We start from the raw sequence: 56,795 nt of genomic DNA, 5'->3' as shown, positions 1-56,795 counted from the left end.
AACGCGAGATCAGCGGATCGAGGATCCCGGTGACGCCCGCGTTGTCGCTGCGGCGATTCGTTGCCGCGACGAACGTGACGCAGTCGGGTAACTGGTGCTCACCGATGCGCCGCGCGAGCAGCAGCTGCATCTTGGCCGCCTGCACCGCCGGCGAAGCCTGCCCGAGATCGTCGAAGAACCAGACCAGTGGACGCGCCGCCGACAGCGCCCGCTCGAGGTCGCCAAACGGCAAGAATCGGGCATGCGTGCCGTCGGCCGACGGAAACGGCAAACCCTTCGAGTCGGTCGGATCTTCGACAACCGGGTGACTGATGAGCAGGTCGTGCTCCGCCTCCTCGGTGGCAGCTTCGACGATGTCGGATTTGCCAATACCAGGCCGGCCGGTAATCAGCACCGGAAGGCGCTTCGGGATGTAGGTGGCGAGCAGCTGGGTGAGGCGTGCGGGAGAGAGTTTCATGGGGGCCTTGAATGAAAGAGCCCCACGGGAATCGCGCCCGGCAGGGACGTGACCCTGCGGGGCGATTGAAGATGCCGCGATGCGGCGATTCGACGCGTCCTGAGACGCGAGTTGATGCCTACGAACGAGCGCCGATGAGCGCTGCGGCCTGCTTCGCCGTCAGCGATGATCGCGGAACGCTCGTGGCGCGGGTCACGATCATGACGCCGTAGACGTCGGCGAGAACCCGGGCCTTGGCACAGAGAACGATCAGCTCGTCGAGCCCGGTCGGCGCCGGCGAGCGGTTGCGCCACACGTTGATTGCCACCTCGATCTCGACGATCGACACGGCATCAGGTGGCAATGGATTGGAAGTTCCAGATTGGTTCACGGGTGACCTCGGAAGTGTCGCCCCGTGAATGACGCCCGGCAGGACGAGATTCCCTGGGGCTGGAAATGGCCGCATTGTGGCGGATTCGATGCGTCGGTGACGCGGTGAGTAAAGCCAGTGTAGGAGCCGCCGTCATGCGGGCCGACCGGAAAGATCGAGAAATTCGCGCGGCTTTCAAACGATCACGTCCCGAATGACGAGAGGGGCCTTCTTGGATTTCGGCACGCGCCCGATCACCCTCATCACACGTAGGACTCGGCGATATGCATGTGACCGCGTTGAGCGGTACAGCGGTCCTCCCGATATTCGAACCGGCCGCCGTCTCGAGGGTCGGTTGAGCGGTCGCCCGAGCGGCGCCATCCGCCGGTGCCCTCTCTTGATTGCATGCGAGGATTAGTGAAACACCTATACGCCCGAGGGGCGAGTCGGAACCAATGGAAGCATTCCCGGTTTTGGTTCACCTGATGGTTGCCTCAAAACGTGCACACGGTCACGCAGGACCGTGTGCGTTTCAATTCGCAGCCTTAGTTTGGCTCGTCATCGCATGACAATGAGCCCTGGATTCCGCGACAGCTACTTGTCGAGCAAGCGTGCATGCAAACTCTCAAGTATCGACCAGCAAGGAATCGGCATCTTCACGACCTGGGTTGCTTTGCCGCCTCGTTTCACCCACGAACTAGTGACAACCCGCGACGCCTTGCGATCGATCGTGTAGTCGGCCGTGTAGATATCGCTCAGCATGCTCACAATCAGCGTCCCGTCCACACACGGGCATAAGTTGGCGACCTCGGGCCGCTTGAACTGCTTGTCGAAATCGAGATAGATCCATGAAGGATGCGCAATCTTGCCTCTCCTGCATTTGAGCATCGAGGCGTGCGTTGCGCACGCAATACCGCTCTTTCCGAACAGCCAGACATAGTGTGCATCGACGTCGATTCCGTTGTAGCTCTTCCAGCCTTCTGGGCCTTCCACGGTGAACGGCTCAGCCTGTTCCGCCACATACAACCGATTGCTGTTGCGGACCCCGCCATATGTGAGCACCGAGTTCTGTTTGCGCTGGCTGTGACCGGTCAGGGCGTCGCCGTCCGGGTCATCCGATAGAGCACTCGCAGGAACATACACGGAGCGAATTTCCGCCAGGTCGGCCCGATTAAGCTGGATGTTCAGCCGGGTGCTCTTCCCGTCTTTCCCGATCGGGTAGTAATTCACATAGCGAGCATCGTTCATCTCCCTGTTCTCGATCGCAAGCGAAACGAGCGTCTTGGGGTGCGTGCTGCCTTCAACACCGAATGCGCCATCGTTGAACGCAAGTCCGCTGACGTCGAGGTACGTCTCCGGGTTCCTCCCATCCCGGAGATCGTCGCCGATCACGGGGCCGGTGTCGGACAGGTTGCCACTAACAGAATCGAGAAGAAAGTGCGAAACGCGGGACGGATATTTCTCGACCGCCAGAAGTTCATATTTGGGAGTGAACGAGTCAACTTGGGTCTTGGGGGTATGGATGGAGAGGCTAACAAGCCAACCTGTGTTTCTTTTATAGTCCCACGCGAGGGGGGCGGCTTTGCCGTTGCCCCGGGCGACGTACAGCACGAGATCTTCCATCCAATGTCCAACGTGCACATAGAGTCCACGCTCACGCGCAACAGGCCGTACGGCCGTCACAATCCTAAGCATTTCCTTTCTATCCGCATCCCACGACTCGGGAAATGCGTTCACTATCGCCCCAAGATCGAGCACAGCGTCATGGCACCGGGCTCTGACGCGATCGGAAAGGGGACTTGTCTTGTTCGACTCCTTGGTTGCCGCCAACACCGCTTCCAGTTTTCTTCGGCTGGGCACGCAAAAGAGCATTGTATTTGCCGTCAGCAACTGGATATAGGTCTGGCACCAGAGGCCGAGCACTTCGGGCCATCCATCCTTGCTCTGGTTCGACTCCTTCTCAAGATATCCCGCCACTTTCCAGTTCGAGAAAATCGGAGTGTCGAGCTTCTCCTGATCCCTCCCAAGCCCCCAACCGAGCCCCTTCAACGCCATCAAGAATGCGTCCGCTTCGTCTTCGTTCGTGAGGGGCATGTCGAGAATTTCATTGATGCTTTTTTTTACTGTCTTCCGGAGATGGTACTTGCACGTGCTACCCGACCGCGATGTCTCCGTGTATTCCATTGCCAGGGTCAAACTCGTATCGCTGTCAATTTTCTCGATCTTGTAGGGTCTGGGCGGCGTATCGCAATCGAACGTGAGCCACTGGCCGATCTCGGTGGTCGTGCGGAAGTTCGTATCGGTGCCAACGACATCCTTTGAATTTCGCGTCAGGGACACTTTACCGGGGAGCGCGACAGCCGCCTCCCACTTATGCTCGCCATTGCATTTCGAACTCAACGACGATGCGTAGCTGCTAACGCCATGGCCGAACCCCTTGATGGACTCGATCTCCTCGTCGGTCTTGAGCTGATCCAGCATTTTCTGAATCTTGCTTTCGAGCGAGGGTTGTTGCGGCGCGAAGAAACTGAGAATCTGTGCCACAACCGAGAGCAGTGCACCGATAAATACGCCTACAGGCCCACTGGTTGCTGTCGCGGCAGTCAATATCGGGAGGACGCTCGCGCAGATGCTCATCAGCGCCGCGGAGCCCGAGACATAGTCACCCTTTTTGAACGCCTTGTCGGCTGCGTAAATGCCATTCACAAGAGCCGGAAGATTCTTCGCGATGGAATCGCTGATGTCCTTGTAGCCGGCGGACTTTTTCCCCTTTTCCACCGCCAGTGCATATTGCGCTTCGATCTGTTGTATATCGTTTTCCAAATTTACCCGGTCGACAGGATCCATGCCATCCAGCTTCAATTGCAACAGCAGGTCAATTTGCGCGCGGATTTGTTCCTCTACTGGCGTAGGCATGATTGGGTCCCCGTCTTGAATGTTGGATGTAACAGCGATGTTTGCTGCTCTTGGCCTCTGCCCCGGCAGCGGCATATATACCGCGTATGGATAATAGTCGGAAATTCTTTCAGAACCGTAATCAACCATCCGGACGCTCAATGGGTTCAAATGCCCGCCTATCAGCGCCAGTGAATATCCGAAAGTGGCCGTACGCTGGCAGTCCCACCCGTGTTTAGCCTGGAACGCGACGACGAAAAAAAACCGGCGCACGTGGCGCCGGTTGTTCGATAACGAATGGTGTAGCACCCCTCACGTCCCAAGCAGTTCGCCCTGGACGCTCAACATCGGAAGTACTTTCGCAAGGCCCTCGGCGTCCCGCTCACGCATCCGTCGCGTTCGCTCCTCGCCGACACCGTTGTGCTTCTCAACCACGTAGACGAAGTACTGCGGTTTCGCCGGCCCCGGCCATACTCGCCATTCGGCCATGATGCGGGCGCGCATCTCCGGGGAACACGCGAAATATGAGGCACGCCCCGAGCGCCAGACACGCGCGTCGTGGTCGCGCATCCGCTGCTCGCTCTTCCGGGCCCGTTCTATGCGCAACGCCCTCTCTGCATCGACGTCCGTTTCAGGTGCCGGCGCGAGCTGGTCCGCGAACAAGGGACAGTCACGCTCGAGCTTCTTCGCAATGCGCTTGTGCCGATTCAAGAAGGCCAGTTCCTTGCGACGCGTCCAGATGTAGTCCTCGTAACGGATAGTTCGATCGAAACGCATAATCCCCCCTCGATCAAGCTGCCAGCTGAGTGAGCCGCGACCGCGCATAGTCCAGCGTGCCGTTCTTCGCGTGGAGTGTCCGCCCTTCAGTCGAACCCGGCTTCGCCAACGCGTATCGCGTCGCCGCACCATGGCGAAAGCTACGGATCTCCGAGTAGCCGTCGGCGATCGCCTGGTCAACGTGCTCGACGCCCGTGATCAGCACGTTGTCGTGCGTGCGGTACCGGGCGAGGCCTGCCTGTTCCTTCGCGTCATTGGCGGTCTCTTCGGCGCGACGGTGCGCGCGGGCGGCGTCCTGCTTTGCCTCCCACTCGGCTTGTGCCGCCTCGTCATAGCCGCAGAACGCGAAGATCGCACGCCGCCGGCGCGTCGAGTTCAGGCCGCGCAATGAAACACCGAATTGCTCGCGCAATACACGCTTGCTCTGGTCGTTCCAGCCGGCCGCGTGGTCCAGGACTGACAGCAAAGCGCCAACGTTACGCGCCTCAACATCGGCGGCAAACCGGTTGGCCCCTTCGAACGTCATGCGGCCTCGCTCCAGCTTCGCCATCTCGACCTGCAGTTTGTACTGCCGCAGCGAGATCCGCCCCTTCTGTCGGTCGGCTCCGAGCCTGTCCAGCGACTTTTTCAGGACGGCGTCCCCGATCAGATCACGCAGGCGCTCGGCTACGGGCGACATCGCGAAGCCGACGTCCACCGGACGCTGGTACTGTTCGGGAAGATCCGGTTTTTCGACGAGGCCTGCGGCGAACAGCCGGTCGTCAACCTCCACGTAGGAGATACCGGCCGGCGCGGACTGCAGCGCGGCGACGATACCGGCACCGAGCTCGGCGTCGATCTGCCTTTTCTCGTGACGGTAGATCGCCACCGCGGACTGCATGACGTCGTACGGGAGCGTGTTGCGCAGAACTGGCACGTCCAGGAGAACGGGGAACCACCGCAGGTCGTACTGGAAGCGCTTAGCGTCGCCACGATAGTCCGCCAGCACCGAATCAGGAATCGGGTGATCCAGAAACAGCGCATAGGCGACATGAACCTCGTGCCGGCCGTTTACCCCGCCTGAGAGCGAGAGACGCGGCCCTTGCGACGTGAAGCCGAACAGCGCGTTTGCAACGTGGTCACAGACATCCGGCAGGTGGAAGCGCCGACCGGCGCCGCGCGCGGCCTCGACTTCAGCCTCGATCTGCTCGCCGGACAGCATCCATGCCGGCTTCGTCGCCAGCTCGAACACGAACTGGAAGACCTCCCAGCGCTTGCGCGTGACTTGCCAAGGTTGCAGTTGCCGCCCGTCCCGGCTAAACCAGCGGTTGCGGATTTCTTCGAAAAGCGAGGTGAAGATCGCTTCGGCCGTGCCAGGCTGTCGTACGGTCAAGATTCCGTTGTAGCGGAGGATCGGCATTTCGACGCCACCGCGCGTGAGCGAAATCTCGGTCGTTTCGTAGGCGGATAACGTTGCGTCGTGAAAAAACACGTGGAATACGTGTGCGAGGGTGTCGACGTGGATCGAGGCGTCAGGAGTTTTGATCGTGTACATCAGTGGTTGTCCTTGCGAAAAGGGGCAACCACCCCATCCGGGCAGTTGCCCCGGATTGGGAAAAATTGAAGGTGACTCGTCAGTCGATGTTGAGCAGGTTCGATACCACCGCGGCAACGGCCCAGCCATGGGAACGCGTCAGCGTCTTGATGCGAATGAGCGGTTGAGTTCGCCAGTGGCCGACGCCCAACGCTGCACCGAGCCAAACTGTGTCGAGACGGACGATCCACCCTTCCGACTGACCCCGCTCGATCGACACGCAGCAACGCCGCTTATTCTCGCCAGCGGCCGGCCATTTGGACCATGGCTTTCGACCAAACACGGCCTCGTTTGCATACATAGACCGATTGGCAACGAACACCCATTCCGGCTCGAGCTCCGTAGCACGAAGTGAGTCCTCGATGTATCGAGCAACCTCCTCGACCGTCTTACCTTCGAGTTCAAACGCGTCCTGCGACCGCGATACCGGCCGCTCCAGTACTTCAGACATGGAAACCCTGAAAATAAAAAGGGCCGCACCGAAAGGTGCAGCCCTTGATTGGCAGGCGGCCGCCCAGATGGGCGACCGTCAGTTCGATTTAATGCGTGTGGTGCCGCAGAGAACGACGTTGGTCGCGCTCCGCCTTACGACCGCGTTCGCATGCGACGATGCCGTAGCCGCAGAACACCAGCGTCAGAAGCAGTGCAACAGGACCGAAGTACATATTCATTCTCCGTTCATGGAATCCATGCCTACGACATAAGTTACCACACCGATTACGACCAGTGCTGCAACGTTCATCGCCGCCCAGATCGAGAACTCCGAGATGGCGTGCACGTAGCCGACCACACCGACGATCGACGAGACCGTCAGCGTATGGCAGAACCGTCCGAACTGCTGCCGCTGGTCCTTGGACCAGGACGCTCGAACAAGTCGCGCCCCCAGCCGGGACCGCGGCGTGGCGGCCGGCGGCTCTACCGAGACGACAGCAAAGCTGTCGACCGTCGATTGAATGAGCTTTGCCTCATTCCCATCCCAGGTAGCGGTGATCACCGGCGGCGACTCACTCTCATGCACGACCGCCAGGAAAGCACGGACACGGGCCGAGACATAGACCATGCCGAGTTCCGCGTCGTAGGACCCGCGATCGATGATCGAGATCCCGGAGAGTTACTCGATGCAGACGTCGACGAATTGCATCACGCCCCCTATCGCCGGTCGCCATCGAGACCATCCACGAGCTGCAGGCCACCAAGCAACGCCTGATAGCCCTCGTCCGTGTCGAGCTGCGCGAGCGGCACGACGTTGTCACCGCCGCCCGACAGGTCGCGGTGACCGCGCCGGGTGCGAAACGACACCGCGACATGCTGGCGCGATGTCGAATCCGCAACCTCGAGCATCATCCGACTGGTGCGCAGGGTGACGCGGCAGCCGCGGCCGGCCTTCGCCGGCTCGGCTACCACCTCGTGCTCACCTGCTCGCAACCGCAGATCGCGCGCAACACGATGCAGCATCCGCGTCGCATGGTGGGTCAGCGCAGCGTCGGACGCAACGCCACCCGCGCGACGGTCCGCGTACAGAACTTTCGGTACCTTGAACATCTTGCCCTCGAAATGAAAAAAGCGAGGCCCCAAACGGGAACCTCGCTATGCAGGAAGAAGCCGGCGGCTGCCGGCGAATGAACGGCTCAGCGCGTGATGCGCATACCGGAAGAACTGCTGACGAGCATCACGCGATCGCCAGGGGCGAAGCGCTGCTCGTCGGACTGAACGACCACCAACGTGCGGCCGGACACCGTGCGCACGACGACCTCAAGGCCGGCGTGACGCGCGAGCGATTCCGACAGGCGCTGCGACACGTAGGCCGCACCGGCGCCAGCGAGCGCGCCGGCGATGTATCGGCCGTTGCCGCCGCCGATCGTGCGCGAACCGAGAAATGCGCTGACACCCGCGCTCAACAGCGATGCCAGACCGGAACGGTCCGACTCGTTGCTGATCGTGACGCCGCGCACACTGACGACCGTGGCCGCCTCGATTTCTCCCGTGCGCTGAACGTCGTAGCGCTGGTAGACGTCGGGGGAACCGAAGTCGTACGAAGCGCACGCGGTCAACGAAGCGAGGAGCAGAACAGAGATGAGAAGCTTGAACATGGCGATTGCCTCAAAAAAAGAGGGCAATCGCCCGTCAGGGAAATTGCCCTGACAGGGGAGCCGACGCATGGTCGGTGAGAGAAATACGCACGGACAGAGCCGATGCGAAGGGGTCGATGCGCAGACGCGCGAGAAACAGGTTCAGTGTAGGCCGGCGCGCCACCATCAACCGCCGGAATCGTCGAGAAAACCACCACGCTTTCTTCTGGACGAAAAAAAAGCGCCCGCCCGATGACTCGGGAGGCGCTGGTTGAAGTTGTGTTGGCAATCTACCACGGGATATGCGGGTCCATCGGGTCCACGCCCTTGCTAGGCCGCGACTTCTTCGGCTTTGGCGGGTCATACCCGAAGCGCGCCCAAGCCATCGGATCGATGGGCACCGGGTTCGTTCTTCCTGTTGCCAGGTTCACGAACACTGCAGAGTACGACAGCGATCCCGTCCGATAGAGCGTCCACAGCAGATTGAATGCCTGGACCGAAATCGCCTGGTTGATGACCAGCGACTGCTTGCGCAGAGCGTCGGCCATCGAGCATGAAGGCGTGTCGTCGTCCTTGTCGTTTCGCGCGTTCAGCAGGTCCGGAAACAGATCACCCACGTGAGGCAATCTGTCGTGCCGGGCCCGGCCGAACTCGCCAAGAATGACCTGGCCGCGATCCGTCTCATTGCCGCAGTCGAGGTAATACCTCACCTTACCCCGCTTCGCCGCTTGGACGATCGCATGACGCGCCCGGCGCGTATCCACGCAACCCACCACGAGGTCAGCGTCGAGCCGCACCCGCGAATCAACCCGTCGCGGCTCCGCCTTCCACCGCGTGCCCATCAGGTTGTTGAGCCGATTCACCATGAGAAGCGCTTTGTGCTGGCCGACGTCGTTCGGATAGAACCCCTGCCGACCGACGTTCGTCTCGCTTACCGTATCGTCGTCGAACACTGTGCATTCGATCCCGCCCGGATGGCCCAGTTCGATCATCGCGTGATGTAGCCGCGCGAGGCTCGGAAGAAAGGCGCTTCCCGTTCCGCCGGCGCCTACAGCCACTACTTTCCACGGCGCCCGCACCATGTCCTCGGGAATGCGATGCTGAATGGGCTGACTCATCACGCAACCTCCCGGGCCATTGCTGCCGCCCAAGGTTCCGGTACGTCCGGCAAGTTCTCGAAGATCCCTTTCACGCAGAGCCGAAGCACGCGCGATGGTTGCCGATCGCAGTTGCCCAGCACAAACGCAAACTTCACGTCGTAACGGTCGTCGTCGTTGTCGGTGATCGAAAAGTAAGCCGGCCACTGTCCATGCGAATGACAGTCGACGACCAGCGATTCCCCATCGGCGAGACTCGGCCGCTCATACTCGAGGTGTGACGGCCCGTGAGACAACGGACGCAACGGAATCAATCGGAACCCGCACGATTTCTGGTTCCAGACGATCCAGGCGCCGATCTCGTTCGGAAACGCCACCCGCGTCATCGCATGAAATTCAGCGATTAGCGCCGGTGGCACGGGCCCGCAGCGCAGCTCCGTCACCTCCGAGACTTCCCCATATGGAACCGGGGTGAACTCGTGGTACATCGCGATGCGCCGCACCGTTCGAATCCAAGGCCGGACGACCTCAAGGAACACCCCGTTCCCACCGATCAGCAAACGCTCTCCCAACCGCGCCATCGGCTCGACCACTTCGCGCGACGGCACCATGACGGCCGGGAACGACTGGTGCAACACAGTATCGATCGGATTCATACACCACCTCCGTTTCCACCACGCACAAGCGTCCCAGCCGTACGCGACGTCGGCACCAGAACCTTCAGCGGAAACGCCTCGCCGAACTTGCCATCCAGCATGTCGCGCCAGAATGCGAACACGCCGCGCTTATATTTCACCCGCGCGGAGCCTTGGTTTGGATGGGTGAAGGCCGACTCAAAAAAGGCCGATTCCCACCCGCCAATCGCCTTCACCTCGACGCGGGTGGGTACCTTGGCAGTGCCGATGCAGATCTCGCCGCCGTCCCACGTGTTGAAGTACGGTGGCTCGAACAGCGGCGTGTCGGCCGATGGCCGATCGGCAGTCTTCACGGAGAACACACGAAAGCCCGTAACCGATGCTTGAAACACCAGCCCCGGATGCGGAACAACCGCCGAGCGAACACCCAACTCACTGCAGTCGAAGAACACTCGGCGCATCGCCGGCGGACTCCACCACGTAACACCCGTGCTGGACGTGCCGAGAACGTTCGACGGCAGAAACTCCGACCTCGGGGCGGCGTTCAGGTCGAGCTGGAACAGCGCATTGAGCAACGCGTTGTGATTCACTGGTCGACCTGCGCCAATCAGCGGCCGACCGCCGCGATCGTGAGTGATTTCATGGACGGTGGCGAACTGATTGCCCGATTGACCCGCGTAAAAAAGGATGGCGGAAGCGAGCTTAACGGCTCGCTTTACCTCTGCTGCAGCAAGTTCAGACATATGGATTCCTTGACTCATTCAGATAGAGCGCAACGCCTGCAAAAGGCGATCGACGTGCTTCAGCATTCGGAAACCGAGTGCAAGATCGCGGTACTGCTCCGCGATGGCGTCGCTGCGCGTGGAAAAAGGGATGAAGGTGCTGTAGTAGGTTTCTTCGCTACCCTGGTGGGCGTAGTTGTAGTGATCGTCGAGAAGCTCACCGATGAGAGCGTTCTCGTCGATGACGACCGCGGCCAACGCATAGATCGGCTGCCCATCGACACCCTCTCCGAGAAGATGTCGTTTGCCGGCGGTGCGCAGAAGACGTGACAATGTGGCGAGCTCAGTACAGACGTTCGCCATTTCGCCGTCAGTCGATGTACGCAACGCTAACAACTCGCGCTCAAACAAATAACTCGATTTCGAGCGCCGACCAGTCACCTTCGCCGGTTTCCGGACGGAGTCGGGATAGATCTGCGGACGCACGACACTGGGAAGACGCCGAGCGATCGACTCTTCGTCGTCCTCGTACATTTCTCGGAGCCACTCGATCGCCTCCTCGTCAGTTGCTGATTCCTCGTACTCCCAGTGAAAGCGAGCAAACTGGCACAGGAACCATCCGGGCGTCCGGATAAGCCCCGTACGGTACGAGACGCGATCGAGAACCGATAGCGCCGAGGGGAGCAACAAGGGGTGAACCCGCTCGGCCGCCGGAGCGAACTTCTCGAGCGAATACACCTCCTCGTCCACCATTTCCAACGCGAGATACAGCGGGGACTCCAGGTTCGACTCGTCCCCATTGCAGCGGCACTCGACCATCTCCACTACCGTCGCTCGATCCAGGAGCACTGGCGTGTAGGAAATGTTCCGCGTCTCCATCCCGATACGTCCCAACCACGCCATGAAGGCTTGCTTGAAAGCATCCAACGCGCCGGAAGGACTTTCGACGTCGGCCGCGCGAAGCGGGCCGTCGACGAAGTGCGTTTTCACCATTTCTGCTAGATCCATCTCGGTGCGCCACCGGTACATCCCAGCGACGGGGACGCGATCCGAAAGCGTCGGCAGGGTCAGAAAATCATGGGCAGATCCACGTCGGGCAATTGAACCGCGCGTCGATTCCCACTGCGGGCCGTCGACGTCAACGAGACGTGAATCAAGTCCCGGAGGACCGAACAGCATTTGGAAACCTCGTCGTCGTGAAAAAAAACCGCCCATCCGGGCGGTTCTTGTTGGTTGAAGCCGTTGTCCGGATCGGACAAGGCTTTGAGCAGATCGTCCTTACGCATGGGCGCCCTTGGCACCGGCTGCGCGAACGAATTTGTAGTGCGCCACCTCGCCCTTGATTTCGGGGCCGTCGACCGCGGCGGTCGTCAGCTCCGGATACTGGGCGGTGTACAGATCACGCACCTGGTCCGCCGAGAAAGCCGGTCCGGGGTCCATGAGAGCCATACCGTTGTAGGTGAACTCGCGTACCAGTGCAGCAATGCTGATCGCCATGGTTCACCTCACAGGAGCAACGACGACAGATCCGTGCCGGCCGGCTTCTCGTCGGCCGGGGGCGTCACCCTGGGCGCGGCGGCGGCCAGTCCGGCCGCTTCCTCATCCGCGTCAGCGTCTTCGTCCACGGCCGCATTCGTGGCCGCAGGCTTCGACGCTTTCGACAATGCCTTCTGCGCCTTCGTCGCCTGCGACTGCTGCTGGGCCTCGAGGATCGCATTGGTCGCCGCCACCTGATCGCCGAGTGACTGATGCGCAGCGGTAAAGCTGCTGATCGCCGCCGCGAAGCCCTCATCGAGCTCTGCGGCCGTCGCTTTCAGGATCAACGGCTGCCGCAGCATCGCGTCCTTGCCACCTGCCGGCGTCAAAAACACGACGATGTTTTCGCCATCCATCGTCAGCGACAAGACGAGCTTTTCCGCAGAACGAAGCAGCGGTTCGAGTGCTTGAAACATTTAAATCTCCAGAAAAAATATGCGCCGCACGAGGCGGCGCAGAATGTTGATGCGGCTCGATCATGAGCCGCCCGCTACTTAGAACTTGAGGACCTTCAGAAGCTTGCCCTCATAGGTGAAACCCTCAACGGCGAGCAACGCCGTGATGACATCAGCCTTCGACTTCGAGAAGACTTTCTTGAAGTTGTCGCCCATCGCCGTGCGCAGCCCGAGCTCATCCGCGATCACCATCATCTCGGCCTTGGTGACAAGTTCCAGAAACTCTTTGTCGAGCTTCCAGTATTGCGTCAGGTCGAGGTTGTGGTGCTTGCAGAGTTGCTTGAGATACGTGACGTCGAGACCTTCGATCGCTGCGACAAACATGCCGGTGACCAGCATCGCTGCCTGCTCATTCGACGTGGTACAAGCGAGAAGAAGAGCCTTCGGGAGATCGGCCGCAGGAGCCTTTTCGTCCGTCACCTTTTCGGAGACGGATCGGAAAACTTCGTCCTTGATCTGACGCGCATAGCCCGCGAGGACGATTGCGATCAGGTACTGTCGAGCGAGCGCCGCATTTTTGCCGACGTCGCGCCGCAGTGCCTTCCGCCACAGCGCCTCACGGTATTGCTTCACCCGGTCGGATTCGGCGACCACGGTTACCGCTGCCGGCGCGGAGGCATCGGAGCTCGATGCACTCTTGCCCGCTGCTTTAGTCGGAACGGACGAACCCTTGGCGTCAGAGGTCGCAGCTTTCGCCGCCGCTTTCTCAGCCGTGATCCGGTCCGCAACCTTGCGCATATTGCACACAGTGTCGAAGCACTGGCCGCGGAACGTCTTGCCGAGAGAATCCGGCAGCCCGCTGACCGCGACGCCGTAGTTCTGGCAGCCGTGGCACGCCTTCGCCTGCTCGGCGCCAACGCCGTTCACCCCGTCGACTGCGAGTTGAACCCGTGTGTGATTGTCGCCAGCACGCACGATGCGCACGGTCGGGAACTCGTCGCGCAAACCCGCGGCCGTGACCTCGAGCTGCGTGTCCGTCTTCCCGTTGTAGCACTGGCGATTCGTGCAGTTACCGGTCGCGATCGACTCGCCGAACATCTCGGATTGCATCGCCGAGTTGTGCGGGCACGCCGCGCAATCGGTCTTGTCGAAGATCGCGGCGGCCAGAGAGCATGCCGCGCTCTCGACGAGCTTTCGGACGTCGGTCACGGACTTCTTCTCGGAGATGATCACCGGAAGCACGCGATCCTGATTTTCTTTGGACAGCGCGGCAAGCAGCTCCGCGTGACCCAGAAGGATCTGGCGCGTGTTCAGGGCGATGAGGACTTCGTTACTGCAGTTCAGCAGCGCGAGACGGCTGTTGAGCGTGGGAAGGCTCCAGCCGATCCGCCTGGCAGCCTCTTCGCGATCCCCTTGACAGCGGCCGAGAAGGCGCGCCGCCTCGACTGCCTCGTCACCGGGAGACATGTCGTCACGCTGGATGTTTTCGGTGAAGGCGATTTCTTCCGCCTCAACCGGATCCACGTCTTTGACGTTCACCGGCATGTCGTAGTCATCGCCGCGCGTCTCGAGCGCGGCTTTGTACCGACGGCCGCCGGCGATGAGTTCGAAGAATCCGTCGTCGAGGGGACGGACGATAACCGGCGTATCAACACCGCGCGCCGAGATCGACGCCTTCATTTCGGCCATCTTGGCGTCATCGAAGTACGTGCGAGGGTTCCGGCCCAGCTTGATGCGTCCGAGCTTGATAGTAGGTTGCTGCAGAGGGGTTTGTTGCATGTCAGGTTCTCCGAAGAGGGAACCTGCCCCCGATCGGGAGTGGTTCCCGATGGGGTTGGAAAGGAATGCCGGCGGCGCCAGCTGAGTCGATGCGTCAGAGACGCGGTAGATGAGGAAAAGATACCGCTTGTATTTTCGGGAGCTCAGCGGAAAGCCCGAAAGAACGAGCCAGCTTTCACCGGTTGCGCAGCGCGATACCCGCGGTGATCGAAAAAAAAGGCCCGATCAAACGATCGGGCCTGAGTAAAAGAACGAGGGGGATTCCTCTGAACGCTATGCTGCACCTTCTCCAGTGAAGGAGCGACTGAGCAACGTCGTGACAGCGCCGCTGACCTTCCATCCAACAAACTCGGTCTCGTACGGTTGGTGAACCAGGCGGTCGAGGCATATCACTTCCGCGTCGCCCTTCGTCACCTTTCCGAGAACACCCGCAACGGTTGCAGTGCTCGACCCATCCCGCTTGATCGTCACCACCCCGTCACCAATCGAAACAGACACGCTTCGTTCTGCTTTCATCATGCTGCCTCCTTCAACAATTTACGCATGTCGTACGTCTTCTCGCCGTGAAGCCGTGCAACGTCTTCGACGAACGCGTCCAACAAGGTGTCCATGTGCAGGAACGCCTCGTCTTCGAGCTCGGGTGTTGCCCAGTCCAGACTCGCCTGCATCGCGTCACGCTTGTGCGCGACCATCTGGTCCTGATAGACGTCAATGCTTCCGGGCAAGTGGAAGTACTCGACCCGCAACCGTCCCTTGCGATTCCATCGCAAGGCCCGCCGCATCGCCTGGTACTCCGCACGCCAGGTCCATGACCGGTCGTAGAACAAGACATAGTCCGCGTTCGGAAGGTTGTAGCCTGCCCGACCCGACTCCTTGGTCGAGAGCAGCCCCGTCGCGAGTCCGGTGAGGAACCGTTGGTCCTTTGCTTTCACTCGCTTGGCGATCGAGATGCCGCCATGGAACAGCACCGTGTCGATCTTGCTCGCGTCGAGCTCACGTGCAATCAAATTCAGCACGCCGGGGTTCTCGGCAAAAACGATCGCCTGCTTGCCCTCGGCCGCAATCTCCCGCATCCGGTCGATCACGGCGCGCTGTTTGCTGGTCAGCCCACTTCGGCGCTCTATACCCTCCATCCCGTACTGCGGATAGTTTGCGGCGAAGTGCACCGCCCGCATTCTCGCGAGGATCGTCACCAGATTGCACGACACGCCGTCCTTCTGGCGATCTCGGTACCAAGATGCGAAGTCGTCGGCCGCGCGCAGGTACATCGCGAGATGGTCCGGCTCCCAGTCCACGGTGTGAACGTGAACTTCGGGCACCTCGATCTGGATGTATTTCGCGACGTCCGGCTCGCACACCAAGCGACGCTTGAGGTGTGGCGCGAGCATCGCGCGGTAGAGCGACAAATTTCCGATTTTCGGAACTTCGCGCTTCGCCCCATCCTGCAGGTTCTCCGCGAATTGCCACGTGACCCACTCCGTTACGACGAAGTCGTCTCGGAATCGATCTATGCCACGATCGGCGTACTCGACCGACTTGAGCCAGTTCTGTTCGAGATAGCCGCGACGATACCCGTATGGTTGAGCAGCGGTCCCATCACCACCTGCAAATGCGATCAGGCCGAACGCGTCTCGCGGGTAATTCGGAATTGGGCTTCCCGTCAGCACGTACCTCCGGCGTGCCGACAATCGCCACAGCGCCCGGCTTTGGTCGCTTGTCGGGTTCGCAAGACGCTCCCCTTCGTCGGCGACCAGCAGGCCAATTCGACGCCGCAGGCGGTGCGCATACGTCGCCCGTCTCGACTGCGACGGATCGACCACCATGCGCAAGCGCTCGTACGAGATCAGGTTGAAGCGGCGCAGATCGTCCAGATCGGCGGGCGACTCGATAACCTTGATTTCTTCCGTACCGATCGGCGTCAGTGCAGCTTCGGCCAACAGCTCCGAAACCAGGCGTGCTTCTACAACAATCAGCCCATGCTTGACACCCGCCGCCAGAATAAGCGCTAGCGCGAGTCGCGACTTGCCGCAGCCCTGCTCCCAAGCGATCACACATCCAGACGGCTTCATCAGCGTCTCGATCAAATCGTCGACCTGGAATTCCCAGTCCAACCACGTGGGAATCCCGAGTGCACTGACGCGAGTGCGAAGCGCCGCGGCGTGATCAGGAAAGCGCGCCGCCAACCCTTCGTGGACGACCTCCCACCCCTGAGCGACGTTTTCAACCACAAATCGTGCGTTCAGCTCGTCGAGCGCGAGGCGGTACTTGGTGCCCTTCAATACGTACCCGTACGCGCCGTCGTCTTCCCGCTCGAACGCCACTTCGTCTCCGGCCTTGATGAGCGGACTCGCCCACATCCGGTCATCGACTTTATGCGTCGCACGCGCCCTGCCAACCACCGACGTCGCCGATCCAGCTCCCGCCGTATACACGACGTGCCGCAACGGCGTCTGCTGACGCAGTGATCGCCGGGACCGCACGGCCAGGTGCTCTCGCAGGCCGGGCGCGACGCTGGGGTCCCCGCCTGCGCCTCGGATACGTTCGAGCAGCCTCTCGAAGGCGGCTTGCGGATCGTCCTGCACCAGATACACCTCCAGGTCGAGCAGCCCCTGCCCCGCATATCGGAACCCACGTGGCAACCGATGCCCATCCGTCGAGAAAATGCGATGCTCGTAGATGGCATTCAGCACCATCGCCTCGATGAATCCGCACTTGAAGCCCAGTCGGATCCAACGACCGTCATGCGCGACGGCAACCCGGGTGTCTCCAGTTACTGACCGTGTAACTGCTGGCGTTGAATCATCGAGGGTCTGCAGCTGCAGGCGTGGCCGGTCGAACGACCGCTCCTCCCAATGTAGGCTCAGGATCGGCGCGGGACGGCCGAGGTCCGCGGCCGTGCGAACGAAGTCACCCGGACGCGTTCGGTATCGATCGAACACAAGGACCGCGGTGCGAACGTTTGCTCCTTCCAACTGGAAAGCGTCGTCCGGTAGCTCGAAGTAGCCGGCCAATCTTTTCGCCGCACCGTAATAGTGGTGCGGCTTACCGAGGGTCGCGCCCGCGATTGCCTCGGCCATCGTCGCCGGTAACAAGGCAACAACCACATTGGCGGCATTTAGCGCCTGGGCCAGGGCATAGTCATGGGACGACGCACTGGTGTTCGGGCCATATCGTCCGATCGTCGTACACTCGAACGGATACAGGTGCGGCGACTCGAGGTGCAGAGAGAACGGCGGATTGATCATCGCAACGTCAAATCCGGATGGTCGAATTTCTTCCATCCCGGCTCGACGAATCGACACCTTGAAGCCCGCCTCCTCGAATGCCGACTGACATGCCGCCACCGCAGGATCGTGCACGTCGACACCGTAGATCGAATGCCGCTCGGGATCGCAGAACTGAAGCAACCGGCCGGAACCGATTGAGTTGTCGAGAACGTGTACCTTGCGCTTCGGATTGAAGCGCTCGACGAATCCCCACATGTACTTGGCAACTGCGTCCGGCGTGAAAAACTGCCCGAGGTGACGCCGTCGTGCCGCGGCCAACTCCCCGTGGTGAGCCACGCCAGCATCTAGCGAACCGAGGCTTCGCATTGCTCGCAACGGAGCGTACCAGTCGCTTACTTCGAAATCAAACGCGATTTGCATGAAAATCTCTCGATAGAAATAGAAACGGCCCGCCAAGGCGGGCCGAAGAAAGAAGGTAGGAGGTGCCGTACTATCCGCGCGATGCGAGATGCTCGGCCCCAAACTCACTGATGAAGATCGACAGTGCGTCGCCGACGGCGTGCGCGAACTTGAATTGCCACTTGTCGTTGTAGCGCACGATTTCCAGACCGGTGAAGCTCTCCTTGTCTCGCGAGCGATACTCGTCACTCACGAGGCGACAATGCCTTAGCTCGCCTGCAAGTGCCGCACACCCAGACTTCACGGCAAACGTCGTGAGACCTGTCACCAGTGCTGCAACGCGGCTTTGCGAGTAGCAGCTAACGCGACGCCAACCGCTGCTGCTGAAAGAGGCTTCGCTTCCGACCGACGCCTCGATCACGATGCCGCTGTTCGTGCGCTTCATCTCTGTTGTCGGCTTCAGCCAAAGCCCGTCGATGATTGCCTTCGCTGCCTGCTGGTAGGCGATCGATGCGCCGGCATCTCCTGCGAACTTCTGCTTGAGATGCAACCAGAATGCGTCCAGATCCGGCGTTGTGCCCGATCGAATGGCGTCGCCGATATCGATACCTGCCGCTTCCAACTCGGCGGGCCGGTCGATCTCGATCCGCGTGCCGGCGGGCGCCACTTCACGCCGCGCGACTCTCACGACCACTTCGGAGAGGTCGACACAGAACTTCGTCAACTCTCGCTCGACCTTGTATTCGTGTCGCGAGCGTGTGGCACGCTCGTAATCTTCGAAGCCAGGAAACAGGGAGATTTCTGCCCCCGCAACTGCGCGATAGGCATCGGCCGCAGTCGCCTGTGCCAACTTGAACTGCTCGATCAAAGCGTTGTACATGATGTGCTCCACCAGTAGAAGACGGAGCACCGCCCAGACCGGGGATGCCCCGATCGGGTTGTGTAGGAAGATTTGGTGCCACGCGAGGTGACTGGTTGTCGATGCGTCGAAGACGCGGAGTGCCCGATGATCGTAGCTGCATCATTTCGGGCCACAAGGTGGAAATGACAACTGTTTGCGTACTGCTTTCATCTCTGTCGACGCGAGCGAGTTTTCCCCAAAAACGTTGGACAACCTTGTGGAGAACCGCCGCAGACCCTGTAGAGCCGGGGCCGTCAGCCAGATGCTCAATTTCTAGGCAACAGGGGGGGGTGGACGCAACCGGTTGAGGGGGCTTTGGAAGAAAGCTCCAGAAAAATAGTGCGCTTTCTCAGCCATCTCCAGTCCCCACCGGCTGCATGGTTGTGGTGGGCGCATCCGCCGCCCCCGTCAAACCAACCGGGCACCCGCACAATGACCAGCCAATCCATGCGCGCTCCTCTGGACCGCGCCCGCCATCTCGCCAGCCACACCCTGTTCGTGGGGAAATGGGCCTTCTACATTTTTTTCGTGTTTCCGAGCGTGATTCTTTGCGGCGCTCTCGCGCTGTACAGCAACTTCTCGTTTCAGACGATTCCACGAGAAATCTTGGAGTTCGCGGCGCAAACAGCGAACAACCCGCCCGCGCAGCCCGGTTCGCTTTCGATCCAAGTATGCAAGGACAAAATTCCCGACCATGCGCTTCCGGCGTCTCCGATCTGCCAGTCGAAAGGGTTCGAGCAGCGGCCGATCGCGGCACTGGCTCGGGATCTTGGCGAACGCCTCTGGTGGGCCTATGCGATCGTCGTGAGTGTTCCGGCAGCACTCGCGATAGGGCTCGGGCTCTTCGGCCGCGATCGCGCCGCGCTTCGCCGGCGACTCGCTAGCTGAAACCGGACGCTTCAGCTTTCGATCGTGTTCTCTTCGACCTTAGCGGCGCTGGCCGCAATCGCCACCGGACTGGTCACCCAGCTCGGCGGCAGCAGGGCCTGGTCATGCCTCGCGATCCTGGCAATAGCCGGGCTGCTTATAGCGGCCGCGAGTACCGTCCGACTCGTCATGGCAACCGTTCGGCGCTACGAGCGCGGCCGCGCCGCGCGAATCATGCAGATGCGTCACCCGCACTGCCACGTGAAACGGCTCACCAACGGGCAGTGGCTGCTGATCGACAAGGACACCGGAACGGTGTACATCCCGCCGCGGCTTTCGCATCCCCCCATCAACGAATGGATATAGACCACGCACGACAACCATGAACAGCATTCCGTCAACGGGTGGCATTACACTCGGCCGCCTCGCAATGCAACTCGAACGAGACTCATCGGCATATGCAGTTCGGATCGCCGGCATGATCATCACTGGCTTCGGCGTCCTGTCGCTGATCACGCTTTCCGGGCTTGGTCGGAATACCACAATTGCGGCTGCACTCATTCCGACCGGGATCGTCACGTTTTCCATTGCGTCCCGTGCCGCATCCCGGATAGCAATCTACCGCGACACCCTCACCGATCGAATGCTCGGCGCGATTGCTGATAGCGATCTAATTCCAGAGTGGGCCAAGGAAGAAGTCGCGGTCGAGTATCTCGTCCGAGGTTCCGTATCCATCGAGACCCTGACCAAGATCGATCTGCGCATCGTCGAGCAGCGACGCGCCGAACGACCCGTGGTGAATTCGACACCGGGAGCGGATCGACTGGTGGCACGGTACGGCAAAGCCATCGACAGCACCGGATCATCTGAACGGAGTGCCCCATGACGACTGACAAATCACCGGCCAAGGTCTCGTTCTCGGGAATCGCCATCGCGCTCGACGACGTCCAGGAAAACCCCGCCGCCTTCTTCCGTCAGCTCGAGCGCGCGAAGATCAACCCGGGCTACGCGCAGTGCTTATGCCGCGGCGCCGCAGCGCCACTGCGCCTCCAGATTCGTCGATACGGCAGCCTGCTACACCTCGCCGGCTGGCCCGAAGAAGGCCCGATGCACGACCGCCAGTCCTGTTCGTTCCACAAGGATCCGAGTGACGGGACCAGCGAATCCGGAAAGGCGCTGCCGGGCATCGTGGCCACCGCAGCGGGGTTGCGAGCGAAGCTCGACATCGCCCTCACGCAGCGCACTGTCGGTGCAGTATCAAAGGGCCCACGGCAAGCCTGCGCGCCCACTACGTCGCGCCGCTCGGCGCCACTCCTCGGCTTCCTGCAGGCACTCTGGCAAGTCGCCGGGCTCAATCGCTGGTCTGGCGTAGATCGGGCGCGGAACTGGGGCGTCTGCAATGCGCGTGTCCTCGCCGAGGTCAGCGACGCCGTGATCAACGGCGAACCCGCCGAGAAGGTCCTGCACGTCATGCGCAGGTTCCAGGAAGCGGACCGCGCCGCGATCAACGCCGAATTCGACGCGTTCCTCACACTCGTTGGACAGCGCGACGGCACGAACCATCGTGGTCTGGTCGTCGGCGAGATCGCGGAAATTGGCGTGACCCCTTACGGCCGCTCGATCACATTGCGACAGAGCGCAAAACGGTACTACTGCAATAGCGAGTTGATCGCGCTCGCCGAGAAGCGATACAGCCACGCGACGCGCGCGTTCGGTGACCGCAATGCCCGGGTTGTCGCGATTCTCGTGATCGAGCGCACACCGAAGGGCCATCACGTTGTAGTCGATCTCGCAGCAATGCTTTGCTCGTCCACGTACATCACATGCGATTCCATCCACGAAGTCGCTATGGCAAATCGGCTCGTTGCCGAAGGCCGCGCCTTCGACAAGCCGATCCGGCTAAATGAAGGCACCGACATGCTGCCGGACTTCGTCCTAACAGACACCGCGGAACCAACCCACATCGAGGTCTATGGCATGAATGGCGTTGCCGAGTACGAGGATCGCAAGCGGGAAAAGCAACGTCTCCGCATGGCGCGCGGAATCCAGGCCGTGGAGTGGGATATCGACAGGTGTCAGCTGGTCGATGTCCATTTCCCTCCTATTGCGCGACGAAGCGCCAGACCTTGACATTGCAACGACGCCGGCAAGATGAAGGCATCTTCTCAACCTGGACGCCGCCTATGCACGGCAAGTCGCTTTTCCTCCATCGCGCGGTCTCCCGCACCGATCAGTGGGGTCCTCAGTTTCCCGCCCTCTCCATGGCATGCCGCCACCCCGACTCTTTCTCCGGCGGCCGGCAGCTCGCCGTCGCGGTGACCGACGCTCGCGGACTGCGGTGTGCAGTCTTCACGAGCTTCGGCGCCATCCTCGAGTTCCGCGCGTCATGGGACGAACTGGAACGCGCCGGCACCTGGTGGCATTACGCGCGGGCATGGCATTTCTGGTTCGTCGACGATCTTCACTCCGCGCGACGAGTATTTCCTACCGATTCCGGCCAGATCGTCGTCGCATCCTCCGAATCAAGCGACACATCCAACACGTCCACCGACTCGCTCCTGTCCCTTATTCGCGTTGCGGAACTACGGGCTTCACGCGATTAATTCAGACGAGTAAGGAATTACCGGAAGGAATATTCGCGCTTTTCTCGGTTTTGCCGGCATGCAAAAACAGCAATAATGCCGGCGACGAGAAACTTACAACCTTCCGACAAATGATCGAACAGCTCTATCCATGTGAGCACTGTGGCGGCCGGCCGACCGTCGGCCGATCGCAACGACTCGTCGAGTGCGACGAGAATCGCCGATTCGATTTCAGCCAGTTCGGCCGTTTCGGCGGCCCCCCGAACATCGGTGACGTACTTCCCCGCCCGCCCGAGGCTCCGCTGACCGAACCATTGGTCTGCATCTATTGCACGGGTTGCGGCATGTCGACGCAGTGGGAAACGGTCGGCGACGACGAAGCGGCCGCGAAAGACCGCTGCGCCGAAACATGGAACCGGCGCTTGAATCGACCGAAGGCAACGGATGAGGACCTGCGAAGGCTGATCGAGAGAGAGCTCGGCGCCTGCGATACGCAGCTGGTTCTCGACATGCTGTCCCGCGTAGAAGGAGACTGGAACGAGATTGGTCCGATCTTCAAGATGTTGGCGCAGCGCATTATCGACGCGACCGTCGTCACCTTCGATACGTGGCCGATCGCACCGGTACTCGAAGACGCAGCACGATATCGAAAACTCGTCCAGTTGGCGAAGTGGATCGAGGTCGACGGACAGGACTATGTCCAGTTCCCGAAAATCCACTCGCCGAACGAGCATCGAGATTTCCTTTTCGAAGATCGGATCGCGATCGCGGTGGACGCGATGCCCGACCGAGATCGGTGGTAGCTGGTGAACGCCACAACACGTCGGGCGACCAGGCGCCGGACGGATATCATTACGAACTCGACCAACCAACTACAAAACCAGAACCACGCGAGGAACCATAAAGTGGTTCTCGAAGGATAAGGGCCACGGCTTTATCCACGGGGAAGCAGCCACCGACTATTTCTTTCACGTCAGCGACGTCATCGGGGCCGAGGCGCCACGCGACGGTGACATAGTCGAGTTCGACGCGACTTCAAACAATCGAGGTACGCGCGCGGCCAAAGTGCGGATCGTCGAAAGACAATCGCGAGCGCCCGCCTCGCAACATCGCGATGATCGCGTCGAATGCATTGCATGCAAGAAGAAGATGGTCCCGCGGATCATCACGCACCGGGGACGGCCGGAGCGCTCGGTTTGCCCGTATTGCGCAGCCACGTTCAAACGGTTCGGCATGTGCTTCATTGCGTCCGCGGTCTATGGCGACTACGACGCACCGGAGGTCCTTGCTCTCCGTGGATTCCGAGACAGTGTCCTCCGGACCACGAAGCCGGGCCGATGGGCGATCCGAACGTACTACCAGGTATCGCCTCCGCTCGCACGATTCCTCCATGTGCACCCGAAGCTCGCGCAGCACATCAAGCCAATACTCGACGCAGTCGTTCGCAGTGTTCGACGGCGCTCGCATTGAAGAAAAAAAAAGCCGGCTTGCGCCGGCTTAACGAGGGTTCTAGCGATTTCCGAGGGCCTGTGCCAGAACCTGAGAGACACACTCAGTCTATCGAGTCGTGGCTCGACGCGATCCCCGTATCACCTCCGATTTTCAGGTGCATTCTGGCAAACCGATCATTGCGCTGGGATTCGCGCGTATCGCCGACGCAGTCGCTCTATCCGCGCTTCCCTATCGCGCCCCAAGAATCCTATACAACGCTTGGCGCGAAATGCCCAACGCACCAGCAGCATGTGTCTTGTTCCCACAGGCCGCCTCGAGCGCAGCCTTCGCCTCATCGACGGTCGGCAACGCATTCTTCAGCTCGGCCTGCCGGGTGAAGGTCGACAAGTAGGCATTCGCCTTCGACACCCGGCTATGCCCGGCAGCCTCGACCACCCGCCGCTTTGCCTCGTCATGCGCGGCAGGATCGGGCCGCGACGACGAACCCTTGATCGGCGCCGGCACCTCGGCCACCTGCTCATAGAGCGTCTGCAGATACTCGTGACGCAGTCCGTGACTCGTCACGCCGATGCCGCTTTTCGTCACGCCATGCTTGCCGAGCACGTAGTAGTACCAGTCGCGCCACTGCTTCAATGTCCGGCCGACGGGAATTGTGGACCCGGTGACACCGTTGCTCAGGCGGGCCGCTTCTTCTAGGGTCGCGATCTTCCGCTCAATCGGCACCTCCCGCGGCCGCCCACCCTTGGTTCCGCGAGTCACCGCAAGCATATGCGGATCGCGAACCGCTTCTACCGGGCGCAGCATGAAGCTCTCCTCGACACGCAGCCCGAACGCTGCCTGCAGTTTGAGTTGCACGGCGGTGTACGGACACGTCTGCGCGATCTCTGCGATCTTCGCGACCGCGTCCACCCCGTTCGCCACCCACGACTTATCCTCGGTCGCCACATAGCTGCGCTCGAGGCCCGCCTCACGGCGATCGACATAATCGCCGAGCGTGCCGACGAGGTTCGCCTTTCCCAGCCACTGCGCAAGCGCTCGCAAGTAGGTGAGCTTGTTCTCGATCGTGCCGCCGGACTGTTCAGCCTTGACCCATTGGTCGACCAGGTACTCGATGTGCTTGGTCTTCAAGGACCACGGCGTCTGAAGGGCGAAGCCACCCTCGCGCAGTTCGACGAATGCCTTGCAGATCGCCGTCGCGCGATATTCCTGCGTCTTGATCGATAACGCACGCTTGCTGATCCGCGTCGTGCTGTGGATCTCTGCGACGTGCTGATCGAAGAGCACCAGCAGCGCATCGCGAAATTCCGGCGACAGTCGATAGCGGCCCACAACAGCCCGAACGTTGAGGATCGCAGCCATACACTTACTCCTTGCGGCCGGCGCCGCTCACATCTGGCGGAACACTCCCGCCACTTCTTTTAACCTATCGATCGTGCGCGGCCAACGCATTCCTCCGCAATGACCGCCCACCGATCGCGCTCCGCGAGACCGTCGGCCTCGATCTACGGGGCCAACGCCGATTCCCATTCGCGAGCCCATCCTACGATGCGCGCCTTCGCGGTCAAGAACCGATCGGCGCTGATTTGCCCATGTCCCGCCGATTCCACTGACGCGGCAAATCTTCGGTCAGCCAACGGTGTCCGCTACGCGCAATCGCTCCCCACGTCAGTCGGCGCGGGTCGATCTGGATTGCTCGCGGCGAACCCATAGACGTTCACCTTTGCCGTCCGTTGCCCGCCCCTACCTGGCGCAACAACGGCCACTTCTCTCGCCCTCGCTCGCGCGAGTGGCTGCGCCGGTATCCGCCGGCGCGGTCTTGCTGCTTCCTGTCCTTTAGCGATTCCATCCGATCAGCCCGCTGCATGGGAAGAGCATGCAATCCGACTGTCCATCCCGCTGGCATGACCGACGCAGTCCGCGCTTCGCGCAAAACCGTCGCCGTTCATGTCGCGCCCGCTTGTCGGACGCGCTGCGCGGATTCGAACCGCCCAGTCCAGCTTCGTGGCTACCCTGCCAGCCTGACGCTTGCGCGTCTCGGCGTCGACGAACCTCGCGGTCGCCGGCGCCGGGCTACGTGCCGGGCAATTCCTGTTGCGCATTTGGGTTACGGCTGCGCCTACCGTTCGTTCTTCCAATCAGGGAATCGCGACGCCGGTCTCTCCGGTTCGCAAGACTTCCCCCGCCCCCAAGCACGTTCATGTCCGCCGCGGTGTATCGGGCTTCCTGAACGCACCCAGCTCGTTCGCTGAAAGGGCGTGAGCAGACGCAATCGAGGCCGCGTGGACTGTCCGCTGTCCGGTGTCCACATGTCCTCATTGCGTCCCATTGCGGCAAACCGCCGCCGATCGTATGGATATCGCACTGTCCAGGGGTCCTCAAGGTGGACCACTGTGTACTTGATTTACTTCAGAAAAAGGCCGCGTCAATGTGCGGCCCGGACACTTCACTGCGTTGGAGGCCCAAGACGGGCCGGAAGGGGGAGTGTGAGCGCCTGGCGCTCGGGTTCGATGCGTCGATGACGCGGTAGGTGATGCCCAGAATAGGCGGTTTTGTCACGCTCGGCCGCGCGAAAGCTGGCGGGAAGTGCGCCGCTTTCCAAAACTTGACTATGCGTACCGCTCGATAGACTGGATCACGCAATCTCGGACTTTATCCGGGAGATTCAAGGGCTCGCCATTGCAATCTCCCACTATATGTCCGACTTCGGTAACGGCCCGTTTTCAATGTCCGACTTTATCTAGGACTTTGGTGCAGTGGCTGTGCCGAAGTTCGACTCCGGGTTCGACGTTGCGCTCGCCTTCCATGAACCAGTGACCAAAGGAGTCGCCTTTGAAAACTGCAGTCTTTGCTATCGACGTCGGCTACGGCAATACGAAATACGCACACCGTGCCGCGAACAACGCCGTTGCCTCCGGAATGTTTCCGTCGCTGTCGCCGCTTGCGGCGAGTCGTTCGATCGCCGGCTACGGCGACAGCGTGCTGACCACCCGTAAGGTGGCCACCATCGTGATCGACCAGGTTGAGTACGAGGTCGGCCCGGACGTTTCCCTGACTGCCGCATACGGCAACACGGGTCGCGCGCTGGCGGACGACTACATTCTCACGAACAACTACGCCGCGCTGCTCCTCGGCGCTATCCATTTTTCCGGCGTGACCCATGTCGAACGCCTGGTGCTTGGCCTGCCGGTTCACAACCTGAAGAAGTACGCGGGCGCGTTGATGGAGCGATTCACTGGCACGCTGGATTTCGGCGCGGGCCGCGTAAAGATCGACAAGGTGATGGTGATCCCACAGCCGCTCGGCTCGCTCGTCCTTGCCTCCAGCAACCGGAAAGGCGAGTTTGGCCGCGACGTTGAACATCTCGTCGTCGACGTCGGCTACTTCACGACCGACTGGGTGTACGCGAGCGGCTTCGCGATGGACGACAAGCGCAGCGGCGGCATGCCGGGCGGCGCATCGCAGATCTATCAGCGCATCGCCCAACTGATCGCGCGCGACCAAGGCGACGCGGTCGAGGACATCGAGCGAATCGACAAAGCGCTGCGCGAGCAAACGCCATTCTTCTTCTATGGAAACGACATCGACCTCGCGCCCTATCTCGAGAAAGCGCAGCCGTTGATTTCGGGCGTCGTCAAGGAAATGCAAAACAACGTCGGCCGTCTGGCGAACGTTCGATCGATCATCCTGTCCGGCGGAGGCGCGGCACTCTACGCGTCCGTCATCCGACAAGCGTTCCCGCGGGTCGTCATCGAGGTGATCGACGCGCCGTGCCTCGCGAACGTTCGCGGGTTCCTGCTGGTCGGGGAATCGAGCGTCGCTCGCGAACGCCGGTAAGGAGGGGGCATGAGCGACAAGATCGAGATGACCATCACGATCAACGAGCTCGTGTCGCCGCTGCTGTTCGAGCGGTTGAGCGCATGTCCGTCGGCCCGTCGCCGGGCCGCCGTCCTCAAAGCGTTGGCCGAATCAGCGATTCGTCAGGAATTGACCGGGCAGGTGCGCGTCGTAACCCCTGCAGTGGCCGCGCCGCTCGTCACGCCCGCGTCACCGCAGGCTACGCCAGCGCGCGCGACCAGCGCACATGACAGCGACTCGTTTCAGGTACTCAGCGTTGGCGATGGGAGCCTTGACGGCGTGGACTTTGACGACTCGCTTCACGATCAGCTCGGGGCATGGGCGTGACAGTCCGTCGGTTCGTTTTTTTCGCAGCTTGCTTTTTGTACAGACCTGAGAGAATTGCTGTACGAGGTAGGTGTTCAAAACGTGTGCCACGTCTTGCACCGATAGATAAGGAGAAGAAGATGCTGGAACTGATCGAGTGGATTCGCAACGGCGAACTGATTCACAAGCTCGCATCCCCCTACTTTTGGCTGGCTGTGGCGGCCGCCGCGATTGCTGCCGAATACTGCGTCGAGGCATGGCACGCCCATATGGCCAATGCCAAGGACGAGCAATGAACGCCGTCGCCGGCACCGCATCCACTATCATCCGTGGATTCCGAGCCCTCCCGTTTGTCCTGCGCCGCTTCATTCTGGTCTTGGTGTACTCGCTGATCTTCATGGCCGGCGCTTTCATGCACAACCACGGCGCGGGCGACATCGCCAGTCTGTTTCTTCTTGTTGGCGCGATCGGCACGTTTTGGGCCGCCGGGGCGTGGCGAGTATTCAGGCTCATCCTCCTTCTCGTCCTGGTTATCGTGGGTGACTAAGCAAAAAAAAGCGACTTCCCGAGGGGAGTCGCTTGTCTTCAAGTTTAGTGCGCTCGGCTCTTCTCTTTTTCTTCGAGCCACGCCATGCAAAAATCGACCGCCGGCTGGAACGCTTCATCCCGGAGGATGTAGCGATCGTCGCCTTCGAGCAGCCGGTCGATCACGTCGAAGCGCGGACCTTCGGAAAGGTCTGCTGCCCCCTCTGAGGCCACCTTGGGCGGCACCTCGATCACTTCAAACTCATCCAGCACCAGTCGAAACGAGCCCATCATTCACCTCGTGATGTGGCCCGGCGCAATACGGCCCGGAGGGGACGTATCCCCACCGGGTAAGTAAAAAAGAATGCCGGCTACTGCCGGCGCCAAAGTCACATTGCTGCGCACATCCCACTGGTACGGATCCGCGTCAGGTTCCTTTTCCGCGTTTCCTCACGCGCCAGTTGCCTAGCGCGCACATGGTCACGCTGTTGCGCCCGCCGTTGGTACTGCAACTTCCACACGTCACAAAAATCCACGCCCTCAACCACCGACTTCACGATCGAAACGCGCTTGCCGTGCGCACGAATGCGATCAGCAAGAAGCTGCGCATGGTGTTCACCCGGCCTGAATCCGCGCCGGTGATCCACCTTGTCTCGATCGGCGTAGATGATCACGTAGTCGTAGTCGTTCCAGTTGATATCGGCATGCTCCAGGCCACCGCAATTCAACAGGCAGCGGACCTCGATGCGATTCTCGTACCGTGCGACGACCGCAAAGCCAGTCTCGGCGCCCTCCACCAGCGCTAGCGTGCGAGAGCGCGTCGTGTTGAGCCGCACCGACGAACCGAAACTACCGGCCGGCGCGCTCATCTCCAGCTTCGCTCGCGGCTTCCCGTTCTTCGTGAGAAACGGAACCTTCTCGCCGTCAGCCGTGAGGTAGGTGCGATGGACACGCCGCGGCTTCCCGGCTTGCGATCGCGCGCGCTGAAGCATCACGGGAAACTTCCCCTGCTTCTTGCCGAAGGCGTCGACGTACTCCAAGCCTGGGTGACAGCGCACGTCGCGCCCGATCCACTCGAGCCGTAGCCCGGGAATCCGCGTCGATAGGTATGTCCAGACAAACGAATCAACCGTCACCGGAGCGGCGCCGTCCCAAGCGGCCTGCATTTCACGACACTTCTGCTCGTCGCTTTTTTCAGGCCGGACCGGGACCGGCTTTGCCTTGCGGACCACCGCGACCGGAATACCACCGTTGTAGTTGCCGGTTCCGAGCTCGTAGTAGATCTCGCGATACGGTTTACCGGTCACCTCGTGAATCAGCTGTACGCCGGTACCGCCCTTCAAGCAGCGCGCACAATGCCAACCACCGCGGGGGTCTTTCTCGGCGGGATAGAGCCGGAAGGTCTCTTCCCCATCGCAAAGCGGGCACGTCCACCAGCGCCCTTTTCCGTTCAAAAATCGACTGTCGATGTAGTGCGGAAAAACATTGGGCCAGTCGATGGCCGCGAGATTCAGCTTCTTCAGCTCTCCCATGATTCGTCCTCCGTTCGCACAACGGCGAAAACGCGTGCATTCGCCACCGGTCGGATAGCCAGCACAGATGGATCAACAAACCTTCCTACCGCCGCGGACTCCAACGGCACGTCGAATCGACGCGTCATGGAGAGCCCAGAGCGGGACGAAAGGCAGAAACACTTCACGTTCACGGATCTCTCCAGTTGGACTGCGGGTTTTTCGATGCCTGAGACAGGCGCGGAAACGCTTGCTCAACGAAGCCGCGCGCGGGCGCGTCGGCTTGGTTCAGCAACGTCAGCGGAACAGGGAATTGCGGGTGGGAAGGAAGACGGCGTGTGACGTGCCCGAAGGCACGTCGCACGCTATAGGTGAGAGAAAACGGGAGCGAGTAGCAGGATGGTGAGCTTTTCCGGGATCAGAGCGCGGCCCACGCTTTGCGCGGATACCACGATTCGAACGGAATATCGTCATCCATCTCATCGAAGCCGCCCCCACCGCCATACGACCGCGTCTGGTCCGCCGGAGGTGCAGCACGCTGGGGACGGGGTGCTGCATTTGCAGAGGCTTGGCTCGGTGCAGAACGTCCGGCCGGTGCTGCTGCCTGCCGACGGGTGCCCTGTTCGAAGCCACCGTCGCCGCCATGATCGCCACCTTCGCCGCGACCACCACCGTTGCGACCGCCGAGCATCTGCATCTGATCGGCCACAATCTCGGTCGAGTAACGATCCTGTCCGTCCTGGCCTTGCCATTTGCGGGTGCGGATGCGGCCTTCGACGTAGATCGAGCTACCCTTCTTCAGGTACTCGCTCACGATCTCGGCCAATCGGCCGAAGAACGAGATGCGATGCCACTCGGTCATTTCCTTGTAGTCGCCGCTCGCCTTGTCCTTATAGCGATCGGTTGTCGCCACTCGAGCGTTCGCGACCGCGTCGCCACTGGGCAGGTATCGCACTTCCGGATCGGCGCCAAGGTTGCCGACGATGATCACTTTGTTAACAGATGCCATCTAGAACTCCTTCACTTGGTAATTGACCACAGCCACTTGTCCCACATGACTTGCTGGCCATCTTTGTAAATAGGTGAACCGTCTTCCTTGCGGAACGCCGGCACCTTGATCTTGCGCAGGCGCTTGACCGATACGCGGTCGCCAACGCGGCAACCACACTCGCTGATCGCTTCCTTCAGGCCCTCGCCCTGCAATACCTGTTCGCCCCCTCTCGTCTCGAGGCGAAGGGCAAACGACCGATAGCTCCGAGATTTGCCTGGTCGACGGTCGGCGAAGGTTTCTTCGCCCCAGCCGTTAATCCGGCCTTCGACCGGAGCGGAACGGCCCGTTTCGGCATCGCTACCTCGACGTGAAGAACGGAACCCACCCGATTCACCCACAGACGTCTGGCGACCGACTTCGCGCTCAACGTCGGCTGGCGTTTCCGCACCCTCCGACGTGCGTGCCGATCGAGCTTCCGAATCTGCGGTTGGTGATGCGATACCCATAGCGCCAGTGGCCGGTACGCTTGTGCGGCGGATCGCCGTCGCGATCGCGTCCTTCAGCGGGGCCGGGTGCTGCTGCAACATCGCCCAGTGCGGCGCGAGCGCCGGAAGGATCTTCGTGCCGAACATCGTGTCGCCAGGTGCGTCATCGAATGCCGGTACGAACTCGACGACACAGTCGCCCTCGTCGACGAACAGATGGACGATTCCCGCGATTGTCACGAGCGCCTCATTTTCGGCGCCAGTGCCAACAGGCTTCGCGCTGCCGCATGCTGACGAAGGCTGCTCGACCGTCGACGCCGATGCCCGCGGACTGCCGGGGAAGGCCTGAGCGAGCACGCGCGTGAAGAACATGGCTACGCCGCCCATTGCGCCTCCAGCGACAGTTGACCGCTACACCAGCGGTCGAGTCGGTTGAAGTCATAGTTGAGCAACGGAACGTCGCGGATCGCGTCCTGCATCGCGCGCGGTCGGACACGGCCGAGTGCGCAGACGAACGAGTACGGAATCGCCCCCGTCCAAAGCTCCATGATCCAGCCGAGCGTCGCGTAGTAATCGACCTTGTCCACCGGTCGGTTGCACAGCCGTTGATGGAGCATTTCGGCGCAGTCGATCAACGCCTCGGGGACGTTGTCGCTATGCCGGCTGTCGAGGGCGAAGAAAACCACGGCCTCGGCGAGCTTTTCCCGCACGTGCGGCTCCCAGCGATCGGGATCCGGCAAAGGATCGGGTTTGGGTCGAGTGATGAGAATCGGCGAATCACCGCCGAACATGTCGAGCTGCCATCCAGCTACTTGCGGTTTCATGAGCGTGCTCCGGATATCAACCGGGCACCTCATTCCCCTTACCGGGAACGTGGTTCCCGGTGGGAGATGGGGGCGCCTGCGCGAATTGCTTCGCGCGGGCGGACAGGGGCGACTTACTTCGTGCCCGTTTTCAGGTGTTGGGCATTCGTCCGGTTCGACGAAGCCTTGATGGGGATGACAACAGCGGATTTCGCATACTGACGTTGCGAGACTGCCGGTGCCTGAGCTTCGGCTTTCGCCGTCGTGACAGGGCCGCTCTTCGCGTGCCGCGGACTTTCGTCAACATCGTGGCGATCCGCGGTGTCACGATCCGACTGACGCGGGGCACCCTTCGCACTGCTCTTGAAGTGGTGAACTGCAGCAATAGCCATAAAAACGAAAACGATGATCGAGTGCGCGGCGATATAGGCCGCCAAGCACAGAGCGAGGAGCTTGACAGGCGATTTGAACGCACCGCTGAACAGGGACTTCAACATGTTTCTCTCCAGAGAAAATCGAACAAGGGGATGTCCGGACAACGCCCGGTGGTTTCGATGCTCGAAACGAGCAAGGAAATCGGCGCGAAGCGCTTTCGTCCGCGACCTCGTTGGTCAGCGCACGAAATCACTCAGGGCCGATTGCAGGGAAGGCGCGGGCAAGCCGCGAAACGGCAGAGCCGGTTGGCTCAGGTAGGTCGATGCGTCGGAAACGCGTGATAGAGGTAGGGTAAGCCGCACCAATGCGCGGCGCACGCGGAATGCTCGGCAATCGCGTACAGCTTTGGCTGCATTGTCCGAACGCAACCAGTTGTGGGGCAAAACCGAGAATGCTCCAGAAAATCGTATAGCTTTCTCCGGAACTTGACTTCGAAAAATCCGAGACAAACTGGACGCGTCACTTCATCAACCGAGGCGCATCCCAATGTTCTGGATTCTCATCCTTGTAGCTGGTGTCTGGGCACTGGCCAAGCACTACGCGAAGGCCCGTCCCCGTCGCCAATCGACTCCTCCGGTTACCCGCAGCCAGGCATCGGGCGATGCTGGCGAGGCGCGCGTGCTCGGCGAGTTGCGCCGCATCCTGTCACAACTCTGCGGCAATGACTTCTACGTCCACCCCACGGCGCTGTTGTTGCTACACGCGCCTGGCACCGAGTTCCCGACCGCCGAAGTCGACCATCTCGTCGTCACGCCGTTTGGCATCTTCGTGATCGAGACCAAGAACTGGGCCGGCGCCATCGCGCCTGGCAGCAGCGCCGATACGGTCGTGTGCCACCTGCCGAGCGGCAAGCTCGAGGAGCGTCGCTCGCCGATCAGCCAAAACCGGGCGAAGGTTGCCTTCCTCCGCGGCACGTTGCCTTCCGTCTGGAACGTCCAGGGCCTCGGCGTCTTCGCGAACGACAACTGCTCGCTCTCCCCCGACCTCCCGCTTGCCCTCCTCACCCTGCGCGATCTGGGCTACTGGTTGCGTACCCAACGGGATCGACACGCGAAGTCGGGAAATCCGAACATCAACGTGCAGGCTGCGTGGGGCGTCGTGCGCCGCCTGAGCGTGGACGACCCGACCGGATCGGCGCTATCGGCTCACCGCCATAAAGTTGCCGGAGATTCATCCGTAAACAACTGACCACACCCTTACATTTTCTAACAAACTGAAACAATCCGTTTCATTTTGTCGGCGTGCGCGATTTGGCGAAAGACACATTGTTTCGTGCAGCTTTCGCCCCTTGGCGCCGAAAAGCGCCGCGTAAGCTGGTGCAGGCCGCCAGGTCTCATTTTCGTCGGACGGGCGTCACCCGATCCGGCAATCCGCCGAACCCGTGCCAGGGAAGGCCCATCCTCTACTGGAGAGCGCTTTGTCCAAAAAGCCGTCGAAGAAACCCGAAGACAACGAGAACTTCAACCCTACCGTTCCCGACAATGCCACGTCGGCGGACGGCGATCTCGAATTGAAAGCCACCTTCGCCCATGTGCCGGACCAGATTGAACTCACCACCGCCGCCCGCGAGATGTTCACCGGTCTGCCGGACAGTCTGATTAGAACAATCATTCAGGAAAGTGAGGAAGTCGCCCACTCCACTCGCAAGATCCTGCAGGAGCACATGCGGATCGGGGGCAATTTTGCCCACATCCATGCATCCGTCATCGGCCATTTCGTCAGTACCCAAGGCGACAACCAGAAGGTCAGGAACCGAGCCGCCGAGCTCGTCTACTCCTTCCTCACCAAGGTTTTCCAGAAGTCGAAGTCGTCGGTCAGCCTGTACATCCGTGTCTACAACAAGTTCTCGAGCAACATCGGCGCGGTCGAGATGTTGACGTACAGCGATATGTCTCTGCTGGTGCACAACCACATTGGCGACGACATCATCGAGAAGGTCATCGAAGCGAAGCGTGATGACCCGACGCTCACGAAGAGCGAAGTCAAACAGCTCATCGCGACGCTGGAAGACCAGATCGCCGGAAAGGACAACAGCATCGAGGAGGCAACTTCGCAGCTGCATGCCACCATCGGCCGGCTGGACGACGCTCAGAAAGAGATCGACCGCCTGTCGGCCGAACTCAGCAACGTTCGGCAGGAGCAATCGCGCGAGAAAGCGAGGGCCCAAGAGACGCAGGTTTCCCTCGCGTCGACCGGCAAACAGGTCAGCACGCTACAACAGACGCTCGCCAACAAAGAGCGCGAGGTCGAGCAGCTCACCGCCGATATCGTCAGGCTCAAGGCGAACCCGGTGAAGACTGAAGTGCCGGTGCCGACCCTGCCCGAGTCCTACACGAGCCTCCAAGAAGCAGTTAAGGACAAGCTCGCCGAACACGAGGCCATCGACCTTCAGCTTCAACAAGCCAAGGCGGAATTGTCTGACCTCGAGGCACGTGCGAAGGAGCAGCGCGCAGCGATCGAAGCGAGCGAGGTGCTCGAAAAGAAGATCCGCGGCCTGATCGATACCTTCAGCTCATTCGTGCAGGACTATCACAGCGCGCAGCTGCTTGCGACAGCAGACGGAAACCCGGCCCGCTTCAAGCCGCTGTTCCAGGCGTTCAGTGACCTGATCGGCAAGTTCCACGGTGAGGTGACGGCGGCCGTACGCGCCTGATTTTGCCCGGGCCACGCTTTATTGTTGTGCAGTAGAAGAGAGACTCAGAAAAATGGACAAGAAAAACTCGCGCGAGACCTACCGTTCGATCGAGCGACTGTACGTACCCAACTGGTTGGCCGAGCGCATCCAGGTGACAAACTTCGACCTCGTCGATCAAATGAAGTGGCTGCTCGAAATGAATGGGGATTTCAACGACATTCTCGCCGTCGAGCGCAAAGAGATCGACCACGTCAAACATAACGAAGAGTCGCTGCGCAACCTCCTGCGCACGCCGTTCCTGATGGTCGCGCCAACCCTCGAGTCGGTCGAGGACTGGCGCTGCTTCGTCGACGACACACCCACAACCGTCGCGGTCGACCAGCTGATTCGCAAGCTTCCGCCGCTGGACGCGCTCGCGAAGTTCTCGGTCGAACAGCACAACCGCGTCTTCCTCGACCTGGTCACGAGCGTCATTCACCTCAGCGTACTGGCCGCTCCGCTTCTCGGGGTGACGACCGAAGTGGTCGCCTACCTCGCGTCTGTGCCGACCTACAAGCTGCGTATCGCACTCGGTCGCATGAACGGATTGCCGCTGTTTCGCTGGCGCTTCAACACGCCGACGTTCTGGTATCAGTTCACCGCCAGCGATCTGACCGACGAGATGGTGGCGCACCAGATCATGGCGACGTCGCCGATCAGGATGAACAGCGCGCCCGGCAAGGCCGGCTGGAGCGAACTGCGCTTGCCGCGCGAGAAGAACGAGACGTACGCACATGCCCTGATGGCATATGGTTGCCGCGCGTCGACGGCCGCCAGCCTGTTTCGCCTGAATCAAAACGCGATGCGCCAACGGTATGTCGAGATGCACGGCACCAGCTCACCATGCGGCAACACGCCCAACTCGCTCAACTGGTTTGTCGAGACGCCGACCAATCGCCTGCACGGCACGATCTTCACCTGGCTGTACCGCGCTGCGCTCGCATCCGGCGCCAACGCACCGCAAGCGCTGATCGCAACCAACGACGTCTACCAGCAGATCTTCGGCGGGCAGCACGCGATCTCCGTCGACCGCGGCTGCAACCTGACGCGGGCGATGGCAGCCGACAACCGGCTCACGATCGCACCGTGCCGGACCTGCCGTACGGAATACATCGTCAGCAACAACGATACCAAGATTGAGATGCACCATAGCTTCGACTGCCCGGCCTGCACCGGGCAGCTTGGCGCGAAGCGGCGGAGCACGAAGGCGAGGTTGCGCAATGGCGACTAACGACGAACGCGTGGCACCGCATGCCCTTCCGGAACTACCGGCGAGCCTGATTGTGATTAACGGCGATCGCCGACCGCAGTTCGCTTGGTATGACGCCGAGACCGAGCAGTACTACTCCGAGGCAGACGGCCGGGTCATCGTCGACGTCCGAGCCGCGCTGCCGTGGGCAGCAGCCTACGTTCACTAGAGGGCACATGGACGACCTCGCCTACCTGGTCGCAGAAAGCAACGCCGCCTGGCTCGACGGCCGCGGCGACGGCCGATTCGAGCGATATGAACGGTTCTATCATGCGCAGCGGGAAACAAGAGCGGAGTCGTTCGAACTCGAGCAGGTCAACGAAGCCTATCCCGATTGGGTTGGCAGTCAGCCGCCGCAGGTACTTGGAATGCTGGCCAGGCCTTGGTTCGGCAAGGTGTTGGTCGCACTCACCTGCATGTACGTCGGTGCGGCAGCCGTCCCTGCCATGTCTTCGGCCATTCCGTACAAATCGACCGTATTGCTGGGCGTGGCCTTCATCGGGCTGCGCGTGTTCCACTGGAAGCGACGCAAATCCAGATGACCTTCAGACCTTGCCCCCCGCCCGATGGCGGGATTTTTTTGCCGATTCACCATTAAGTCTGACGAAATCGAACCGTAATCTAGAATTGGCGGTTTTTGGCTCGCCCAAGCCATTTCAAAAAATGGGCCGCCGGCCGCGCGAACTTGACTTCGCCGCCGGGTCGGTAGGATGAAATTAAGGGTTCGCAGGGTGCGCGCCCAAGAACAAGACGAGGACTCCAAGCAATGAAGAAGCTTACGACCATCAGCCTTTCCGCACTTGCAGCGGCATCGCTGCTCGCGCTCGCAGCCTGCGGTGGCGGAGGTGGCGATAGTGGCAGCACGAACACGGGATCGAACGGGAACAACCCGTCCAACCCTGGCACCCCGTCGACGACGGTCCCCGGCACGGTCGATAGCGCTCAATACCCGGCCGGCAGCGCCCAACTGGCCGCACTGAACCTGCTGAATCAGTACCGCACACAATGCGGGTTCCCGGCACTCAAGCAGAACACCGTGCTGGATCAAGCAGCGCAGAATCATGCGAAGTACATGGGTCTCAATGGTGCTGTAACCGATACGGAAGTGTCGACGAATCAGGGATTTACTGGTGCAACGTATGTCGACCGTGCTGCAGCCGCTAAATTTCCTGCAGGAGCCATCGGTCTCGGTGTAAGCGTCGGTGTCGCAACGGGTACTGGCAGTTTCAGCGACACGCAGTACGGTCAGCAAGCAGTCTACTCGCTCGTTGGCGGCGTATATCACTCTGACGTCGCAACGTTCCCGATCGACACTGTTGGCATCGGTGAGTACCAGACGCAAGCCAGCAGCGGTACCTATCAGTTCACGAGCTCTTGGCTGTCCATGAGCCTCTTGAACATCGCGAGCAAAAGTGCCTCGAACGCACCTGCAACCTTCCCGTGCGACGGTGTGACGGGCGTACCATACAAGGAAACCAGTGAAATCCCGATGCCGCCGAACGTATCGAACACTGGATGGGGAACCCCGATTAGCGTAATGGGCAACCTTTCCGACGTGATCATCCTGCAATCTGCATCGATTACCGGGCCGTCGGGCGCCGTCGCTGTCCAGGTACTCAATTCCGACACTGATCCGAACAAGCTGCTCGGTAAGTATCAGGCCGTTGCCTATCCGACTTCGCCGTTGCAGCCGAACACTGCGTATAGCGTGACGATCAACGGGACGGCGAACGGCACCGCGTTCTCACGGAACTTTAGCTTTACGACTGGTAACGTCGTCGGCTGATTATTCAAGCCGACAGAGTATAAAAGCGCCCAAGCTGGGCGCTTTTTTTATCCGCCTTGATATCCGGAAATCGGGGTTGCGTAGAATTGGTAGATCGTCCCGTCGTCTATTCGGACGGCGCAAAAAAATTCGTAATCCGTCCCTTGGTAGTCGCCATTTACGTAGTATGGCCCGCTACCCCAGTGGCCGCCCACCATTGTCACCACGCCAGTCCCAAACTGGTATTGTCTGAAATCTCCCGCCTGAAACGTGACCTTGAACCTACCGCCCGAATATGTCCAGACCGCCGCGTTGCAGATACTCGCCCAATCACGCGTAGAAGGATCTTGCGCGGGCGCCGTGCAAACTGGCGCGGTCCAGTATGTACCGGTCCACGTCGCGGGACTCGCCGTACCCCAACCACTCGGACAACCCGGGGGAGGGGCGGCGTAATTGCACTGCGGTTCAGACCATCTCGACCCTTGCCAAACGGACGCTGATACGGTTGTCCAGCCAGCGCTGGTTTGGCACTGTGGCTGCGGGATCGCGCCGTTACGCAACGGAGCCGCGCACGTCGAATCCTGATAGCCCGGTGTGCACGGGATCGGCGCGCATGCCTGCCGCATGCCGATGTACGCACCAGTCCGGTCGTAGAACGGGTACGAGCGAAGACCGAAACCCGGCTGGCAAGATCCGTCCGCAAATGCGCTGCCAGCAGCGACCGACAGCATCGCTGCCACTACCCACCTGATCCAGCTTTTCACTCACCTCTCCCTCAATACGAACAATAGGTTTCGACAACGGCGGTACCGCTGATGCCGTTACCGTTGCCGTCAGTAATGAACACGGTCCACGGGCCGCCGCCCGATGCCGACACGTTGACCGTCGCCGTCGGATTCACGTAGAAGCTCACCGGACTGAAGACGATCTGCGGCGTCCCTCCCGTCGCACAGTTCGGCGCAGGAACGCCCCAACCGTTCTGAACCATGAAGTAGCCGTGCCGTAGGGCCGGCCCACCGACCGGCAGCCATGCGTGGTCTTGACACGACAGCAGCTGACCGCGCCCATCGCTGTTTTGTGCGACCGCCCCGTTCTCTGGGCACCACGCGCGCGGCGCCGCGATCGCACCTGGTGTAATCGATTGGGTCACATGCAGTTGTCCGGTGACCGTGCTGTCCCCTGTCGAGATCGGGGCCGGCGCCGTGCCCGCGGCATTCTGGACAACAAGAGTTCCGGGCGTCCGAACGGCGTTGCTCACCGCAACGTTGGATGCGGCCAACGTAGGCGCCGCGATCGTTCCGGTCGCGTCGATATTGCCCACGTTATGCAGATCGACACCGTTGACGTCCTGACTCCCTGTCCATTTCAGCGACCCGTCGCGCCGGATGAACACCGAGTTGCCATCCGTCGTCGGGCCGTTCGTCGCCATCACTACAGCGGCCGGCGCGCCAGGAACCGGATTCGTCGCCTTCCACGCGCCATTCAACCCGTTGACCGTCGCCGGATTCTGGGTTGTCGAAACCCCAAAACCCGTTCCGGCTGCCTGCGCGACGAGACCCGCGCCGGCGACGTCGGGTTGACCGAGCCTGGTCACCGGTTTCGACGGATAGAAGACGTAGCTCACCTTGCACGACGCCGTGCCGGTCGCACAGTCGTCCGGGCCGACGCTCATTTGGATCATGTACGTCCCGCCCCAAAACGGCCCGGCCGCGTAGTCCGCCTTCAGATATTCGCCGGCACGCAGTTCGGCGAACGTCGGTGGTGTGACGGGCGTGGACTTTCCCCCGACCATCTGCCCCACCAACGTGCCGTACTTGTCCGTCACCCAGTTCGACAACGCGGCATTAATGACCGCCAGATTCTGCCCTTCGAGGCTCAGCACGTCGTGCCGGCGCTTCTCGACGTCGCGCTGGATGCCTTGGACCGTCATTAGCGCAGCAGCGACCAGCACGATCACGGCTTCTACAATGCTGAGCATCGAAGATCCTTAGTTATCCTTGGTCGCGTACATGACGATGCTCGCCGTCGCACCTGCCGACGCGCATGCTGTTGCCGCAGTTCCCGAACTGAAGTCCGTCGACGGTCCCTTAATCGTCGTGTTGTTCACTTTGACTTGCGTATAAGTCCGCGAAACCGCTTCGGCCGAAAGCGTGCAGACCGATGTCGGAACCGGATAGGTCAGCGCAACCGCGTCGTTCGTCGCGGTCACCGTAGCGGGTGCCGCCGTGACGGAACCCCCGAAGATTCCCGTCAGCGTTCCGGTCGTTTTGTTAAGACGGCGGCCCGCCGTGTTAAATGCCAAGCCCTGCGTGAGCGACAGCATCGATACACCTGAGTAGTCGATTTCACCCGCAGTCGCATCCTGAATACCACTCCGGAAGTACTGAGCCTCGCTCTTGAATTCCGATGCATGGATGCGATCCATAACGTATGGTCGCCCCATATAAACAAGAAGTGCGATAAGCGCCCCTGCAGCCATTACGCCCGCGGCCTCAACCAGCGACAGCTCCCCTTTTTGCTTGCGACGACTTTTTCCGGTGAAGTATCGGCGCTTTGTCGCCAGTGGCTTCTTGATCGGTTTCATGCGATGACTCCAGTTAGTTTTGATTGGCAGAAATAGAGGACCCGTCGAATGCGACAGCGCCCGTCGCAAAGTACGATCCCACCCCGAAAACGATGAACATCAGAACTGCCCCGCCGAGGAGCAGGTAGTGGGTAACCTTCGCGTTGCGGCGCACGGCTTCGACTACACGCGCGAGAGAATTCTGACCAAGATCCTTGATCGACTCGACGAACTGGTCTCGCGCGGCCGCATCGGTCAGGATGTCGATCGTCATTTCCGAGAAGATCCCGGTGTCGAGCGCATGCATCGACTTGTCGGGATTCGCCGTCAGTCGTGCACTCATCTGCCGGAGATGCCAACGCATCCACGGGTCCGCCGACCTCGTGAGCTTGTCCAGCGCGGCGCGCAGCGTCAGCCCAGAGTCGAATAGGCCGGCCAATGAAACGATCAACAAGGCGGCCCGAAGATCGCGTCGATTGCGCCACATGAGCGGCATCGCATCGACTCGGTTTCTAAGTTCACCCGTCCAACGCTTCAGCGTTTGGAAATAGCCGAGAACTAACCCCGCGACGACAGAGCTTGTCAGCCACCAGTATTCGGCGCAGAACGTATCAAAGGCGTAGATGAACCTCCCGAACGCGGACCACTTTTCGAGCGGCAGCACGTCCAGCGTCGCCGGCAGGATTTCCGAGCCGAACAGCACGCAGAACGCGTAGAGATAGACAATCAGGAAGGCGGGATAGGCCATCTGCATCGATGTCGTCGCGGACAGCACACCTTTTGCGTGCGCCGCCATTTCCGCGAGTTCGAGACCGCGAATCGCAGCATCGTCGCGCGGCGATTGGCCTGCCAGTTCAAGCAGTACAAATTCGTCGTTGGGGATGAACGACTTGATCGCGGTCGCGAAATCGTCGCCGGCGCGCATCCGTTGCGCGATCTTCTGGAACACGGGCCATGAAAGGTTCTTGCGCGAGCGATTCCGAGTCTCGAGTGTCGTCAGTCGCTCGAGCAGCGTTTCACTGTTGCGCAAACCCTTCTTGGCAACATCGAGACGCGTTTCGCGATAGAACATTTCGCGCATCGCGCGGAACCGCCAGGTCGCGACGCGCAGTCGCTCCTTCGCCGGGAACATCATGAAAACCGAGTAGACGAGCGACTTGATCACGACGGAATCACCCCATCAGAATCCGGCGCCACGCGGTATGCGTCAAACGCGCACATCGACTCGTCGATGAACCGCGGATCGATGAGCCCACGCGACGCCTTGTACAGCGCGTGCTCGTAGACGGTCTTGCCCGTCATGTCGGCATCGGCGAAGTCGGTCTTCCGGCTGCTGCGCCACACTTGCTCAGCGCCCCGCCAATCGCGCGCGGACACGCGCTCGAGAAAATCGGGTGTCGGTCGATACAGCTCCATCGCCAGCGTCTGCCCCTTGATGCCGGCGGCTACCTTGCCCGCACGCGTGAACAGACCCGGGCGGCGGCAATGCTCGCACCCGTCCTCGTCCCGGCAGGCCATGGTTGACGCGTCCAGGCCGAACTTGCGCTCCAGCGTCGCGATCTGTTCCGGCGACAGCACGTCGCGCGCCGGCCGCTTGCAATGTGGGCAAAGAATCGGGATCAGCTTCTGGTTGCCGACCGCGTTCAGAAAGCTGCCGGACGCCACTTCATCCATCGGCAGCTTCAGTCGGCCACCGACCAGTCGCATCACCGCACCGAGAATGCTGTTGCCGTGCAGCGTCGCGCGGACCGGGTGGCCGGTCAGCGAGAGCTCTGCAACCAGGCCGGCCAACACCGAGTCGCGCACCTCGCCGATCGTGAGGTCGTCGGGGTCCATTCGCATCAGCGTGCGGATCACCTCGACGATCTTGCGGTTCGCATCGTCTTCGGTCTCGCCCGGCCGGCGCTGAATCGAAATATCGGAAAGCCACGGCGCCGGTACCTCGGACGGCTCGTTGACCGCGAACTGTTTGATGCGATCGCGATTCGGCACGAGGTACGACATCGCGCGCAGGAGGGTAGTCTTCGCAGATCCCGTTTCCCCCGTCAGGAACGTAGCGCCGCCCGTCACCTTGCCGAGACTCTCGAGGATCTCCAGCTGGCTCGCCTCCAGTCCCATCTCGTGCGGGAGCAGCACCTTCACGTGCTTGAAGTTGCCATCGAGCAAACGCAGCGCGACATCGAACCCACCAACAAGGGGAGCGCTCTGCCACCGGATATTGACGAGATCCATATGCGCTACGAGCGGGATCATCGCGGACTGCGGAGCCGTGGGCTGGAACGTTTCGCCCGAGTTCGTGTTGCGTTGGACGAGGTCCTGATAAGCCGCCGACAGCGCGCGGCGCACGAGCGCCTTCGGCATTTTTCGGTACGAGTACAGGTCGCCGTCGACACGCAAACGCAGCTCGACGTCGTCGGCAAACTCCCGATACTCCCAGTGCACGTCGCCGGCCCCGTACGCTTTTGCTGCTTCGATTACGTCACGGAACGCCCCGATAGCGCGGGACGACTCCGGTACGGTTGTCGACGCGCGCTGCTTCTCCTTGCCGTAGAGCGCAGCAATGACGTCCTCGTCCGCGACCATCTCTTCATGCACGGAAATGTCCGCGCGCGCGAGATCCTTCAGATAGGCCGCGTACAACTGGCTTTCGTGGAATCGCTGCGTCGACACCACGATCGAGATACCCGCCTGCAGCTCGACGGCGATGAATTCGCGACGCGCCGATTCGGTCACGGCAAGCGCCGCGTTTTCCTCGCGTTGGCACAACACGCGCTTGAAGGTCAGTGATTCGGCATGCACCAGCCGCGGTCGCCCCGTCTCGATCGAAACATCCGGTGCCTCGGTCACATCCATTCCGATCCGTCGCGCCGTCGGAGGTTCGTCGTAATCGGCCGGCCGGCGCGAAGTGGTTTCACCTTCCTGCGCAGCGCCCGCAGCGGGTGGTTCGGTCGACTCCGTCACGCGCGCTGACGCATGCACTGGGTCAGCCGCCCGCTCGGCGCTCGTGCCCCCTTCGGGTTGCGGTGAAGACACCGTATCCGCCCGCACTTCGACAGTCGAGCCGCCCGTGTCGGAGTCAGCAGCCATGCGTGGGCCGTCCGCTTCCATATTTGCGGAGCCGCGAGACAGCGAGACGTCTTTGTCGTCGCCGCGATGCGAACCGATTACCTCGTCGATGACTGCAACATCCTCAATTTCTTCCTGCGCGCGACGCAGCATCATGCCCATCGTCATCGGCTGACCCTGGCTCGCTTGCCGAGGGTTCACCGGCTTGCTCGACGACTTGAAGCGCGGCTCCCGCACACCATTCGGTTCGGCCGCCACCACGGCATCGCCACCGTCGATCGGCTCCCGACCAACGATCGGCATCGACGACGACGAGCTATCGGTAAAGCCCGCCGTAAACGCCTTGAGCCTGCCGAGCAGACCGCGCTTCGCCGGTTCCAGCGGCTCCATTTCCGCGAAGAGGCTCATTGCGCACCTCCGAGCGGAATACCCGGCAGCGGCGCACCGGTAGGCAACGGCGAACCCAGATCCACGAGCGAACGGATCGCGTTCGTCGCCGGCGACTGTATTGGCGCGGCGCCGCGAATCGGCTCCTTCCATGTGCGCTTGCCTTCGGCCACCGTCACCGCATAGCCGTCTACGCTCTTGACGCTCCAACCGTTGAGCAGCGTCGCGCCAACTCGCGCCGGGTAGATCGCGTCGCGGAAGGAATACAGGACGTGTGCACCGGTCTCGTCGTTGAACGCGCCGAGGAAAGCAACAGGTTCGGCATGCGCGCGCGGCATACGAAGCGGCTTCTCGACCGGCTTCGGCGGCGTCTCGGCCGCGACGCCGCTCGCGGCGATGCCCGGCTGCGGCTGCGACATGGCGCCAGGCGGCAACATACCGGGGCCGGTCGCGCCCCCGCCCAAGCTTCGGATGACGCTCGCGCGGGCCAGTTGATCGATGTCGTCGATCGAAAGCTTGGCGCCGACGGGATCGGCATGCGCGGACACGGCGATACCGACGCCCGCCGCGATGAGTGCGTGCTTAATTAAAGACATAGTATTTGCCCTTCACGGTGAAGTGGACGCCATACGGCGAATCACCCGTTTCCTTGTTGGTGGTTGCTGGTGCGCCCTCATTGAGGCGCAGCTCGACCTTCAAGGATTCGAGCGCCATGTTGGGCGGCAGCTTCGCGAGCAGCGGCGACTGCCAGCGGAACCCTTCGATCGTCCAGTCGCCCTGTTTGAGCAGGCGGCCGCCATGCGCCCCCTCGCCCGCGCCCGGCGTCGCAATGAGAGGCCGCGCTTCGCCGAGGTTGACGACGTAGCCGTAGGCACGAAGGTCGAGGGGTTGGACCGACATCCGCTGCGGCGGCGTCTGCAGCATGTCGATGAAGGCTTGCTCGGCCGGCCAGCTTTTCGATTCGCTCTCCATCAGGGAAGCTGCTTTTGGAATGGCGGGTCCGCGCGAGGTCAGCGTGCGCCCGTCACGCGCGAAACTCAGTGGACGCATGTCCGCTGTCGCGGCCTGCTCGAACCCCTCGAAGGTCCCCCCGTTCCGGCGGAACGTCATCGTGCAGAACCCCGACGATGGACAGTTCGCCTCCTGGAACAGCCAACCCTTGATCACCGTTTCCTTGCCACCGATGGCAGCAAGCAACGCCGGCGCCAGCTCGGACGCTCGCGGCTGCATACGTGCGAACACGTCGCGAACAGCAACCGCGTACTGTTCAGCGAAGGTAGGTGCCCGCGGAGGCGGCGGCGGTGGCGACAGCATGTCCACCACCTTGGGCACGCCGAAGAATGCGCCCACCACGGTGACGAGCACCGGGATGGCGGTCGGCAACGAAATGGGCGGTCGGCGGAGGAGCCCGACCTTCCGGTTCGCGAGCAGCTCGCTCGCTTGAAACGGCTCGTCGACGTCCCCGATCCGGTCACCCGTACCGAGCGTATCGAGCGAAAGGTTGCTCTTCAGGCACTCTTGCTCAATCTCAAGACGACGCGACTGCGCCATCTCGGGCGTCAGCACCTCATCGCTACGGACCGCGCCGCGCACCACGAAAACCATGTAGACGCGCAAACCGTCCTGCAAGAGCACGAGGGCGGCGGCCCGATTCTTGATCCGCTCATGCAACGCGACGCGAGCCGCGCCCGAATACAGGCGTGCGCCTTTGATTTCCGACATGTCCGGCTCGGCGAACCCGCCGATCAGCTCGGTCCCGACCTTGAACTCGACGAAGTGGGTCGCGTTGAACACGTCGGTATAGCGGCGGCGCTCGGCACTGCTCCCCTTCACCGGGTAGGCCCGCCAGTCGATGCCGAACACCAGGCGTGCGCGCTTGTCGGTCGGCAGAGGTTCCGTGATGTGCATCATGGCCATCACATCGACGGAACGACCGTCGCCTTCAGCATGATCACCTGGAACGTCTTCGACTTGTTCCAGCTTCCGGTGAGGCCGGCAATTCCGGTATTCGTCGTGCTGTCAGCCTGATCCGTGATCGCGCCATACAGCACGACCGTCTGGCCGTCCGACAGCGCGATCGTCTGGTCATCCTTCGTGCCAACCGTATGCGCCAGCTGGATCTGTTGCTGCGTTTGGCCAGAGCCAGCTCCTGCGCTTGTGAACGGCCCGTTGAGCTTCGAGCTGTCCGCCCAGTACGCGAGCACGATCTGGTTATGATCATTGACAGCCGGCAGCACATTTACGAAGTCGCCGGTCGTGATGGTGCCCGGCGTCAGTCCCGGCACACCGCCAGAGGATGCCGTCAGCGAGCCCGACGACGACGTCGTCGACCGGAGGTAGTCATCGCTCTTGAACGACGCGATCGAGACCGGCAACCCGTTGAGGGTCATCTTGGTCATCGTGTTGTCCTGCACCGTGCGGCCGTACTGGTTCAGCGCGTTCACAACCGCGTTCGTGCCGGAGAACGGCGCGTCCGGGCGCAGCACCGACACGCCTACCGCGCCACCGCCCGTCGCAAGCGACGTGGGCGACGTGAAGCTGATCGCGTAGCGCGCGAAGCCAGCGTGCATCGCATTGAACACGACGTCGGCATTCATGCCGGCCTGACTGCCCTTGTTCAACGCAATTTGGAGTGTCCGGACCGTAATCGCCACCTGACGCGTGGAGATCGCATTCTCGTGCTTGAGCAGCTTGCCGATGTTGTCCGCGGCTTCCTTGGTGTCGTACACCATCACCAGCCGGCTTTGCGGGTTCACGCTCACCCGGCCCATCGGCGATTTCAGCTTGTCGATTTCCGCCGTGATCGCCGCGATTTGGTCGAAATCGCCTTCGCGGCCGGTCGACGTCTGGGCGGAGAACGAACCGGTGTTGCCACCGGAGCTACCGCCACCGCCGCTGCCGGACTGATTGCCCGTCGACGTGTCCATCCCCTTGCTCATCGTCGACTTGATCGACACCTTGCCCGGGATCGCGGCGATCTGGTACATGCGGGTGACGAACCGATTCACGTTGATCGTGCTGCCGTCGAACGACCAGTCGAGCCCCAGGTCGGTCGTCATGTTCCGCATGTACATGCCGGTCTTGCCGGAGAACGCCTGCCGGTAGACCGGCTCTTCGGTTCGCGCGGCGTTGTTCTGCCCTTTCGACTCCGTTTGGCCGGGCACCAGCGAGTCGCGCGGCACAAATACGTCCGGGCTCAGGTGCACCGGATAGCCGGTCGCCGTCGAAATGAGCGTGGCGATCTGCTTGATGCCGAGGTTCGCTGGCAGCGTGACCGTCTTGTCGCGGAACACGGCAGGCAGCGTCGCCTCGTACGCGAGCGGCACCAGCCGATCGCCGAGGAACGCGGTGGGCACGTCCTCGACGAGCGCCATCGGCGCCGGCCCCTTACCAAGCGCGTCGGAGATCGCGCGGTGCGCAGCGTCGTAACTGTCGTTGACGTCCTGCTGCGTGACGGCGCAGCCTGCGGCCATCAGCGCGCCTGCGATCGCGACGACGGATTTCAAAAGGTGAACACGCATGGTTCTCAATCCTGGCAATTGCCCGCGCGTGCGATCACGCGGATGACGTTGTTCGTGTGGCGGCACGCGCGCGTCGGCGTGCGCATGTGGTTCGTCGCCTTCATCACCTGCTGCAGCACCGACGTGAAATCGCCGGTAAAGGAGGCGTTGAACTCCAGCGGGAGGTCGTCATCGATCTTCCAGGCGAGCTGCCAGCCTTGCTGCTGCAGCCAGCGGTCGAGCGCGTCGCGCAGATTCACGTCGGCCGGCGTCACCGAGAAGGTCAGCGTGCCGGTCGCGGCTGGCGCACCCGCGCCCGGCAACACGACAGCAGCGACGTCGGTGGACGGGGCCGCTGTCGTGCTCGCCGGCGCGGGCGCCGGCGCCGGTAGCAGTTGCCCCGGCTTCGGGCTCTCTGCAGCCGTCGGCTGCGCCTTCGGCGCCGACGCAAGCACCTGCCAGCCGTCGGCGTCGATGGATTTCGCAGTGGGATCGGCCGCAGCGTGTGCCGCGAGATGCAACACGGCCAGCCCCGCCGCAACGAGTGCGCGAACCCGCGCCTGATTCGAATGTGTCTTCTGCATGGTTACCGGCCCTGTTGCATAAAGCGGCGATAGATCGCGCTGGCGTAGACGAGCTGCTTGGACGGCGTCACCGCGTTGTAGGCGCCGACCGCCTTCCAGTTCGGTCCGAAGCGGCGCACGTTCGACGCGAGGATCCACGCACCGACGTAGGCGCTGACGCAGCCGTTGAAGAGATGCTCACGACGGATGCCGTAGCGCGCCAACGTGGGTAGCCACGACGTGTTGATCTGCATGAGGCCGATGTCCTCGCTGCCGTTCGTGTTCCTGTTCACGGCGTTCGGGCGCATCCCAGACTCGTGCTGCGCGATCACGCGCAGCAGCCGCGGATTCACGCGATGGAAGGCCGCCGCGTCGTCAAGGCAATCTGCACGACTCGGCAGCGCAGTGAATGCCAGCACGGCGGCGACGATAGGCGTGATACGCATCACGACGTCGGCCCTCCGCTCGCCTGCAGCGTGGCGTCCGGCACTTCGCGGTAGACCACTTCCTTGCGGCGCTTGACGTGGATCGTGTTGCCGTCGGCCATCACCGTGAACAGGCCGGAGGTGCCTTCAAACATGAAGTAGCGACCCTTCTGTTCGCCGATGCCCAGGTTCCGCGCATCCGTCACACTCACCCGAACGACCGAGTCCGCAAACTTGAAATACGTCCGGCCCTCCCGATCGAACACGGCGTCGAGCTTTGCCGGGTTCGGCTGATCGAAGTCGTAGACCGTCTTCGCGTCTCGCATTACCTCCACGCGGTTCGTCTTGTCAGCAACCACGAACCGCTCTGCCCGGTCGATCGTCAGTACGTTCTTCGCGTCGTCCCAGCTCGTACGCAGCACCTTCCCGTCAGGCGTCTTGAATGTGACGGTCTTGGCGGGCTTCGACGTGAAGCGAATCTGCATGTGCGTGTCGTCGCCGTCCCGGATTGCCTGCGCGCCGAAGCGTTCAGCCAAGATCGATACCGGCGGCGCTTCAGCCGCGACCCGTGCAACCACTCGGTTCAACCCCGCCTCGTCGGCATCGCGGCTCGACGACGCGTAGTTCAACGCAGCGGATTTCGGCGCGTCTCGATGCAAGCGCACGTGGCGCGCGGTGAAATCGACGTCCGCGTACAGCCCGGTTTGCGTCATCAAACGATCGAGCGCCTGCATCCAGTTTTCGCCGTCGCGCGTGCCGAACTGCTCGAGCGTCGTCAGGTCGACGTCCTTCTGAGCCGATCCGGTCCAGCCTTGTGGGACGAGCGCCTTGACGAAGCCGCCGACTGTCATCGACGCGCGAAGTGCACGGACAGGTTCGAGTGCCGGACGTGCGCCGATCATCACCAAGCGGTTGGTGAAGCCATCGAATCCGGCCGGTTGGTCGTCCTTCATCGCGGCCAGCGCACCGGAGCCGCCAATGAACGTGTTCGCCTTCTTCCAGCGTGCCGTGGCCGAATGTGCGCCGACCTTGTATGTGATCGATGACGGTGTGCCCTCGACAACCACATACGGGCCTTCGGTGTGGCCGCCGTCGGCAACGATGACCTGGCCGGCACGCGGCTGGATGTAGGTCTTTTCGCCATCGTTGAAGATAAGCGCCGGCCGTTCGGAAATACCGCCGAGGATGTCGTAGTCGAAATCGAAAGGATCGGTGTTTGCCGCCGACGCGGCTGCGCACACGATCGCCGACGCGGCGCACGCCAGAAACTTGATCGTGTGCTTCACAGGCCTGCCTCGATCATGGAAAGGTGTTGGGCGAACCGTGCGAGGTACGCGCGCCCGGGATTGGGGTTCGCGCTGTGGTAGTACGCGACAGCCTTCGCAACCGAGTCGGTGCGTGCGAAGTTCTCAGTGAGGATCGCCTCGGCGACCGCGACGTTTGTGGAGGGTGCGAGCGCGTCCCACGCCGACGAAAAGCGTTTGCCGTGGTAGCACCAGTTCACCTGCATCAGGCCGACGTCGAAATCGCAGCGATCGCGCGCGAGCAACGACTCGATCGCCTTATAGGCTTCCTGTCGCGACTTGAAGAAGTAGCCCTGGCCGGCGACGTTGAGCGTCCAGGGCCACGCACGACCGCGGTAGTTCGACTCGTTCAGTGCGATGCCGGCAAGAATCTTCGGATCGACGTTGGTGTGCAGCAATTCGAACGGAACAACCGCGCGCGCGCACGCCCATCCGCCGCGGCGTTCGGCAAGCGCCGCCTGTGCACCATCATCCAGGACGGGCGGCTGTAGCCAGCCACGGTCGATGAACAGATCGTCCAGCGCAACGTCGCGGCCATCGATCGATACCGTGATGCTGGATTCACGCGAGCTGCGCACGGTCTGGTCGATCAGCGGCGAAGCCCAATCGATAAAAGCGTCGAGACCGCAGTAATAGACCGGCTTGCCCGGTAGCATCGCGACACGACGCGTCGCCCCGTCTTGAATGACGACGCTCACCGGGCTGATCACCTGCGCGATCACGGCCGACTGGGCATAGCTGCTTGCCAACGCCATCGCCGCCGCGCATGCCATGCGCTTGATCATCGCGGCCCCCGATACGGTTCGAGCACCATGTCGCGATTGATCTTCATCCTGAAATGCCGCTCGCCCGGTGCCGACGTGATCGTCGGCGGGATGTTCTGGTAACGGTTGAGCACCGACTGGGCCGTTTGTGCCGCGATCTGACCCGCCGTGCTCCCTACTTGGGTGACACCAAGCGGGCCGGAAGTCGTGGTCTGGTCGCCGCTGCTAAAGGCACGGACCAGGATGGCAGTCAGGAACGAAGTCGAGTAGATCTTCAGGAAGTGATTGTTCACGTGACCGCTGAAGCCGGCTGCGCCATTACCGTCCGCACCCTGCGCGCCGTACAGCGGCACGTGCTTGCCATTCGGTAGACGCATTTCTGCACCGGCCACGAGAATCGACTCCTGCCCCGGCTGAATGTCCGAGCTATACGGTGCGACGATCGTGGTGCCCCACGGAATAACCATGCAGCGGCCGTCGCCGTTGTTCGCGTACACGTCGCTCTCGACGATCAGCGACGCGGTGCCGGGGCGATCCGAGTCGAGTGCTTCATTCGAGAGAACGGGAATCTTCGCGGGCGGCGACAGCGTGCAGCCGTGCGACTGCCCGACAAAGCCGGTTCGCGCGAAATCCTTGTCGCCCTCGTTCAACTGCGCAACGTCGCGCATGAACGCGTTGTCACGCTGCTGAGTCGTCAACGGGCCTGCGGCCTGACCACCGCGCGTAGCCACAGCCGCCTGTGCCATCGCTTCTTTCATCGCAGCGTCCTGAGCGGCCGCCTGCTGGAGCAGCATTTGCTGCGGCGAGATCACGCCGTTCGGCAGTTGCGGCTGCTGCGGTTGGGCGTCCTTCACCTTCACGCCCGGACGGAAGATCGGCGACACGTAAATAGTGTCTTCGTCGTTCGCAGCTTTTAACTGCGCCGTGCCAGCGCTCGGCATCACGGCATCAGCCGACAGCGTCGGCTTCTTCGCGTTTGCAGCTGCCGCAGCGCTCGCTGCGGCAGCCGCTTCCGCTGCCCGGCGACGGGCTTCAGCCTGCTGCCCTTCGATGATCTTGTCGACGTCGGCCTTGTTTGCGTTGCTCTTGTCGACCGCTTCGGCCGCTCGTTCGCGTTTGGCCTTCAGCGCTTCGGCCTCGGCCTTGTTGGCTTCGAGCGTCTGCGTGTAGAAACCCAGCGCGCCGATAGCAAGGGCCGCGATCGCGCCGATGGCAATCATGACGTTGCGCGGCACCTTGCCCTTGAACAAGGCTTTCTCTTCCGGGCTGGTCGGATCGGTCTGTTTCGCCATACCGTCCTCAGAACCCGAACAGACCGCGACGGCCACGTGTGATCGTCACTTCCTCGCCCGGTCGCGTGAGCTTCACCTCGTCGGCCAGTCGCTGGATGACGATGTATGGCCCACGGCGAATAAAGTTCGGGCTGACGATGTCGCCGCCGTCCTTGATCGTCGGCACGGCAAACGGCGTGCGCGGTGGCATCCGAATCCAGATGAACGTGCCATCGTCGAAGACCATCTCGGGTTTGAGTGAACTCGTACCGGACACCGTGTACTCGAAGTTCAGCTTGTCAGGCGACACGCCAATCGGCCCGGAATCCGATTTAGAGCCGTGGTCAGCGTCCTGGTTGTCGCCCGTAGCGTTACCGCGCGCGCGTACCTTCGCCATCAGCGAGTTCGGGTAGTTGAAACGCACGTTCTGGTAAAACAGGCCGCCCAACGGCGACGAGACAAGCGTGAGCTCGTACTCGCGCTTGTTCGTACTCAGGTGCAACGTGTTGACGAGGCCCGGCTTGGTCGGCTTCACGTAGACGTGATTTGCGCCATCGGTGTCGAGCACCCACTGCACCGAGTCGCCCATCGCGGGCTCGCTGATCACGGTCTCTCCGCGCTCGAGCTCGATCGTCGTGAGCTTCAACGGCGCAGTCATGACCCGGAAGATCTTGTCGCGGCTGTACGAAAACACGACCATGCGCGCATCGCCAGGCATCGTGATCGGGTCGGCGCCGGAGTTGTACGGGTTCACCGGGCTCATCGCGTCACCGATGATGCTGCCGACGTCGAAATTCGGGATCGGGGCGATCGTATTCGCGGTGTTCTTCGTGGCGAAAGCATTGGCCGACGCTGCGATCAACGCGAGCGCGCCCCAGATCAGGAGGGAACGTGTTCGTTTCATGCGCCGGTTTTTTGCAGAGTGAAGAACGGGTAGTAGAGGCCGTACGGATTTGTGCCCAGCACGTCTTCCGCAGTCGGGGGGATGATCTGGTAGCGCATCGTCAACGCGAATCGGATGTCGACAGGTTTGTCTGCGGGCGATTGCCGCGTCGAGGTCGTGAATTCGACGACGACCGTCGAGTCCTCGAGCAAGGACACGTTCGTGACTTTCGTCTCACGCACCAGCTTCGGGTTAGTGGTGATCTGGTCGAACGGCTTGTCGTCGCTGATCCACGCCGCGAACTGGTTCTTCGCGTTGCCGACCATCTTGGCCTTAACCGCGTTGATGTTCTTGGCGAGACGCGACGTACGGATATCGTCGGTAAGAACCGGCTCGATCGTGAACCAATGCTCGACGTCCTGTTTGATCGCCGTGCGCTTCGCCTGGTCGTCCGGGTTATATGCAGCCAGCTGCTTGACCAACGGATTGCCACCGGCGTCCGACGAGACGCCATACGACCGGACGACGGACGGCGGCGGCTGACGTGTATAGACGGCACCGCCCGCGATGATCGCGAGGATGAAGCAGAAGGTCTTCCAATGATTGGCTTCAACGCGCAGACGCGTCCCCTGATCGAAGACGATCGTTTCGGGATCGTTGTTCGAGTAGTGGCCGGGCGCCGGAGACAGGGCGACCTGCTTCTTGTTACGGGGAAAGAGTCGGGGGAATCGCATCACGGAGTTCCAATTGGGACGGATCAATTGGAACAGCCGAGGTGACAACGGCACGTGGGAAAAGAGCCGTCATTTCAGGGACCTTTTCGCGACAAGGAAATGAGCACAAGCAACAACCGCGAGCACTCAACCGGTTGCAGCGGGTTAAGGAGAAAGCTGCCCGAAATGGGCGAGCTTTCCGGTCTTGCGATTGCGTCTAGAACGATAGAATCAGGGAGTCGATCGTTGCACGCGTTGCACGCAGTACGACGGTCGTCACGCGAGTGACATTACTCCGATATGTTTCGAAAAAACAATGATTTGGGAGTGATCGTTATTCGAGGCATACCGGCGCCCCCCCTCAACCGGTTGCGCGGCATTTTTCAGAAATGACAACAATCAGTGGCTAACGATCATCCACTTCTATGACCTGTTCCAATTCGTGCAAGAGTCCATCCATTGAGAAAGCCGACATCCATCGAGACCGCTTGACCGCAATTGAACAACATGTCGATCTTCGTCGGGTCGATTCGCCCCCGGTAGTGTTGGGCCGTTTTTATCGTGAGCAGCTTGATCGCAAGCTTTGGCCCAGTCAGGCACAACTGGCCATAGACCTCAATGTATCGAAGGCTAGCGTCACACGATCGATTCAAGCATCTCGGCTTCCGCCCGAAATAATAGAGTCGTTTGGCGGCACGGATCATGTCTCGTTTCGCGCAGCGGAAATCGCTACGAAATTGATCCGCGAGCTCGGCAGCGATATTGTCGTACGAAGAGCATTAACGGTGCCGAGGGGGACCACTTCGCCAACCGTAAAATTGATCCTATGTACTGGCGTTGCTCAAGCCGATGGTGGGCTCGCACTAAGGTTGTCGCCAGGGGCAAGCGGTCGACACATTCGGATCGACTCGCCGCAGATACAACGTGTGATTCCTCACCTTTCTATGTTGGAAGATCTAGTCAACGCACTCCTTCCGGCATTGCTTGGACGTTCCAGCTGAGCACGTAGGTTCAGTTGGCGGTGGTTCAGTTCACAACGCGTATTCTTGCGTTCGCCCTATGGGTGACAGATTCCGACCCAGCCGCCGTATAGGTGACATTTTCCGACCTCGATGTAGCCACTCTGGGTGGACGGACGTAGTTGATCCCAGGACTCATTCTGACGGTGACGTTTTCCGACCCGAGTGGGATGTTTATCTATGACAAATTCCGACCTGCTTGTGGCTCCCAAAATGTGACAAATCCCGACCCACTCAAAGGTCCTGAACAGTGACAAATTCCGACCCAGGTCCCGTCGCGTGGAAAGTGACGTTTTCCGACCTAACGTGCTATGAAAATGGTCACGGATTCCGACCCATATCGCGGGCCTGATGGTGACAAATTCCGACCTATATCGCGGATCTAACGGTGACAAATTCCGACCCAAGTACCAATGCGCCGGTGACATATTCCGACCTATAACGTGCGTCTGACGCGCGGCAAATCTGGTTCCCACATTGTGCTTGCCCTTGCTTGGAGCAAAGGTGACATTTCCCGACCCAGGCGCGTAGGCGGTCACGTCATCCCAAGTAGATTCGATGAAAAGTGAGTGAGTACTTAGTGTCTTTCGGGCATTGAGGTCGGAAAGCGTCACCTTTTGGGGTTCGTGCGCCTCCTTTTTGCCATCCGGTTAGACGTTACCTAAGGTTATACGGACGGTCCGGGTCGAAAAATGTCACTTTTCAGCCATCGTGGCGGCAAGCCGCGAAGGGTTTTGGGGTGGTTTGGTTGCATCAGAGGAACTTTCTATCGGTTCTCTTTGTAAGACAGTTTATAGAACCGTTTGTAAAACCTTTTGTAAACGCTTTGTCACCGGCCGGAGAGGCTTGCTGGTTAAGGGTCTCCGGCCGGTCACAGTGAAACAACTGTGACGTATACCGACCTTGATGTGACACAATCCGACCCTAAGTGGACACAGAGCGGGCCAGGAGTGACAAATTTCGACCGTTATCCACAACGGTGACTTGCACCCTGCAGATGTCACCTTATAATTGCGACACCTCCCGCTGAAGGTCACTTTTGTGAACAAAAAGGCAAAGAATCGGCTCGAGCCTGCCCAAGTCGAGATTGTTGAGATCGAACCGCTCCAGATCGAGCCGTCGGACGAGCCGCCTCTGGACGGGGATGGCCGAGTAAGGGGCACTGTTGCCATGAGCCGCGCTCTGGTGAATGCTCAACAAGGGCTGACTCTCAACGAGAAGCGGGTGATGATGGCCGCGCTCCGATGTATAGATAGCAAGAAATCACCGTATTTGCATAGCAAGGGTAACGGTTACGTGAGCGTACGTGTTCGAGCGGACGAGTTTGCTGCCCTTGCTGCGCTTGCTCCTAGGTCTGGCGAGAAGCAAGCGACGGCTGCGTACGAGGGACTGAAGGAGGGATGTGCCAGCCTTCAGAAGCGACAGTTGACCTATATGGATGGCCCGAAGAAGGTCGTCCTGAACTGGGTATGGAAAGCGGTATATCACGAGCGCGAAGGATGGGCCGAGGTTTCATTTTCCCCCGATCTGACACCACATATCTTCATGTTGCAAAGGCGGTTTGTTTCGTATCAACTTGAGTTTGCACGGGGGCTGCAGTCGCTCTATTCTTGGCGCCTGCTTGAACTGCTGATGCGAGAGCGCGACCGTGGACGGCTCCTGATCACTCTGGAAGACTTCCGGCATGTGCTTGAGATCCCGGCAACATACCGCTTTGCAGACATCAAGCGTCGAGTAATTGAGACTGCAGTGAACGAACTAAACGCGAAGGCAGATCTCGTCATTTCCTGGACGCCGGTGAAGCTCGGTCGCGCCGTGAATTCGCTCGATTTCCAGTTTATCCAGAATCCGCAGAGCCGGCTGGCGTTGGACGGCGACGTGGCCTTTGCGGAAGCGAGTGGCGCGACGACTGCCGCGGGCTGAATTGCAAGGGTTCACTGGATCGCTCAAGCGTAAGCGTGGAGCCGATACCGTGTTGACGGCGTGAGTTACCGGTTTCCCCAACGATTGGAAGCCATGCGTAGCA

At 61.1% G+C, this 56,795-nt stretch carries 58 protein-coding genes (1 of these 58 running past the window's edge); 18 read left to right on the top strand and 40 right to left on the bottom strand.

What is annotated here, in order from left to right:
* From WS49_RS25760 to WS49_RS25665, 19 genes are all read right to left on the bottom strand, one after another.
* Positions 1–457 carry the beginning of an ATP-binding protein gene (locus WS49_RS25760; RefSeq protein WP_059534611.1) on the bottom strand. The gene continues 569 nt to the left of window position 1, outside the view, so only the first 457 of its 1,026 coding nucleotides appear in the window; it begins with the start codon at positions 455–457; its stop codon lies beyond the left edge, outside the window.
* A 118-nt stretch (positions 458–575) separates the two neighbouring features.
* The gene (locus WS49_RS25755; protein ID WP_059534609.1) at positions 576–827 is read right to left on the bottom strand and encodes a DUF3717 domain-containing protein; all 252 of its coding nucleotides are present in this window, start codon (positions 825–827) and stop codon (positions 576–578) included.
* A 573-nt stretch (positions 828–1,400) separates the two neighbouring features.
* Positions 1,401–3,722, bottom strand: coding sequence for a hypothetical protein (locus WS49_RS25750; protein ID WP_059534607.1), 2,322 nt, complete (start codon positions 3,720–3,722; stop codon positions 1,401–1,403).
* A 291-nt stretch (positions 3,723–4,013) separates the two neighbouring features.
* Positions 4,014–4,478: a hypothetical protein gene (locus WS49_RS25745; protein ID WP_059534605.1), complete on the bottom strand. Its 465-nt coding sequence runs from the start codon at positions 4,476–4,478 to the stop codon at positions 4,014–4,016.
* Between the two features lie 13 nt (positions 4,479–4,491).
* Positions 4,492–6,012, bottom strand: coding sequence for a hypothetical protein (locus tag WS49_RS25740; protein WP_059534603.1), 1,521 nt, complete (start codon positions 6,010–6,012; stop codon positions 4,492–4,494).
* A 79-nt stretch (positions 6,013–6,091) separates the two neighbouring features.
* Entirely contained in the window at positions 6,092–6,502 is a 411-nt protein-coding gene (locus tag WS49_RS25735) for a hypothetical protein (RefSeq protein WP_059534601.1), read from the bottom strand.
* A 216-nt stretch (positions 6,503–6,718) separates the two neighbouring features.
* On the bottom strand, positions 6,719–7,111 hold the full coding sequence (locus WS49_RS25730; RefSeq protein WP_244139211.1) for a hypothetical protein: 393 nt from the start codon (positions 7,109–7,111) through the stop codon (positions 6,719–6,721).
* Positions 7,112–7,200: 89 nt separating this feature from the next.
* Complete coding sequence (locus WS49_RS25725) at positions 7,201–7,593, bottom strand: hypothetical protein (RefSeq protein WP_059534599.1); 393 nt, start codon at positions 7,591–7,593, stop codon at positions 7,201–7,203.
* 86 nt (positions 7,594–7,679) lie between these two features.
* The gene (locus tag WS49_RS25720; RefSeq protein ID WP_059534597.1) at positions 7,680–8,141 is read right to left on the bottom strand and encodes a hypothetical protein; all 462 of its coding nucleotides are present in this window, start codon (positions 8,139–8,141) and stop codon (positions 7,680–7,682) included.
* A gap of 269 nt (positions 8,142–8,410) precedes the next feature.
* Complete coding sequence (locus WS49_RS25715) at positions 8,411–9,238, bottom strand: PRTRC system ThiF family protein (protein ID WP_059534595.1); 828 nt, start codon at positions 9,236–9,238, stop codon at positions 8,411–8,413.
* Positions 9,238–9,873 (bottom strand): PRTRC system protein A, encoded by a 636-nt coding sequence (locus WS49_RS25710; protein ID WP_059534593.1) that lies wholly within the window; start codon positions 9,871–9,873, stop codon positions 9,238–9,240. The genes WS49_RS25715 and WS49_RS25710 overlap by 1 nt, the downstream gene beginning before the upstream one ends.
* A complete protein-coding gene (locus WS49_RS25705) occupies positions 9,870–10,595 on the bottom strand; it encodes a PRTRC system protein B (RefSeq protein ID WP_059534777.1) in 726 nt (241 codons plus the stop codon). Before WS49_RS25705 ends, WS49_RS25710 begins: the two co-directional genes overlap by 4 nt.
* Positions 10,596–10,613: 18 nt before the next feature.
* On the bottom strand, positions 10,614–11,753 hold the full coding sequence (locus WS49_RS25700; protein ID WP_082725240.1) for a PRTRC system protein F: 1,140 nt from the start codon (positions 11,751–11,753) through the stop codon (positions 10,614–10,616).
* 99 nt (positions 11,754–11,852) lie between these two features.
* Positions 11,853–12,071 carry a PRTRC system protein C gene (locus WS49_RS25690; RefSeq protein WP_059534588.1) on the bottom strand — a complete coding sequence of 73 codons (219 nt, stop codon included), beginning with the start codon at positions 12,069–12,071 and terminating at the stop codon, positions 11,853–11,855.
* A gap of 8 nt (positions 12,072–12,079) precedes the next feature.
* A complete protein-coding gene (locus WS49_RS25685; protein WP_059534586.1) occupies positions 12,080–12,526 on the bottom strand; it encodes a PRTRC system protein E in 447 nt (148 codons plus the stop codon).
* A gap of 78 nt (positions 12,527–12,604) precedes the next feature.
* Positions 12,605–14,284: a PRTRC system ParB family protein gene (locus WS49_RS25680; protein ID WP_082725239.1), complete on the bottom strand. Its 1,680-nt coding sequence runs from the start codon at positions 14,282–14,284 to the stop codon at positions 12,605–12,607.
* Positions 14,285–14,557: 273 nt separating this feature from the next.
* Positions 14,558–14,803 (bottom strand): hypothetical protein, encoded by a 246-nt coding sequence (locus WS49_RS25675; protein WP_306453735.1) that lies wholly within the window; start codon positions 14,801–14,803, stop codon positions 14,558–14,560.
* A complete protein-coding gene (locus WS49_RS25670; RefSeq protein WP_257127704.1) occupies positions 14,800–17,931 on the bottom strand; it encodes an SNF2-related protein in 3,132 nt (1,043 codons plus the stop codon). Before WS49_RS25670 ends, WS49_RS25675 begins: the two co-directional genes overlap by 4 nt.
* 70 nt (positions 17,932–18,001) lie before the next feature.
* Positions 18,002–18,790 carry a hypothetical protein gene (locus WS49_RS25665; protein WP_059534769.1) on the bottom strand — a complete coding sequence of 263 codons (789 nt, stop codon included), beginning with the start codon at positions 18,788–18,790 and terminating at the stop codon, positions 18,002–18,004.
* A 453-nt stretch (positions 18,791–19,243) separates the two neighbouring features.
* Here WS49_RS25665 and WS49_RS25660 point away from each other — a divergent pair, with 453 nt between their 5' ends.
* The 7 genes from WS49_RS25660 to WS49_RS34165 all read left to right on the top strand — a co-directional run bounded on the left by WS49_RS25660 (position 19,244) and on the right by WS49_RS34165 (position 23,730).
* A complete protein-coding gene (locus tag WS49_RS25660) occupies positions 19,244–19,699 on the top strand; it encodes a hypothetical protein (protein WP_059534583.1) in 456 nt (151 codons plus the stop codon).
* 24 nt (positions 19,700–19,723) lie between these two features.
* Entirely contained in the window at positions 19,724–20,044 is a 321-nt protein-coding gene (locus tag WS49_RS25655) for a hypothetical protein (RefSeq protein ID WP_059534581.1), read from the top strand.
* 16 nt (positions 20,045–20,060) lie between these two features.
* Complete coding sequence (locus WS49_RS25650) at positions 20,061–20,564, top strand: hypothetical protein (RefSeq protein WP_059534579.1); 504 nt, start codon at positions 20,061–20,063, stop codon at positions 20,562–20,564.
* Positions 20,561–21,808, top strand: coding sequence for a DUF1173 family protein (locus WS49_RS25645; RefSeq protein ID WP_059534577.1), 1,248 nt, complete (start codon positions 20,561–20,563; stop codon positions 21,806–21,808). Before WS49_RS25650 ends, WS49_RS25645 begins: the two co-directional genes overlap by 4 nt.
* A gap of 53 nt (positions 21,809–21,861) precedes the next feature.
* Entirely contained in the window at positions 21,862–22,281 is a 420-nt protein-coding gene (locus WS49_RS25640; protein ID WP_059534576.1) for a hypothetical protein, read from the top strand.
* Positions 22,282–22,391: 110 nt separating this feature from the next.
* On the top strand, positions 22,392–23,063 hold the full coding sequence (locus WS49_RS25635) for a Lar family restriction alleviation protein (protein WP_059534575.1): 672 nt from the start codon (positions 22,392–22,394) through the stop codon (positions 23,061–23,063).
* Between the two features lie 43 nt (positions 23,064–23,106).
* Complete coding sequence (locus WS49_RS34165; RefSeq protein ID WP_082725238.1) at positions 23,107–23,730, top strand: cold shock domain-containing protein; 624 nt, start codon at positions 23,107–23,109, stop codon at positions 23,728–23,730.
* A 210-nt stretch (positions 23,731–23,940) separates the two neighbouring features.
* On the opposite strand, the gene WS49_RS25630 is transcribed toward WS49_RS34165, so the two are convergent.
* The gene (locus WS49_RS25630; protein WP_059534573.1) at positions 23,941–25,071 is read right to left on the bottom strand and encodes an integrase domain-containing protein; all 1,131 of its coding nucleotides are present in this window, start codon (positions 25,069–25,071) and stop codon (positions 23,941–23,943) included.
* A 1,470-nt stretch (positions 25,072–26,541) separates the two neighbouring features.
* Between WS49_RS25630 and WS49_RS25625 the strand changes: the two genes are divergently transcribed.
* From WS49_RS25625 to WS49_RS25610, 4 genes are all read left to right on the top strand, one after another.
* A complete protein-coding gene (locus tag WS49_RS25625) occupies positions 26,542–27,546 on the top strand; it encodes a PRTRC system protein D (protein ID WP_059534571.1) in 1,005 nt (334 codons plus the stop codon).
* A gap of 9 nt (positions 27,547–27,555) precedes the next feature.
* A complete protein-coding gene (locus WS49_RS25620) occupies positions 27,556–27,894 on the top strand; it encodes a hypothetical protein (protein ID WP_059534569.1) in 339 nt (112 codons plus the stop codon).
* 119 nt (positions 27,895–28,013) lie between these two features.
* A complete protein-coding gene (locus tag WS49_RS35730) occupies positions 28,014–28,169 on the top strand; it encodes a hypothetical protein (RefSeq protein ID WP_168799608.1) in 156 nt (51 codons plus the stop codon).
* Positions 28,166–28,420: a hypothetical protein gene (locus tag WS49_RS25610; RefSeq protein WP_059534565.1), complete on the top strand. Its 255-nt coding sequence runs from the start codon at positions 28,166–28,168 to the stop codon at positions 28,418–28,420. The genes WS49_RS35730 and WS49_RS25610 overlap by 4 nt, the downstream gene beginning before the upstream one ends.
* Positions 28,421–28,464: 44 nt before the next feature.
* On the opposite strand, the gene WS49_RS25605 is transcribed toward WS49_RS25610, so the two are convergent.
* The 6 genes from WS49_RS25605 to WS49_RS25580 all read right to left on the bottom strand — a co-directional run bounded on the left by WS49_RS25605 (position 28,465) and on the right by WS49_RS25580 (position 32,685).
* Positions 28,465–28,692 (bottom strand): hypothetical protein, encoded by a 228-nt coding sequence (locus WS49_RS25605; RefSeq protein ID WP_244139199.1) that lies wholly within the window; start codon positions 28,690–28,692, stop codon positions 28,465–28,467.
* Between the two features lie 95 nt (positions 28,693–28,787).
* Positions 28,788–29,930, bottom strand: a complete 1,143-nt coding sequence (locus tag WS49_RS25600) for a DUF7146 domain-containing protein (protein ID WP_059534563.1) — start codon at positions 29,928–29,930, stop codon at positions 28,788–28,790.
* 397 nt (positions 29,931–30,327) lie between these two features.
* Positions 30,328–30,918 carry a single-stranded DNA-binding protein gene (locus WS49_RS25595; RefSeq protein ID WP_059534561.1) on the bottom strand — a complete coding sequence of 197 codons (591 nt, stop codon included), beginning with the start codon at positions 30,916–30,918 and terminating at the stop codon, positions 30,328–30,330.
* Between the two features lie 11 nt (positions 30,919–30,929).
* Entirely contained in the window at positions 30,930–31,772 is an 843-nt protein-coding gene (locus WS49_RS25590) for a hypothetical protein (protein ID WP_059534559.1), read from the bottom strand.
* Positions 31,760–32,209 (bottom strand): hypothetical protein, encoded by a 450-nt coding sequence (locus WS49_RS25585; RefSeq protein WP_059534557.1) that lies wholly within the window; start codon positions 32,207–32,209, stop codon positions 31,760–31,762. Before WS49_RS25585 ends, WS49_RS25590 begins: the two co-directional genes overlap by 13 nt.
* Before the next feature lie 113 nt (positions 32,210–32,322).
* Positions 32,323–32,685 carry a hypothetical protein gene (locus WS49_RS25580; RefSeq protein WP_059534555.1) on the bottom strand — a complete coding sequence of 121 codons (363 nt, stop codon included), beginning with the start codon at positions 32,683–32,685 and terminating at the stop codon, positions 32,323–32,325.
* Positions 32,686–33,109: 424 nt separating this feature from the next.
* On the opposite strand from WS49_RS25580, the gene WS49_RS25575 reads away from it, so the two are divergent.
* The 6 genes from WS49_RS25575 to WS49_RS25550 all read left to right on the top strand — a co-directional run bounded on the left by WS49_RS25575 (position 33,110) and on the right by WS49_RS25550 (position 38,332).
* Entirely contained in the window at positions 33,110–33,811 is a 702-nt protein-coding gene (locus WS49_RS25575) for a nuclease-related domain-containing protein (RefSeq protein ID WP_059534553.1), read from the top strand.
* Positions 33,812–34,040: 229 nt separating this feature from the next.
* On the top strand, positions 34,041–35,276 hold the full coding sequence (locus tag WS49_RS25570) for a hypothetical protein (RefSeq protein ID WP_059534551.1): 1,236 nt from the start codon (positions 34,041–34,043) through the stop codon (positions 35,274–35,276).
* Positions 35,277–35,328: 52 nt separating this feature from the next.
* Positions 35,329–36,528 (top strand): FlhC family transcriptional regulator, encoded by a 1,200-nt coding sequence (locus WS49_RS25565; protein WP_059534549.1) that lies wholly within the window; start codon positions 35,329–35,331, stop codon positions 36,526–36,528.
* Complete coding sequence (locus tag WS49_RS25560) at positions 36,518–36,715, top strand: hypothetical protein (RefSeq protein ID WP_059534547.1); 198 nt, start codon at positions 36,518–36,520, stop codon at positions 36,713–36,715. The genes WS49_RS25565 and WS49_RS25560 overlap by 11 nt, the downstream gene beginning before the upstream one ends.
* A 7-nt stretch (positions 36,716–36,722) precedes the next feature.
* The gene (locus WS49_RS25555) at positions 36,723–37,088 is read left to right on the top strand and encodes a hypothetical protein (RefSeq protein WP_059534545.1); all 366 of its coding nucleotides are present in this window, start codon (positions 36,723–36,725) and stop codon (positions 37,086–37,088) included.
* Between the two features lie 224 nt (positions 37,089–37,312).
* Positions 37,313–38,332: a CAP domain-containing protein gene (locus tag WS49_RS25550; RefSeq protein WP_059534543.1), complete on the top strand. Its 1,020-nt coding sequence runs from the start codon at positions 37,313–37,315 to the stop codon at positions 38,330–38,332.
* Between the two features lie 754 nt (positions 38,333–39,086).
* Here the strand turns inward: WS49_RS25550 and WS49_RS25545 are convergent.
* Genes WS49_RS25545 through WS49_RS25480 form a run of 14 tightly spaced genes read right to left on the bottom strand, consistent with a single transcriptional unit; the run spans position 39,087 to position 53,771 of the window.
* Entirely contained in the window at positions 39,087–40,289 is a 1,203-nt protein-coding gene (locus WS49_RS25545; RefSeq protein ID WP_059534541.1) for a hypothetical protein, read from the bottom strand.
* Positions 40,290–40,298: 9 nt separating this feature from the next.
* Positions 40,299–40,895, bottom strand: a complete 597-nt coding sequence (locus WS49_RS25540) for a type 4 pilus major pilin (RefSeq protein WP_059534539.1) — start codon at positions 40,893–40,895, stop codon at positions 40,299–40,301.
* 13 nt (positions 40,896–40,908) lie between these two features.
* Positions 40,909–42,039, bottom strand: a complete 1,131-nt coding sequence (locus WS49_RS25535; RefSeq protein WP_059534537.1) for a hypothetical protein — start codon at positions 42,037–42,039, stop codon at positions 40,909–40,911.
* On the bottom strand, positions 42,036–44,348 hold the full coding sequence (locus tag WS49_RS25530; protein WP_059534535.1) for an ATPase, T2SS/T4P/T4SS family: 2,313 nt from the start codon (positions 44,346–44,348) through the stop codon (positions 42,036–42,038). The genes WS49_RS25535 and WS49_RS25530 overlap by 4 nt, the downstream gene beginning before the upstream one ends.
* The gene (locus WS49_RS25525) at positions 44,345–44,875 is read right to left on the bottom strand and encodes a hypothetical protein (protein WP_244139200.1); all 531 of its coding nucleotides are present in this window, start codon (positions 44,873–44,875) and stop codon (positions 44,345–44,347) included. Before WS49_RS25525 ends, WS49_RS25530 begins: the two co-directional genes overlap by 4 nt.
* A gap of 34 nt (positions 44,876–44,909) precedes the next feature.
* Positions 44,910–46,238: a hypothetical protein gene (locus WS49_RS25520; RefSeq protein ID WP_059534765.1), complete on the bottom strand. Its 1,329-nt coding sequence runs from the start codon at positions 46,236–46,238 to the stop codon at positions 44,910–44,912.
* A gap of 5 nt (positions 46,239–46,243) precedes the next feature.
* Positions 46,244–47,848, bottom strand: coding sequence for a hypothetical protein (locus WS49_RS25515; RefSeq protein WP_059534531.1), 1,605 nt, complete (start codon positions 47,846–47,848; stop codon positions 46,244–46,246).
* A gap of 5 nt (positions 47,849–47,853) precedes the next feature.
* On the bottom strand, positions 47,854–48,411 hold the full coding sequence (locus tag WS49_RS25510; RefSeq protein WP_059534529.1) for a toxin co-regulated pilus biosynthesis Q family protein: 558 nt from the start codon (positions 48,409–48,411) through the stop codon (positions 47,854–47,856).
* 2 nt (positions 48,412–48,413) lie between these two features.
* On the bottom strand, positions 48,414–48,836 hold the full coding sequence (locus tag WS49_RS25505; protein WP_175981548.1) for a lytic transglycosylase domain-containing protein: 423 nt from the start codon (positions 48,834–48,836) through the stop codon (positions 48,414–48,416).
* The gene (locus WS49_RS25500; RefSeq protein WP_059534525.1) at positions 48,836–50,101 is read right to left on the bottom strand and encodes a hypothetical protein; all 1,266 of its coding nucleotides are present in this window, start codon (positions 50,099–50,101) and stop codon (positions 48,836–48,838) included. The genes WS49_RS25505 and WS49_RS25500 overlap by 1 nt, the downstream gene beginning before the upstream one ends.
* A complete protein-coding gene (locus WS49_RS25495) occupies positions 50,098–50,904 on the bottom strand; it encodes a transglycosylase SLT domain-containing protein (RefSeq protein WP_059534523.1) in 807 nt (268 codons plus the stop codon). Before WS49_RS25495 ends, WS49_RS25500 begins: the two co-directional genes overlap by 4 nt.
* Positions 50,901–52,175: a TrbI/VirB10 family protein gene (locus tag WS49_RS25490; protein WP_059534521.1), complete on the bottom strand. Its 1,275-nt coding sequence runs from the start codon at positions 52,173–52,175 to the stop codon at positions 50,901–50,903. The genes WS49_RS25495 and WS49_RS25490 overlap by 4 nt, the downstream gene beginning before the upstream one ends.
* 7 nt (positions 52,176–52,182) lie before the next feature.
* Positions 52,183–53,058: a TrbG/VirB9 family P-type conjugative transfer protein gene (locus WS49_RS25485; protein WP_059534519.1), complete on the bottom strand. Its 876-nt coding sequence runs from the start codon at positions 53,056–53,058 to the stop codon at positions 52,183–52,185.
* The gene (locus WS49_RS25480) at positions 53,055–53,771 is read right to left on the bottom strand and encodes a type IV secretion system protein (protein WP_059534517.1); all 717 of its coding nucleotides are present in this window, start codon (positions 53,769–53,771) and stop codon (positions 53,055–53,057) included. Before WS49_RS25480 ends, WS49_RS25485 begins: the two co-directional genes overlap by 4 nt.
* A gap of 2,039 nt (positions 53,772–55,810) precedes the next feature.
* On the opposite strand from WS49_RS25480, the gene WS49_RS25475 reads away from it, so the two are divergent.
* Positions 55,811–56,692, top strand: coding sequence for a replication initiation protein (locus WS49_RS25475; RefSeq protein WP_059534516.1), 882 nt, complete (start codon positions 55,811–55,813; stop codon positions 56,690–56,692).
* Positions 56,693–56,795: the final 103 nt, after the last annotated feature.

Origin of the sequence: Burkholderia sp. RF7-non_BP4 (genome assembly GCF_001521935.1) — a bacterium.
Lineage (GTDB): Bacteria > Pseudomonadota > Gammaproteobacteria > Burkholderiales > Burkholderiaceae > Burkholderia > Burkholderia diffusa.
This window is presented reverse-complemented; position numbering and strand designations above follow the sequence as displayed.

What these genes read in the sequence shown, in the direction of transcription:
- WS49_RS25750 (WP_059534607.1), bottom strand. Translation starts at nt 3,722, where the DNA reads ATGCCTACGCCAGTAGAGGAACAAATCCGCGCGCAAATTGACCTGCTG.
- WS49_RS25745 (WP_059534605.1), bottom strand. Translation starts at nt 4,478, where the DNA reads ATGCGTTTCGATCGAACTATCCGTTACGAGGACTACATCTGGACGCGT.
- WS49_RS25740 (WP_059534603.1), bottom strand. Translation starts at nt 6,012, where the DNA reads ATGTACACGATCAAAACTCCTGACGCCTCGATCCACGTCGACACCCTC.
- WS49_RS25735 (WP_059534601.1), bottom strand. Translation starts at nt 6,502, where the DNA reads ATGTCTGAAGTACTGGAGCGGCCGGTATCGCGGTCGCAGGACGCGTTT.
- WS49_RS25730 (WP_244139211.1), bottom strand. Translation starts at nt 7,111, where the DNA reads ATGGTCTATGTCTCGGCCCGTGTCCGTGCTTTCCTGGCGGTCGTGCAT.
- WS49_RS25725 (WP_059534599.1), bottom strand. Translation starts at nt 7,593, where the DNA reads ATGTTCAAGGTACCGAAAGTTCTGTACGCGGACCGTCGCGCGGGTGGC.
- WS49_RS25720 (WP_059534597.1), bottom strand. Translation starts at nt 8,141, where the DNA reads ATGTTCAAGCTTCTCATCTCTGTTCTGCTCCTCGCTTCGTTGACCGCG.
- WS49_RS25715 (WP_059534595.1), bottom strand. Translation starts at nt 9,238, where the DNA reads ATGAGTCAGCCCATTCAGCATCGCATTCCCGAGGACATGGTGCGGGCG.
- WS49_RS25710 (WP_059534593.1), bottom strand. Translation starts at nt 9,873, where the DNA reads ATGAATCCGATCGATACTGTGTTGCACCAGTCGTTCCCGGCCGTCATG.
- WS49_RS25705 (WP_059534777.1), bottom strand. Translation starts at nt 10,595, where the DNA reads ATGTCTGAACTTGCTGCAGCAGAGGTAAAGCGAGCCGTTAAGCTCGCT.
- WS49_RS25700 (WP_082725240.1), bottom strand. Translation starts at nt 11,753, where the DNA reads ATGCTGTTCGGTCCTCCGGGACTTGATTCACGTCTCGTTGACGTCGAC.
- WS49_RS25690 (WP_059534588.1), bottom strand. Translation starts at nt 12,071, where the DNA reads ATGGCGATCAGCATTGCTGCACTGGTACGCGAGTTCACCTACAACGGT.
- WS49_RS25685 (WP_059534586.1), bottom strand. Translation starts at nt 12,526, where the DNA reads ATGTTTCAAGCACTCGAACCGCTGCTTCGTTCTGCGGAAAAGCTCGTC.
- WS49_RS25680 (WP_082725239.1), bottom strand. Translation starts at nt 14,284, where the DNA reads ATGCAACAAACCCCTCTGCAGCAACCTACTATCAAGCTCGGACGCATC.
- WS49_RS25675 (WP_306453735.1), bottom strand. Translation starts at nt 14,803, where the DNA reads ATGATGAAAGCAGAACGAAGCGTGTCTGTTTCGATTGGTGACGGGGTG.
- WS49_RS25670 (WP_257127704.1), bottom strand. Translation starts at nt 17,931, where the DNA reads ATGCAAATCGCGTTTGATTTCGAAGTAAGCGACTGGTACGCTCCGTTG.
- WS49_RS25665 (WP_059534769.1), bottom strand. Translation starts at nt 18,790, where the DNA reads ATGTACAACGCTTTGATCGAGCAGTTCAAGTTGGCACAGGCGACTGCG.
- WS49_RS25660 (WP_059534583.1), top strand. Translation starts at nt 19,244, where the DNA reads ATGACCAGCCAATCCATGCGCGCTCCTCTGGACCGCGCCCGCCATCTC.
- WS49_RS25650 (WP_059534579.1), top strand. Translation starts at nt 20,061, where the DNA reads ATGAACAGCATTCCGTCAACGGGTGGCATTACACTCGGCCGCCTCGCA.
- WS49_RS25645 (WP_059534577.1), top strand. Translation starts at nt 20,561, where the DNA reads ATGACGACTGACAAATCACCGGCCAAGGTCTCGTTCTCGGGAATCGCC.
- WS49_RS25640 (WP_059534576.1), top strand. Translation starts at nt 21,862, where the DNA reads ATGCACGGCAAGTCGCTTTTCCTCCATCGCGCGGTCTCCCGCACCGAT.
- WS49_RS25635 (WP_059534575.1), top strand. Translation starts at nt 22,392, where the DNA reads ATGATCGAACAGCTCTATCCATGTGAGCACTGTGGCGGCCGGCCGACC.
- WS49_RS25630 (WP_059534573.1), bottom strand. Translation starts at nt 25,071, where the DNA reads ATGGCTGCGATCCTCAACGTTCGGGCTGTTGTGGGCCGCTATCGACTG.
- WS49_RS25620 (WP_059534569.1), top strand. Translation starts at nt 27,556, where the DNA reads ATGAGCGACAAGATCGAGATGACCATCACGATCAACGAGCTCGTGTCG.
- WS49_RS35730 (WP_168799608.1), top strand. Translation starts at nt 28,014, where the DNA reads ATGCTGGAACTGATCGAGTGGATTCGCAACGGCGAACTGATTCACAAG.
- WS49_RS25610 (WP_059534565.1), top strand. Translation starts at nt 28,166, where the DNA reads ATGAACGCCGTCGCCGGCACCGCATCCACTATCATCCGTGGATTCCGA.
- WS49_RS25605 (WP_244139199.1), bottom strand. Translation starts at nt 28,692, where the DNA reads ATGATGGGCTCGTTTCGACTGGTGCTGGATGAGTTTGAAGTGATCGAG.
- WS49_RS25600 (WP_059534563.1), bottom strand. Translation starts at nt 29,930, where the DNA reads ATGGGAGAGCTGAAGAAGCTGAATCTCGCGGCCATCGACTGGCCCAAT.
- WS49_RS25595 (WP_059534561.1), bottom strand. Translation starts at nt 30,918, where the DNA reads ATGGCATCTGTTAACAAAGTGATCATCGTCGGCAACCTTGGCGCCGAT.
- WS49_RS25590 (WP_059534559.1), bottom strand. Translation starts at nt 31,772, where the DNA reads ATGGGCGGCGTAGCCATGTTCTTCACGCGCGTGCTCGCTCAGGCCTTC.
- WS49_RS25585 (WP_059534557.1), bottom strand. Translation starts at nt 32,209, where the DNA reads ATGAAACCGCAAGTAGCTGGATGGCAGCTCGACATGTTCGGCGGTGAT.
- WS49_RS25580 (WP_059534555.1), bottom strand. Translation starts at nt 32,685, where the DNA reads ATGTTGAAGTCCCTGTTCAGCGGTGCGTTCAAATCGCCTGTCAAGCTC.
- WS49_RS25575 (WP_059534553.1), top strand. Translation starts at nt 33,110, where the DNA reads ATGTTCTGGATTCTCATCCTTGTAGCTGGTGTCTGGGCACTGGCCAAG.
- WS49_RS25565 (WP_059534549.1), top strand. Translation starts at nt 35,329, where the DNA reads ATGGACAAGAAAAACTCGCGCGAGACCTACCGTTCGATCGAGCGACTG.
- WS49_RS25560 (WP_059534547.1), top strand. Translation starts at nt 36,518, where the DNA reads ATGGCGACTAACGACGAACGCGTGGCACCGCATGCCCTTCCGGAACTA.
- WS49_RS25555 (WP_059534545.1), top strand. Translation starts at nt 36,723, where the DNA reads ATGGACGACCTCGCCTACCTGGTCGCAGAAAGCAACGCCGCCTGGCTC.
- WS49_RS25550 (WP_059534543.1), top strand. Translation starts at nt 37,313, where the DNA reads ATGAAGAAGCTTACGACCATCAGCCTTTCCGCACTTGCAGCGGCATCG.
- WS49_RS25545 (WP_059534541.1), bottom strand. Translation starts at nt 40,289, where the DNA reads ATGCTCAGCATTGTAGAAGCCGTGATCGTGCTGGTCGCTGCTGCGCTA.
- WS49_RS25540 (WP_059534539.1), bottom strand. Translation starts at nt 40,895, where the DNA reads ATGAAACCGATCAAGAAGCCACTGGCGACAAAGCGCCGATACTTCACC.
- WS49_RS25530 (WP_059534535.1), bottom strand. Translation starts at nt 44,348, where the DNA reads ATGAGCCTCTTCGCGGAAATGGAGCCGCTGGAACCGGCGAAGCGCGGT.
- WS49_RS25520 (WP_059534765.1), bottom strand. Translation starts at nt 46,238, where the DNA reads ATGATGCACATCACGGAACCTCTGCCGACCGACAAGCGCGCACGCCTG.
- WS49_RS25515 (WP_059534531.1), bottom strand. Translation starts at nt 47,848, where the DNA reads ATGCGTGTTCACCTTTTGAAATCCGTCGTCGCGATCGCAGGCGCGCTG.
- WS49_RS25510 (WP_059534529.1), bottom strand. Translation starts at nt 48,411, where the DNA reads ATGCAGAAGACACATTCGAATCAGGCGCGGGTTCGCGCACTCGTTGCG.
- WS49_RS25505 (WP_175981548.1), bottom strand. Translation starts at nt 48,836, where the DNA reads ATGCGTATCACGCCTATCGTCGCCGCCGTGCTGGCATTCACTGCGCTG.
- WS49_RS25495 (WP_059534523.1), bottom strand. Translation starts at nt 50,904, where the DNA reads ATGATCAAGCGCATGGCATGCGCGGCGGCGATGGCGTTGGCAAGCAGC.
- WS49_RS25490 (WP_059534521.1), bottom strand. Translation starts at nt 52,175, where the DNA reads ATGGCGAAACAGACCGATCCGACCAGCCCGGAAGAGAAAGCCTTGTTC.
- WS49_RS25485 (WP_059534519.1), bottom strand. Translation starts at nt 53,058, where the DNA reads ATGAAACGAACACGTTCCCTCCTGATCTGGGGCGCGCTCGCGTTGATC.
- WS49_RS25480 (WP_059534517.1), bottom strand. Translation starts at nt 53,771, where the DNA reads ATGCGATTCCCCCGACTCTTTCCCCGTAACAAGAAGCAGGTCGCCCTG.